This is a genomic window from Mesorhizobium sp. M0771, assembly GCF_040320155.1.
GTDB lineage: Bacteria > Pseudomonadota > Alphaproteobacteria > Rhizobiales > Rhizobiaceae > Mesorhizobium.
Genome location: NZ_JAMYPC010000007.1, coordinates 169,628 through 223,757 on the forward strand (window position 1 = coordinate 169,628; position 54,130 = coordinate 223,757).

The 54,130-nt window shown below is 64.1% G+C and carries 59 protein-coding genes (2 of these 59 cut by a window edge); 26 read left to right on the top strand and 33 right to left on the bottom strand.

What is annotated here, in order from left to right:
• On the bottom strand, positions 1 to 177 hold the 5' portion of the coding sequence (locus NKI05_RS13560) for a hypothetical protein (protein ID WP_023669766.1). The gene continues 24 nt to the left of window position 1, outside the view; 177 of the gene's 201 nt are visible here — the first part of the coding sequence; the start codon lies at positions 175 to 177; the stop codon falls past the left edge of the window.
• Positions 178 to 434: 257 nt separating this feature from the next.
• Here NKI05_RS13560 and grpE point away from each other — a divergent pair, with 257 nt between their 5' ends.
• Positions 435 to 1,064 carry a nucleotide exchange factor GrpE gene (grpE, locus tag NKI05_RS13565; RefSeq protein WP_023691975.1) on the top strand — a complete coding sequence of 210 codons (630 nt, stop codon included), beginning with the start codon at positions 435 to 437 and terminating at the stop codon, positions 1,062 to 1,064.
• Positions 1,065 to 1,190: 126 nt separating this feature from the next.
• A complete protein-coding gene (locus NKI05_RS13570; RefSeq protein WP_023683056.1) occupies positions 1,191 to 1,823 on the top strand; it encodes a trimeric intracellular cation channel family protein in 633 nt (210 codons plus the stop codon).
• A gap of 86 nt (positions 1,824 to 1,909) precedes the next feature.
• On the opposite strand, the gene olsB is transcribed toward NKI05_RS13570, so the two are convergent.
• From olsB to NKI05_RS13600, 6 genes are all read right to left on the bottom strand, one after another.
• Positions 1,910 to 2,785 (bottom strand): l-ornithine N(alpha)-acyltransferase, encoded by an 876-nt coding sequence (gene olsB, locus NKI05_RS13575; RefSeq protein WP_023683057.1) that lies wholly within the window; start codon positions 2,783 to 2,785, stop codon positions 1,910 to 1,912.
• A 276-nt stretch (positions 2,786 to 3,061) separates the two neighbouring features.
• Positions 3,062 to 5,350, bottom strand: coding sequence for a response regulator (locus tag NKI05_RS13580; RefSeq protein ID WP_023669762.1), 2,289 nt, complete (start codon positions 5,348 to 5,350; stop codon positions 3,062 to 3,064).
• Between the two features lie 101 nt (positions 5,351 to 5,451).
• On the bottom strand, positions 5,452 to 6,441 hold the full coding sequence (acuI, locus tag NKI05_RS13585) for an acrylyl-CoA reductase (NADPH) (RefSeq protein WP_023814711.1): 990 nt from the start codon (positions 6,439 to 6,441) through the stop codon (positions 5,452 to 5,454).
• 105 nt (positions 6,442 to 6,546) lie between these two features.
• The gene (gene lspA, locus NKI05_RS13590; protein ID WP_023669760.1) at positions 6,547 to 7,035 is read right to left on the bottom strand and encodes a signal peptidase II; all 489 of its coding nucleotides are present in this window, start codon (positions 7,033 to 7,035) and stop codon (positions 6,547 to 6,549) included.
• On the bottom strand, positions 7,032 to 7,889 hold the full coding sequence (locus tag NKI05_RS13595) for a TrmH family RNA methyltransferase (protein ID WP_023814710.1): 858 nt from the start codon (positions 7,887 to 7,889) through the stop codon (positions 7,032 to 7,034). Before NKI05_RS13595 ends, lspA begins: the two co-directional genes overlap by 4 nt.
• Positions 7,890 to 7,906: 17 nt before the next feature.
• On the bottom strand, positions 7,907 to 8,989 hold the full coding sequence (locus NKI05_RS13600; protein ID WP_023814709.1) for an RsmD family RNA methyltransferase: 1,083 nt from the start codon (positions 8,987 to 8,989) through the stop codon (positions 7,907 to 7,909).
• A gap of 127 nt (positions 8,990 to 9,116) precedes the next feature.
• Here NKI05_RS13600 and NKI05_RS13605 point away from each other — a divergent pair, with 127 nt between their 5' ends.
• The 4 genes from NKI05_RS13605 (at position 9,117) to NKI05_RS13620 (ending at position 11,287) form a co-directional block, all read left to right on the top strand.
• Positions 9,117 to 9,815: a helix-turn-helix transcriptional regulator gene (locus NKI05_RS13605; protein ID WP_023686574.1), complete on the top strand. Its 699-nt coding sequence runs from the start codon at positions 9,117 to 9,119 to the stop codon at positions 9,813 to 9,815.
• Between the two features lie 90 nt (positions 9,816 to 9,905).
• Positions 9,906 to 10,316 (top strand): VOC family protein, encoded by a 411-nt coding sequence (locus NKI05_RS13610; protein ID WP_023683064.1) that lies wholly within the window; start codon positions 9,906 to 9,908, stop codon positions 10,314 to 10,316.
• On the top strand, positions 10,313 to 10,744 hold the full coding sequence (locus NKI05_RS13615; RefSeq protein ID WP_023712335.1) for an EVE domain-containing protein: 432 nt from the start codon (positions 10,313 to 10,315) through the stop codon (positions 10,742 to 10,744). The genes NKI05_RS13610 and NKI05_RS13615 overlap by 4 nt, the downstream gene beginning before the upstream one ends.
• Positions 10,745 to 10,864: 120 nt before the next feature.
• Positions 10,865 to 11,287: a VOC family protein gene (locus tag NKI05_RS13620; protein WP_023712336.1), complete on the top strand. Its 423-nt coding sequence runs from the start codon at positions 10,865 to 10,867 to the stop codon at positions 11,285 to 11,287.
• Here the strand turns inward: NKI05_RS13620 and lhpI are convergent.
• The 4 genes from lhpI to sppA form a co-directional block, all read right to left on the bottom strand.
• Positions 11,277 to 12,242, bottom strand: a complete 966-nt coding sequence (lhpI, locus tag NKI05_RS13625; RefSeq protein WP_023712337.1) for a bifunctional Delta(1)-pyrroline-2-carboxylate/Delta(1)-piperideine-2-carboxylate reductase — start codon at positions 12,240 to 12,242, stop codon at positions 11,277 to 11,279. The two genes, NKI05_RS13620 and lhpI, sit on opposite strands and share 11 nt — an antisense overlap.
• Positions 12,243 to 12,273: 31 nt before the next feature.
• The gene (locus tag NKI05_RS13630) at positions 12,274 to 12,618 is read right to left on the bottom strand and encodes a lipopolysaccharide assembly protein LapA domain-containing protein (RefSeq protein WP_023698203.1); all 345 of its coding nucleotides are present in this window, start codon (positions 12,616 to 12,618) and stop codon (positions 12,274 to 12,276) included.
• Between the two features lie 53 nt (positions 12,619 to 12,671).
• Complete coding sequence (locus tag NKI05_RS13635) at positions 12,672 to 12,956, bottom strand: integration host factor subunit beta (protein ID WP_006200394.1); 285 nt, start codon at positions 12,954 to 12,956, stop codon at positions 12,672 to 12,674.
• A gap of 79 nt (positions 12,957 to 13,035) precedes the next feature.
• Complete coding sequence (gene sppA / locus NKI05_RS13640; protein WP_023698204.1) at positions 13,036 to 13,992, bottom strand: signal peptide peptidase SppA; 957 nt, start codon at positions 13,990 to 13,992, stop codon at positions 13,036 to 13,038.
• Positions 13,993 to 14,287: 295 nt separating this feature from the next.
• On the opposite strand from sppA, the gene lptC reads away from it, so the two are divergent.
• The 6 genes from lptC to ptsN all read left to right on the top strand — a co-directional run bounded on the left by lptC (position 14,288) and on the right by ptsN (position 19,684).
• A complete protein-coding gene (gene lptC / locus NKI05_RS13645) occupies positions 14,288 to 15,001 on the top strand; it encodes an LPS export ABC transporter periplasmic protein LptC (RefSeq protein ID WP_023712338.1) in 714 nt (237 codons plus the stop codon).
• Entirely contained in the window at positions 14,988 to 15,572 is a 585-nt protein-coding gene (locus NKI05_RS13650; RefSeq protein ID WP_023814707.1) for an LptA/OstA family protein, read from the top strand. The genes lptC and NKI05_RS13650 overlap by 14 nt, the downstream gene beginning before the upstream one ends.
• Positions 15,569 to 16,387 carry an LPS export ABC transporter ATP-binding protein gene (lptB, locus tag NKI05_RS13655; protein WP_023700100.1) on the top strand — a complete coding sequence of 273 codons (819 nt, stop codon included), beginning with the start codon at positions 15,569 to 15,571 and terminating at the stop codon, positions 16,385 to 16,387. Before NKI05_RS13650 ends, lptB begins: the two co-directional genes overlap by 4 nt.
• 214 nt (positions 16,388 to 16,601) lie before the next feature.
• Positions 16,602 to 18,128: an RNA polymerase factor sigma-54 gene (gene rpoN, locus NKI05_RS13660; RefSeq protein ID WP_023814706.1), complete on the top strand. Its 1,527-nt coding sequence runs from the start codon at positions 16,602 to 16,604 to the stop codon at positions 18,126 to 18,128.
• Positions 18,129 to 18,526: 398 nt separating this feature from the next.
• Positions 18,527 to 19,111 (top strand): ribosome hibernation-promoting factor, HPF/YfiA family, encoded by a 585-nt coding sequence (gene hpf, locus NKI05_RS13665; protein WP_023747046.1) that lies wholly within the window; start codon positions 18,527 to 18,529, stop codon positions 19,109 to 19,111.
• 108 nt (positions 19,112 to 19,219) lie between these two features.
• Positions 19,220 to 19,684: a PTS IIA-like nitrogen regulatory protein PtsN gene (gene ptsN / locus NKI05_RS13670; RefSeq protein WP_023669743.1), complete on the top strand. Its 465-nt coding sequence runs from the start codon at positions 19,220 to 19,222 to the stop codon at positions 19,682 to 19,684.
• A 71-nt stretch (positions 19,685 to 19,755) separates the two neighbouring features.
• Here ptsN and NKI05_RS13675 read toward each other — a convergent pair whose 3' ends face one another.
• Positions 19,756 to 20,013: a BQ00720 family protein gene (locus NKI05_RS13675; protein ID WP_023683072.1), complete on the bottom strand. Its 258-nt coding sequence runs from the start codon at positions 20,011 to 20,013 to the stop codon at positions 19,756 to 19,758.
• A gap of 64 nt (positions 20,014 to 20,077) precedes the next feature.
• The gene (locus NKI05_RS13680) at positions 20,078 to 20,503 is read right to left on the bottom strand and encodes an Hsp20 family protein (RefSeq protein WP_023669741.1); all 426 of its coding nucleotides are present in this window, start codon (positions 20,501 to 20,503) and stop codon (positions 20,078 to 20,080) included.
• A gap of 144 nt (positions 20,504 to 20,647) precedes the next feature.
• Between NKI05_RS13680 and NKI05_RS13685 the strand changes: the two genes are divergently transcribed.
• Positions 20,648 to 21,589 carry a nucleoside hydrolase gene (locus NKI05_RS13685; RefSeq protein WP_023691960.1) on the top strand — a complete coding sequence of 314 codons (942 nt, stop codon included), beginning with the start codon at positions 20,648 to 20,650 and terminating at the stop codon, positions 21,587 to 21,589.
• A gap of 59 nt (positions 21,590 to 21,648) precedes the next feature.
• On the opposite strand, the gene NKI05_RS13690 is transcribed toward NKI05_RS13685, so the two are convergent.
• The 5 genes from NKI05_RS13690 to NKI05_RS13710 form a co-directional block, all read right to left on the bottom strand.
• Positions 21,649 to 22,026 carry a hypothetical protein gene (locus NKI05_RS13690; protein ID WP_023691959.1) on the bottom strand — a complete coding sequence of 126 codons (378 nt, stop codon included), beginning with the start codon at positions 22,024 to 22,026 and terminating at the stop codon, positions 21,649 to 21,651.
• Between the two features lie 404 nt (positions 22,027 to 22,430).
• A complete protein-coding gene (locus tag NKI05_RS13695) occupies positions 22,431 to 23,045 on the bottom strand; it encodes a LysE family translocator (protein ID WP_023683073.1) in 615 nt (204 codons plus the stop codon).
• A 96-nt stretch (positions 23,046 to 23,141) separates the two neighbouring features.
• A complete protein-coding gene (locus NKI05_RS13700; protein ID WP_031205143.1) occupies positions 23,142 to 24,602 on the bottom strand; it encodes an amidase in 1,461 nt (486 codons plus the stop codon).
• A complete protein-coding gene (locus NKI05_RS13705; protein WP_023714115.1) occupies positions 24,599 to 25,507 on the bottom strand; it encodes a ribokinase in 909 nt (302 codons plus the stop codon). Before NKI05_RS13705 ends, NKI05_RS13700 begins: the two co-directional genes overlap by 4 nt.
• A 141-nt stretch (positions 25,508 to 25,648) precedes the next feature.
• Positions 25,649 to 26,554 (bottom strand): methylated-DNA--[protein]-cysteine S-methyltransferase, encoded by a 906-nt coding sequence (locus NKI05_RS13710; RefSeq protein WP_031192912.1) that lies wholly within the window; start codon positions 26,552 to 26,554, stop codon positions 25,649 to 25,651.
• A gap of 115 nt (positions 26,555 to 26,669) precedes the next feature.
• Between NKI05_RS13710 and NKI05_RS13715 the strand changes: the two genes are divergently transcribed.
• Positions 26,670 to 27,185, top strand: a complete 516-nt coding sequence (locus NKI05_RS13715) for a class I SAM-dependent methyltransferase (RefSeq protein WP_245261714.1) — start codon at positions 26,670 to 26,672, stop codon at positions 27,183 to 27,185.
• Between the two features lie 33 nt (positions 27,186 to 27,218).
• Complete coding sequence (locus NKI05_RS13720) at positions 27,219 to 27,485, top strand: hypothetical protein (RefSeq protein WP_245261712.1); 267 nt, start codon at positions 27,219 to 27,221, stop codon at positions 27,483 to 27,485.
• A gap of 10 nt (positions 27,486 to 27,495) precedes the next feature.
• Here the strand turns inward: NKI05_RS13720 and NKI05_RS13725 are convergent, their stop codons facing one another.
• Entirely contained in the window at positions 27,496 to 27,990 is a 495-nt protein-coding gene (locus NKI05_RS13725) for a DUF2244 domain-containing protein (protein ID WP_023669732.1), read from the bottom strand.
• Between the two features lie 22 nt (positions 27,991 to 28,012).
• Here NKI05_RS13725 and nth point away from each other — a divergent pair, with 22 nt between their 5' ends.
• Positions 28,013 to 28,846 carry an endonuclease III gene (nth, locus tag NKI05_RS13730; protein WP_023683078.1) on the top strand — a complete coding sequence of 278 codons (834 nt, stop codon included), beginning with the start codon at positions 28,013 to 28,015 and terminating at the stop codon, positions 28,844 to 28,846.
• On the opposite strand, the gene NKI05_RS13735 is transcribed toward nth, so the two are convergent.
• The 4 genes from NKI05_RS13735 to NKI05_RS13750 form a co-directional block, all read right to left on the bottom strand.
• Complete coding sequence (locus tag NKI05_RS13735; protein ID WP_023683079.1) at positions 28,806 to 30,314, bottom strand: tripartite tricarboxylate transporter permease; 1,509 nt, start codon at positions 30,312 to 30,314, stop codon at positions 28,806 to 28,808. The two genes, nth and NKI05_RS13735, sit on opposite strands and share 41 nt — an antisense overlap.
• Positions 30,315 to 30,323: 9 nt before the next feature.
• Positions 30,324 to 30,797 (bottom strand): tripartite tricarboxylate transporter TctB family protein, encoded by a 474-nt coding sequence (locus NKI05_RS13740; protein WP_023691951.1) that lies wholly within the window; start codon positions 30,795 to 30,797, stop codon positions 30,324 to 30,326.
• 98 nt (positions 30,798 to 30,895) lie between these two features.
• The gene (locus NKI05_RS13745) at positions 30,896 to 31,873 is read right to left on the bottom strand and encodes a tripartite tricarboxylate transporter substrate-binding protein (protein ID WP_023814702.1); all 978 of its coding nucleotides are present in this window, start codon (positions 31,871 to 31,873) and stop codon (positions 30,896 to 30,898) included.
• A gap of 177 nt (positions 31,874 to 32,050) precedes the next feature.
• A complete protein-coding gene (locus NKI05_RS13750) occupies positions 32,051 to 32,506 on the bottom strand; it encodes a DUF2214 family protein (protein WP_023814701.1) in 456 nt (151 codons plus the stop codon).
• A 141-nt stretch (positions 32,507 to 32,647) separates the two neighbouring features.
• Between NKI05_RS13750 and NKI05_RS13755 the strand changes: the two genes are divergently transcribed.
• The 3 genes from NKI05_RS13755 to NKI05_RS13765 all read left to right on the top strand — a co-directional run bounded on the left by NKI05_RS13755 (position 32,648) and on the right by NKI05_RS13765 (position 34,781).
• Positions 32,648 to 32,878, top strand: a complete 231-nt coding sequence (locus tag NKI05_RS13755; RefSeq protein WP_023683083.1) for a YdeI/OmpD-associated family protein — start codon at positions 32,648 to 32,650, stop codon at positions 32,876 to 32,878.
• A 142-nt stretch (positions 32,879 to 33,020) separates the two neighbouring features.
• Positions 33,021 to 33,560 (top strand): GNAT family N-acetyltransferase, encoded by a 540-nt coding sequence (locus NKI05_RS13760; protein ID WP_023814700.1) that lies wholly within the window; start codon positions 33,021 to 33,023, stop codon positions 33,558 to 33,560.
• Between the two features lie 120 nt (positions 33,561 to 33,680).
• On the top strand, positions 33,681 to 34,781 hold the full coding sequence (locus NKI05_RS13765) for an OmpA family protein (RefSeq protein WP_031205142.1): 1,101 nt from the start codon (positions 33,681 to 33,683) through the stop codon (positions 34,779 to 34,781).
• Here NKI05_RS13765 and NKI05_RS13770 read toward each other — a convergent pair.
• Complete coding sequence (locus tag NKI05_RS13770; RefSeq protein ID WP_023814698.1) at positions 34,768 to 35,541, bottom strand: IclR family transcriptional regulator; 774 nt, start codon at positions 35,539 to 35,541, stop codon at positions 34,768 to 34,770. The two genes, NKI05_RS13765 and NKI05_RS13770, sit on opposite strands and share 14 nt — an antisense overlap.
• A 206-nt stretch (positions 35,542 to 35,747) precedes the next feature.
• On the opposite strand from NKI05_RS13770, the gene NKI05_RS13775 reads away from it, so the two are divergent.
• From NKI05_RS13775 to NKI05_RS13795, 5 genes are all read left to right on the top strand, one after another.
• The gene (locus NKI05_RS13775; RefSeq protein WP_023814697.1) at positions 35,748 to 36,725 is read left to right on the top strand and encodes a Bug family tripartite tricarboxylate transporter substrate binding protein; all 978 of its coding nucleotides are present in this window, start codon (positions 35,748 to 35,750) and stop codon (positions 36,723 to 36,725) included.
• Between the two features lie 125 nt (positions 36,726 to 36,850).
• Positions 36,851 to 37,387, top strand: coding sequence for a tripartite tricarboxylate transporter TctB family protein (locus NKI05_RS13780; RefSeq protein WP_023814696.1), 537 nt, complete (start codon positions 36,851 to 36,853; stop codon positions 37,385 to 37,387).
• 4 nt (positions 37,388 to 37,391) lie between these two features.
• On the top strand, positions 37,392 to 38,915 hold the full coding sequence (locus NKI05_RS13785; protein ID WP_023747051.1) for a tripartite tricarboxylate transporter permease: 1,524 nt from the start codon (positions 37,392 to 37,394) through the stop codon (positions 38,913 to 38,915).
• Positions 38,916 to 38,930: 15 nt separating this feature from the next.
• Entirely contained in the window at positions 38,931 to 40,109 is a 1,179-nt protein-coding gene (locus tag NKI05_RS13790) for a CaiB/BaiF CoA transferase family protein (RefSeq protein WP_031205140.1), read from the top strand.
• A complete protein-coding gene (locus tag NKI05_RS13795) occupies positions 40,106 to 40,972 on the top strand; it encodes a citryl-CoA lyase (RefSeq protein ID WP_031205139.1) in 867 nt (288 codons plus the stop codon). Before NKI05_RS13790 ends, NKI05_RS13795 begins: the two co-directional genes overlap by 4 nt.
• 6 nt (positions 40,973 to 40,978) lie before the next feature.
• Here the strand turns inward: NKI05_RS13795 and NKI05_RS13800 are convergent, their stop codons facing one another.
• Positions 40,979 to 41,455, bottom strand: a complete 477-nt coding sequence (locus tag NKI05_RS13800) for an NUDIX hydrolase (RefSeq protein ID WP_023669717.1) — start codon at positions 41,453 to 41,455, stop codon at positions 40,979 to 40,981.
• Positions 41,456 to 41,576: 121 nt separating this feature from the next.
• Positions 41,577 to 41,879 (bottom strand): hypothetical protein, encoded by a 303-nt coding sequence (locus tag NKI05_RS13805; protein WP_023704190.1) that lies wholly within the window; start codon positions 41,877 to 41,879, stop codon positions 41,577 to 41,579.
• A 218-nt stretch (positions 41,880 to 42,097) separates the two neighbouring features.
• On the opposite strand from NKI05_RS13805, the gene NKI05_RS13810 reads away from it, so the two are divergent.
• Positions 42,098 to 42,688 carry an invasion associated locus B family protein gene (locus NKI05_RS13810; protein WP_031205138.1) on the top strand — a complete coding sequence of 197 codons (591 nt, stop codon included), beginning with the start codon at positions 42,098 to 42,100 and terminating at the stop codon, positions 42,686 to 42,688.
• Between the two features lie 15 nt (positions 42,689 to 42,703).
• Here NKI05_RS13810 and NKI05_RS13815 read toward each other — a convergent pair whose 3' ends face one another.
• From NKI05_RS13815 to NKI05_RS13840, 6 genes are all read right to left on the bottom strand, one after another.
• Positions 42,704 to 43,396 carry a response regulator transcription factor gene (locus tag NKI05_RS13815; protein ID WP_023814694.1) on the bottom strand — a complete coding sequence of 231 codons (693 nt, stop codon included), beginning with the start codon at positions 43,394 to 43,396 and terminating at the stop codon, positions 42,704 to 42,706.
• Positions 43,393 to 46,125, bottom strand: coding sequence for a DUF4118 domain-containing protein (locus NKI05_RS13820; protein WP_352792457.1), 2,733 nt, complete (start codon positions 46,123 to 46,125; stop codon positions 43,393 to 43,395). Before NKI05_RS13820 ends, NKI05_RS13815 begins: the two co-directional genes overlap by 4 nt.
• Before the next feature lie 67 nt (positions 46,126 to 46,192).
• On the bottom strand, positions 46,193 to 46,759 hold the full coding sequence (gene kdpC / locus NKI05_RS13825) for a potassium-transporting ATPase subunit KdpC (RefSeq protein ID WP_023744101.1): 567 nt from the start codon (positions 46,757 to 46,759) through the stop codon (positions 46,193 to 46,195).
• 12 nt (positions 46,760 to 46,771) lie between these two features.
• Positions 46,772 to 48,865: a potassium-transporting ATPase subunit KdpB gene (kdpB, locus tag NKI05_RS13830; protein ID WP_023686546.1), complete on the bottom strand. Its 2,094-nt coding sequence runs from the start codon at positions 48,863 to 48,865 to the stop codon at positions 46,772 to 46,774.
• 232 nt (positions 48,866 to 49,097) lie between these two features.
• Complete coding sequence (kdpA, locus tag NKI05_RS13835; protein WP_023699137.1) at positions 49,098 to 50,801, bottom strand: potassium-transporting ATPase subunit KdpA; 1,704 nt, start codon at positions 50,799 to 50,801, stop codon at positions 49,098 to 49,100.
• 18 nt (positions 50,802 to 50,819) lie between these two features.
• Positions 50,820 to 50,909: a K(+)-transporting ATPase subunit F gene (locus NKI05_RS13840; protein ID WP_023669708.1), complete on the bottom strand. Its 90-nt coding sequence runs from the start codon at positions 50,907 to 50,909 to the stop codon at positions 50,820 to 50,822.
• Positions 50,910 to 51,311: 402 nt separating this feature from the next.
• On the opposite strand from NKI05_RS13840, the gene NKI05_RS13845 reads away from it, so the two are divergent.
• The gene (locus NKI05_RS13845) at positions 51,312 to 53,099 is read left to right on the top strand and encodes a flavin-containing monooxygenase (RefSeq protein ID WP_023714112.1); all 1,788 of its coding nucleotides are present in this window, start codon (positions 51,312 to 51,314) and stop codon (positions 53,097 to 53,099) included.
• Between the two features lie 208 nt (positions 53,100 to 53,307).
• Here the strand turns inward: NKI05_RS13845 and NKI05_RS13850 are convergent, their stop codons facing one another.
• Positions 53,308 to 54,130, bottom strand: the 3' portion of a protein-coding gene (locus NKI05_RS13850; protein ID WP_023814693.1) for an amidohydrolase/deacetylase family metallohydrolase. It continues 410 nt past the right edge of the window; the window shows 823 of its 1,233 coding nt (coding positions 411–1,233); the start codon falls outside the window, past its right edge — the gene reads right to left on this strand; its stop codon occupies positions 53,308 to 53,310.

Sequence of the window (54,130 nt, forward strand, 5' to 3'; positions counted from 1 at the left end):
CATGCTGGCTTCTATGCCGTCCAGCCGGTCGAGCAGATCCCGGAAACGGGCGGGAATGTCGGCCTCGGTGCGGAAGGCCGGCAAGGTGCGCAAGAAGCGCGTCGTCGCCTCGGTGCCGAACTGGCGCCTGATGTCGGCGGCGAGCTCTTCGCTTCTGTTGCCAGTATTGCGGTCCATTGTCTCAAATCCTGTGTCGGTTTCAAAACTCCTCCAAGCTTTGAATGGTTCCCCATAGCGGGGTATTGGCAAGCAAAGGCTGCCGTTACGGTAAAGTTTGAATTAATTTTGAACGTCCTTGCGCCCCGCACCAAGTCCGACGGGCTGCCCGCAACATTGCCTGCTGGGGCGTCCTCCTGGGCTTGCCCCTTGATTTTTGGCCGCCAAACCTCGATATCGGGCGCAAATCCAAACCATTCGAATGACGGGAAATGGCGATGAGCGACCAGACAAAAGACGAACGCGCGCCCGAGGATATCGAAACGGCCGAGGCCGAGCGCACGCAAGGCGGCATCGACGGCGACTATGAAGCGCTGGTGCGGCTGCTGAAGGAAAACGAGGAGCTGAAGGACCGCGCGCTGCGCGTCGCAGCCGAGATGGAGAATCTGCGCCGCCGCACCGCCCGCGACGTGCATGATGCGCGCGCCTATGCGGTGGCCAATTTCGCCCGCGACATGCTGTCGGTGTCGGACAATCTGCGCCGCGCGCTCGATGCTATCCCCGCCGAGGCGAAAGCGGCCGGAGATGCCGGCTTCAAGGCGCTGATCGACGGCGTCGAGATCACCGAGCGCGCCATGCTGTCGACGCTGGAACGGCATGGGGTGAAGAAGCTCGAACCGGAAGGTGAGAAGTTCGACCCGAATTTCCACCAGGCGATGTTCGAAGTGCCCAATCCCGATGTGCCGGCCAACACCGTCGTCCAGGTCGTGCAGCCGGGCTATTCGATCGGCGAGCGCGTGCTGCGGCCGGCCATGGTCGGGGTCGCCAAGGGCGGCCCCAAGATCGCGGCCACCGAAGCGCCGGTCGAGCCGGGGCCGGTGAACGAGCAGGCCGAGAAGGATGCGTGAGTAGGGTAGGCAGTAGGGAATAGGGAATAGGGAATAGGGAATAGGGAATAGGGGCAGGCGTATCAATCGCGCGGCTTCGTGTTATTCATACTTTCCCTAATTCCCAATCCCTACTACCTCATGTCCCTGACACCCATCGACCTCCTCGACTATGCCGGCGTCGCCGTCTTTGCCGCGACCGGGGCGTTGGCGGCTTCGCGCAAGCAGCTCGACATTATCGGCTTCCTGTTTCTGGCCAGCGTCACCGGCATTGGCGGCGGCACGCTTCGCGACGTCATCCTCAACCTGCCCGTCTTTTGGGTCGCCAACTCCGGCTATGTGCTGGTTTGCGCGGCGGTTGCGGTGCTGGTCTTCTTCATCGCCCACCGCGTCGAATCCCGCTGGAAATGGCTGCTCTGGCTCGACGCCATCGGATTGGCGGCCTTTTCCGTAATGGGCGCGGCCAAGGGGCTGGCCATCACCGGCTCGCCGGTCGTCTCCGTTGTTATGGGCGTGTTGACCGCCACATTTGGCGGCATCCTGCGCGATCTGCTGGCCGGCGAGCCATCGGTGCTGCTCAGGCCCGAAATCTACGTCACCGCCGCACTCGCGGGCGCCGGCCTCTACACACTTGGCGATCTTGCCGGCCTGCCGCCGCTCGCCTCGGATATCGCCGGCTTCGTCGCGGCTTTCCTGGTGCGCGGCGGCGCGCTGAAATTCGGCTGGACCTTTCCGTCCTACAAGAGCCGCCCGGGACGGCGACCGGAGGATATTCCGTAGGGAGAGGGAATAGGGAATAGTCGGTAGTCAGCAATTCGCGGCAGCCTTCACTACTGCCTACTGCCTACTGCCTACTGCCTACTGCCTCACGCCGCAAAGCGCTGCGCTTCCCCGCCATAATAGTTGACGTAGCGGGCGCCGATTTCCTTGACCGGCATCACCACGAACACATCGACGGTGGAGAACTCACGGTCGATGACGCAGCCGTCGCCGATGCGGGCGCCGACGCGCAGATAGCCCTTGACCAGCGGCGGCATGGCCGCGATCGCCGCCTTGGCGTTGACCGCCTCGATCGGCATCAGATCCATCGAGCAATAGCGGCCGGAGACCGCCCGCACATCCCAGGCGGAGTTGGTCCGGCAGTGATGGGCAAGGTAGGTGAGCGCCTCGGCATGCGCAGCCGGCACCGTGCCAGGGAACGAGGCACAACCGGTCATCACGCCGATCTCATAGTGGTTGATGTAGGCCCAGATGCCTTGCCACAGCGCCTCAATGGTGCGCTTCGAGCGGTATTCCGGCAGCACGCAGGAGCGGCCGAGCTCAAGGAAGCGCTGGCCGGGATGGCGGGCGATCAGCTTGGTCAGTTCGAACTCGCCTTCGGAATAGAAGCCGCCGGCGGTCGCCGCAATCTCTTGCCGCAGCAGGCGGTAAGTGCCGACGATGCGGCGATGCTCGGGGCCGGAGATCGAGGTGTCAAGCACCAGGAGATGGTCGCACAGCGGGTCGAAGCGGTCGGCGTCGCGCCGGTCCTGCGCCTGGAACAGGTCCTTCCTGGCGCCAAGCTCGTCATAAAACACCCGGTAGCGCACTTCCTGCGCGGCGGCGATCTCGGCCTCATTGCGGGCAAGCCGCACTTCGAGATTGCCGATACGGCCCAGCGGTGCGCCTGTTGCGACGGCATCGGCGTTCCGCGCGGCGAGCAAAGCGCCGCCTGCGCTGGGCCGAGTGTCACATTCCGGCATAACTGTATGCACGAGTGATTCTCCTTCGAGCCATCCCTCTTGGCACGGGGATACGGTGTAGGTGCAACAGGATTGTGACAGTACCGTGATACGGCGCGACGGGCAATACTTCGTCGGCTGGCGAAAACCCTCATTCGGCTACCTACGTGACGCGAGGATTGCGCCAGCGTCACCTTGAAGCGCGTCGCGCTGGGACGATTCACGCGACGCGCTTCAAGTCTTTGTTTTGTGCATGTCGTCTTCTCAAAACCGGGGCCATTTTCGAGCGACATGAATTCAGGCGGCCACCTGGCCCTCGACGGCATGGACCAGCGCGTCGGGATCGAGCGGCTTGGTGACAAAGCCGCTGGCGCCATGGGCGAGCACGGTGTGGCGGGTCTTTTCCTGGCTGTCGGCCGAAAGCACCATGATCGGAACCGGCGGCACAGCCATTTCCTCCTCGTGGCGGCGGATGGCGGCGATCGCGTCCAGCCCGTCCATGACCGGCATGTGCAGATCCATCAGCACCACATCGAAGCGGTTTTTCAGCCCGGCTTCGGTCACCGCCTCGACCGCGGCCTTGCCATTGCCGACCACTTTCACGCGATGTCCCGCCTTCAAAAGCGTGGCGCGGGCAAGCATGGCGTTGATGTCGTTGTCTTCGGCGATCAGCACCGACAAGCCTTGCCGGCGCCCGCCATGGACACGAAGGGCGGACACGCCGCTCTTTTCCGGCTTGGGCTGGGGCAAGGCAGGGGCGTGATTGGTCAACAGCACGCGCAGCAGCGTTTCGCCGCGCACCGGCCTTGCCAGGAAGGTGGCGTAGCCGCTGGCGCGGAATTCGCCAAGCATGCCGCGGTCGGTCGGCGCGATCAGCGTGATCGCCTCGCAATCGGCAAAGCCACTCTGGCGCAGGCGCTTGAGCAGTCTGCCGTCGCCGTCCTCCAGGGCCGCGTCGATCAACAGCACATCGCAATGTTCGGCGAAGGGCGTCGCCTGGGAAGCGGTTGCGGCGACGTCGACGGCGCCGCCATGGGCGCGGATGGTGCGGGCGATGGCGTCGGCCTCGACGGCGTTCTTCGACACGATCACGGCGCGCCGGCCGGCCAGGATGTTCTGCCGGTTCTGCGGTGCCTCGGTTGCTCCTGCGGCCGGGATCTCGAAGACGAATTCCGATCCCTCGCCAAGCCGGCTCGACACCGAAATGGCACCGCCCATGGCGGCGACCAGGCGCCTCGATATGGCCAGACCGAGGCCGGCGCCGCCATGGGTGCGGGTCGAGGTGCCGTCGGACTGTTCGAACTCCTCGAAGATGCGCTCCATATCCTCTTCGCGCAGGCCAGGGCCGGTGTCGGCGACGGTGAAGCAGATGCGGTCGCTGGTCTCGGTGCGGGCCCGTGCAACCGAAACCAGCACGCCGCCGGTGTCGGTGAACTTGATCGCATTGCCGATCAGGTTGAGCAGCACCTGCCTGACCCTGCCGGGATCGGCCATGATCATCTGTGGCACGTCGGGCTCGACATGACAGCCGAGGCCGATGTTCTTGGCGAAGGCTTTCGCCGCCATCAGTTCGATGATGTTGTCGGCGATTTCGCGCAGCGATGTCGGCTGCGGCTCCGGGTCGAAACGGCCGGCCTCTATCTTGGAATAGTCGAGCAAATCCTCGATGAGCGCCAAAAGGGCGCTGGCCGAGGTCGAGACAGCGCCGACATAGGTGCGCTGCTCGGGCGACAGATTGGTGTCAGCCAGAAGCTTGGCCATGCCCATGATGCCGTTCATCGGCGTGCGGATCTCATGGCTGACGGTGGCGAGGAAGCGCGACTTGGCCTGGCTGGCATATTCGGCGCGCTCACGCGCGGTGATCAACGAGGATTCGGCGCGCTTGCGGGCGGTGATGTCACGGGCAATCGCCCGGTGCGAGACGGCGCCGCTATCCTTGTCGCGCACCGACAGTTCGATCCATGAGAACCAGCGCGGACCGTTCGGGGTACGTATGGAGACGTCGGTGGAACTCAGGCATTCATGATCGGAAAAGGCGGCGTCGGGAACGATACCGACATCGATGCCGAGGTCGGCCAGAGTCCTGCCGGCAAGGTCGCGCTGATCGGTTCCGACGAGGCCGGCGAAAACCATGTTCGCATAGACGATGTGGCCGTCGCGGTCGCGGTGGACGACGAGATCGCCGAGCGCATCGATCAGCCCGCGAAAACGCTCCTCGCTCTCCTGCATCTCCCACATGCGGTCGGCCAGCGTCTCGATCTCGGCGCGGCTGCGCGCGGCGGTTTCGTCGAGCAAGGCCGTCGCGCGGTGGACGGTGCGGCGGTTGCGCAGGTGCATGGCGACGCCGGCAAGGCCGGTCGCCAGCAGACCGAACGTGATGAAGATCGGCGCGCCGGTGAGGTGAGACAGGCCCGCCAGCACGACGCTGGCGACGACCGTCAGGAACAGCAGGCCCTCGTGCGTGGCGCGCGGAAAATCCGGCGCCAGCGGCGGCGCAGCAACATGCTGCCGCTTGGGCGTCGCCGGGTTCGGCCCGTCGATGCTTTCGGCGCGGCTCTTCTCTTTCCTGGCGGACTCCGCGATCATGCGGAAATCCTTGCCAGATAGAGATTATGGAAAAGCGCGGCGGATCGTTCGAATTTTAGCGGTCATGCATTTTTGCCGCCCGTTCTGGCGGCTTCGGGGCCTCACATATCCACGACCATGCGCCCCCTGATCTTGCCCTCGACGATGTCGTGGGCGGCGGCGATGATGTCGTCGAAGCCGATGGTCGTCGACAGGCCGGCGAGCTTTTGCAGATCGAGATCGCTGCCGATGCGGCGCCAGGCTTCGAGGCGCACGGCCTTGGGCGCCATCACCGAATCGATGCCGAGCAGCGAGACGCCGCGCAGGATGAACGGGGCGACGCTCGACGGCAGATCCATGCCACCCGCCAGGCCGCAGGCGGCGACCGCGCCGCCATAGGCGGTCATCGACAGCACATTGGCCAGCGTGTGGCTGCCGACGGCATCGATGCCGCCGGCCCAGCGCTCCTTGGCCAGCGGCTTGGCCGGCTGGGAGAGTTCCTCGCGCGAAATCACTTCGGCGGCACCGAGGTCGATCAGATAGGAGCTTTCGGCGTTGCGGCCGGTCGAGGCGATGACGTGATAGCCAAGGCTGGACAGGATCGAGACCGCGACCGACCCAACGCCGCCGGCTGCACCCGTCACCACCACCGGGCCGCGATCCGGCAGGATGCCGTGCCGCTCCAGCGCCATGACGCTGAGCATGGCCGTATAGCCGGCGGTGCCGACCGCCATCGCATCGTGCGCGCTGATGCCGTCGGGCAACGGCACCAGCCAGTCGCCGTTGACGCGCGCGCGCCCGGCATAGGCGCCGAAATGCGTCTCGCCGACGCCCCAGCCATTGAGGATGACCTTGTCGCCCTTGCGCCAGTCGGCATGCGATGAGGAGAGGACGGTTCCGGCGAAATCAATGCCCGGCACCAGCGGCCAGCGGCGGATCACTGGCGCTTTCCCAGTGATGGCCAGCCCGTCCTTGTAGTTGACCGTCGTCGCCTCGACCGCGACAGTTACGTCGCCTTCCATCAGATCGGCTTCGCCGAAATCGACGATCTCGACCGATTGCTTCTTTTCGGCGTCGCGCGAAACGAGGATGGCTTTGAAGGTTTCAGGCATCTCTTCTCCTCGGCTTCGCAAAGGCTGGCGGTCGGCATTGGCTGGCTCTGGCCGAACTGTGCGGCGACCGTCCGGCGAGGTCAATTGGTCAAAAGAGTCGGGCCGTCAGGCTTCTGGGCCTTGCGGCTTGGCCTCGCGCCGCCAGCCGATGAACTCGTCGAAGACGACCAGCGCCGCGCCGACCGAAATGAAGGCATCGGCAAGGTTGAAGACGGCGAAGGACCATACCGGCGTGTGGAACAATATATAGTCGATGACGTGGCCGTAGACGGCGCGGTCGATCAGATTGCCGATCGCGCCGCCGATGATCAGGGCAAAGCCGATGCGGGCCAGCACATGGCCGGAGGGCGTGCGCGTCGCCAGATAAAGCACGAAGGCAACGACCACGACCGCGATGACGACCAGGCCGGTGTCGCCGAAGGACGAGAACATCGAGAAGGCGATGCCGGTATTGTAGGTGCGAAACAGCGCCAGGAATGGCACCAGGTCGAGCTTTTCCTGGAAGACGAGGCCGGTCTCGATCAGATGCTTTATCCACTGGTCGAGCGCGATTGCCACCACCACCAGCAGCGCATAGGGAGACCATGATTTCACGATGTGGCGTCCTCGGGGGCAAGTTTCAGCGCGCCGCGCCGGATCTCGAACAGCATGATTCCGGCGGCGACCGCCAAATTGAGTGAATCGGCGCGGCCGGCCTGCGGAATCCGCAGCAGCCGGTCGCAGCTTTCCGCCAGATTGTCGGGCAGGCCCTGCTGCTCATTGCCCATCATCAAGAGCACCGGTCCTCGGGAGAAATCGACCGAGCGGTAGTCGACCGCACCCTTCAGATGGGTGCCGACCACCAGGCCCGAGAAGCTGTTTCGCCAAGCCAGAAATGCTTCCGGCGTCGCCTTGGTCACCGGCACGGCGAAGATCGAGCCCATGGTGGCGCGCACGGTCTCGACAGAAAAAGGATCGGTAGTCTCGCCGACCAGGATGACGCCCTTGGCGCCGACGGCATCGACGGTGCGGATGACGGTGCCGAGATTGCCGGGATCGCGCACCCGGTCGAGCGCCACCCAGACGTCGCCGTCGTGAGCGCGGATGTCTCTTAGCGGCAGCAGTTTTTGCCGGAAGACGCCGACCACCATTTGCGGATTGTCACGGCGGGTGATGGCGACCAGCACTTTTTCGGACACTTCGAGCACGGTGCCGCCGGCGGCAACCGTGCGCGCCGCCACCTTTTCGACCGCCGCATTGCCGCGTCCGGCCTTGGCGAAAACCAGCGTCCTGATCGACCAGCCGAGGTCGAGGGCGTCGATGACCAGCTTCAGCCCTTCGGCCATGAAGGCGTTGTGCTGGTCGCGGAATTTCTTCTGGGCGAGCGCCTTGATGTCCTTGATCAGCGGATTGGCAAGGCTGGTGACTTCCTTGACCTGCCCGGGCGCACCTGCGTGCCGCTCATTCATTCGGGACTCCCGGGCATTCAGGCCACCCAGCGCGAAAACAGCGATGTCGACAGCGCCCGGCCGGCAGATTGCTCGCGGATGATCAGTTCGCCTGATTCAACGGTGCCGCCCATGCCGGCAAAGGTGTCGCGCATCAAGGCATGGATGGCGAAGAAGGAGGCGCGGATGGAATAGGCGGTCAGCACTATGGCGACCGGTTTCGGCGTCAGGATCGCGCGGCAAAGGTCGGTCAGGCCGGGCAGGTCCTCGAACAACTGCCAGACCTCGCCCTTGGGTCCGCGGCCATAGGCAGGCGGGTCGAACAGGATGATGTCGTAGCGGCTGCCGCGGCGCTCTTCGCGCTCGGCGAATTTCACTGCATCGTCGACGATCCAGCGGATCGGCTTGCTGCCGAGACCGGCCATTTCCTGGTTTTCGCGCGCCCAGCCGACCGCCTTCTTGGAGGCATCGACATGGGTGACCTCGGCGCCGGCGCGGGCGGCCACCAGAGACGCGAGCCCGGTATAGCCGAACAGGTTCAGCACCTTGATCGGGCGCTTGGCCGCCGCGATCAGGCTGGCCATATGGTCCCAGTGCGAAGCCTGCTCGGGGAAGACGCCGACATGGCGAAACGAGGTGAAGCGGCCGAGATAGTCGATGCCGTCATGCTTCATCGGCCAGGTCTCGCCCAGCGGTACCTTCGGGAACCGCCAGCGGCCGATGCCTTCCTCGTCGGTGTCGCCGGTGAAGATGGCGTCGGCGCGGTCCCAGTCCCTGGCCGGTAAGGCCTTTTGCCAGATCGCCTGTCCCTCGGGCCGCACGATGCGGTAGGGGCCGTATTGTTCGAGCTTCTCGCCGGCACCGCTGTCGAGCAGTGCATAATCCTGATTGGGCGCCACTTCGAGGATCACCGGCAGGCGCTCAGTGGGCAGGATGCCTTCGCGACGCGCCAGGATACGGGGGGCGGGCTTCGGATCAGACCGGTCGTTCGGTTTTGTTTCGTGGCGTTGCTGTCTGGCTTCGGGTCGGATTGGTACGGTCTCCGGCTGTGGCCGCGCATGTTCGGTCCTGCCTTTTGCGGGCGGACGGTTGTCGCGGCGTTTGTCGCGAAAAGACTTCAAGCAGGAGCGTCTCCGGAGGCGGCAGGCCGCTTTTGGCATAGGGTCACCGGCTGCGCAAACAAAATGGTCGAGCGTGCGAATGTCTGAGGTGGTGGACCTCGCTGAGGAAACAGGCAAATCTCGAATCATGTCCCGTTCCGAACGCCTGCTCGACCTGATCCAGATCCTGCGCCGGCATCGCCGGCCGGTGAGCGGTCGCACGCTTGCCGGCGAGATGGACGTTTCGATCCGAACGCTCTACCGCGACATTGCCACGCTGCAGGGGCAAGGCGCGCCGATCGAGGGCGAGGCTGGGCTGGGCTATGTGCTGAAACCCGGCTTCATGCTGCCGCCACTGATGTTCACCGACGAGGAGATCGAGGCCATCGTTCTGGGATCGCGTTGGGTTGCCAGACAACCGGACAAGCGGCTGTCGGCCGCCGCCACCGACGCGCTGGCCAAGATCGCCGCTGTGCTGCCGGATGATCTGCGCGAGGACCTCGATGCGACCGCGCTTTTGGTCGGGCCGCACGGCGATGCTGTCGAAAGCATCGACCTTGGCCTGGTGCGCCAGGCGATCCGCAACGAGAGAAAACTCGGCTTTCTTTACCGCGATGCCGGCGGCGCCGCCTCCGAGCGCTTGATCTGGCCATTCGCGCTCGGCTTTTTCGACAAGGTGCGGGTGGTGGTGGCCTGGTGCGAGACGCGGCAGGATTTCAGACATTTTCGCGCCGACCGGATGTCGGGGCTCAACACCACGGATATCCGCTATCCGCGTCGTCGGCAGGCGCTGCTGAAGGAATGGCGCGCGACGCTGGACGCACCGGAGCGCCAGCCTGGCGCTTAATGCTCCTTTCCACGCGCCCACAAGACGCTGCTGCCAGAATCTGACAGTGGGGTCACCTATGCTCCTCCAATCGAAACCTGGAGAGCAGACATGAACACCCCCAATTTCGTCATCCTTTATGTCGACAGCCCGGAGCGGAGCGGCGCCTTCTACGGTGCGCTGCTGGGACGCCAGCCGGTGGAGACGTCGCCGACCTTCGTGCTGTTCGTGCTCGACAATGGCTTCAAGCTCGGCCTGTGGTCGCGCCACACGGTGGAGCCGTCGGCCGCGGCCGCGGGCGGCGGTGCGGAGCTCGTCTTCGCGTTGGACCGGCCTGATGCGGTGGACGCCGCCTACACGGACTGGGCAGGACGCGGCTTGACCGTTCTGCAGACGCCGACCGACATGGACTTCGGCCGCACCTTCGTTGCGCTCGATCCCGACAAGCACCGGCTGCGCGTCTACTGGCTGAACGACGGAGAACAGGCCAATGGGGAACAGGCCAATGGAGAACAGAAATGAGTGCGCACTGGATCGCGGTCGCTTCCGCCGAACATGTCCGGCGCGGCCGCGAGGCCGGCTTCATGCAGGTCAACCACGGCAAGGCGGCACCTTTGCGCCGCATCAAGCCCGGCGACGGCATCATCTACTACTCGCCGACCACAATTCTGCGCGAGAAGGACGGCCTGCAGGCCTTCACGGCAATCGGCACCGTGCGCGAAGGCGAGCCTTACCAGGGCGACATGGGCGGTGGCTTCACGCCGTTCCGCAGGGATGTCGAATGGGCCAAGGCCGAGGAGGCGCCGATCAAGCCGCTGCTCGAGCAGTTCGACTTCACCGCGGGCAAATCGAACTGGGGTTATCAACTGCGCTTTGGCCTGTTCGAAATTACCGCGCATGATTTCGCGCTGATCGCCGAGGCGATGGGCGCTGCCATGAAGGCAGGCTGAAGCATCCAGCCGCCGGATCGGCAAGGCACCGTGACAAGGCTGCTGACACCAAGTTGTCAGCAGCCTTGTGCGACAAGCGATTGTCTTCAGATAGCGTCGCGCTTGCCCCAGGAGAATAAGATGGACTTCGTCTCGATCCGCATCATTACCGACCAGATCAAGCCCTTGGTGGCATTCTACGAGACGATCACCGGGCTTACCGCAACCTGGTTCACAGACGATTTCGCCGAACTGGCAACGCCGTCCTGCACACTGGCGATCGGCAGCACCCGCACGCTGGCCCTGTTCGGAACTGATGTGGCGCAGCCGGCCGCCAACCGCTCAGCGATCATCGAGTTTCGCGTCGCCGATGTTGATGCTGAGTACGGCAGGCTGGCGAAAATCATCGGCGATTTCGTACAGACGCCGACGACGATGCCATGGGGTAACCGGTCGCTGCTGCTGCGCGATCCCGATGGCAATCTGGTGAACTTCTTCACCCCGGTCAGCGCGGAAGCGATCAGGAAGTTCGATCGCAGCACCGGCGCCGAGGCTACTGCTTGAGCGCGTTGTAGACGGCAATGCCGGCGGCAAGGTCCTCAAGCGCGGCGCCGACCGACTTGAACAGCGTGACCTCAGTGGGGCTCTGCCGGCCCTGTTTTTCCCCGCGCGCCAGCTCATGCAGATCGGCGACGATGGCTTCCGGCTTCAGCACGCCGGAGGCGAGCGGCTGGACGATGTCGCCGGCTTCCTTGGTGGCGCCGGCGCGGGTGTCGACATAGACGCGGGCGCGCGCGATCGCGTCGTCGTCGCTCTCGCGCATGGTCGGCGTGAAGCCGCCGACCAGATCGGCATGCGCGCCCGGCTTGAGCAGCGCACCCTTGACCAGCGGCGTCGTCGTGATCGTCGCCGATGAGACGATGTCGGCCTCGGCGAGTTCGGCGTCGAGATCGCTTGCGGCCTCGGCGTTGAAACCGTCCGCGCGCAAATCGGCCGCGACCTTTTCGGCATTGGCGGGCGTGCGGTTCCAGATGCGGATGGTCTTGATCGGCCGCACCGCGGAGTGCGCCTTGGCGAGGAACGGCGACAGCGCGCCGGCGCCGACCACCAGAAGCCGCGATGCGTCCTCGCGGGCGAGATAGGAGGCGGCCAGCGCCGAGGCGCAAGCGGTGCGCCACTGTGTCAGCCGTTGGCCGTCGATCAGCGCTTCGGGCTCGCCGGTGGCGCCGTTGAGCAGGAGGTAGAGCCCCATTACCGCCGGTTTGCCGATGGCGTTGTTGTCGGGCGATACGGTGACGATCTTGACGCCGATATGACCCCCGACCGACGTGCCGGCCGCATGGAAGTCGGTCCACGCCGGCATCAAAAGCAGCGTGGATGTGGCACCGTCGGGCCGCTCGACCCCGTGATGATGGCGGACGGGTTGCACAGCACCCTCGCGGAAGGCCGCGCGCAATGTCTCGACCAGCCCGGGAAAGGTCAGCGCCTGGTCGACAGCGTCGGCCGAAATGGTCAGCATGCAAAACTCCGCGAAGATAAAAGCTTCGGCTTCAGGCCGTTGGCTTCGGCAGCGCCGGACCCTGGCCCGAGCCTTGCGGTGCGGCGGGTACCCGGCTGACCGCCTGGCGCAAATTCTCGGCCTCGACGCCGCGCTGGCGCGCCAGCTTGCGGTAGCGGCCCTGCTTGACCCAGGTCGCCAGGCTGCCGACGACCATGCCGATGGCGAGCGCCACGAACAGGAAGATGAACAGCGGCAAGGTCAGCGTCAATTTCGGATTGCCGGGGTTGAACGGGTCGAGCGTGAAGGCGACCAGCTCGCGGTTGGCGACGGCCAGCGCAATCAGGATGACGGCGAGCGGCACGAAGACCACGATAAGTATGAAGCGGTTCAACATAGAAATTCCCTGGAGAAGGCAGGCCTTGATAACGCCGGCGCGTTGGTCCGCGCCTACTTGCCGCCATTCAGCCTTTCACGCAATTCCTTGCCGGTCTTGAAGAACGGCACCCACTTCTCCTCGACCTCGACGGATTCGCCGGTGCGCGGGTTGCGGCCGGTGCGAGCAGGGCGATTTTTCACCGAAAAAGCGCCGAAGCCGCGCAATTCGACCCGGTTGCCTTCCGCCAGGGCATCGGTGATCTCGTCGAAGATCGCTCCCACGATGTTTTCGACGTCGCGCAGGAAAAGATGCGGGTTGCGCGTGGCAATGATCTGCACAAGCTCGGATTTGATCATCAGAAAGGTCCCCGTGAAAGCGCTGCGGTCAAATATCAGGATGATTTTATTTGCTTTTTTACTCGCCCCAACCGGCAGATCAAGGGTGCCAGACGGAAACGAGACCGTCAAGAAACAAGCGATCCGCGCCAATTTCGTGAAGCACGTCGCTGCCGGCCTCCGACAGGCCGAGCGCGCTGCCGACGCTGCGCGCTATTGCTTTCGAGAACAGGAAGCCGCCACGCCGCTCGGTGTCCTTCCATTCCACCACCTTGAGCTTGGCGTCGACACCCTTGGTCGCCAGCCAGTCGATCGCCACGCTCTCGCCGCCGACAGCGTCGATCAGACCGTTGGCAAGGCCCTGGCGGCCGGTGAAGATCGAGCCGTCGGCAAGGGCCAGTGCCTGATCGCGGGTCATTTTGCGGCGCTCGGCGACGATGCCGACGAACCAGTCATAGCTGTCGAGGATGAGCTTGCGGACCATGGCTCGCTCGTCTTCATTGGTCGGCTTGAAGGGCGAGGGCGATGCCTTCAGCGGCGAGGATTTCACTTCCTCGAGCTTTATGCCGACCTTGTCCATCAGACCGCTGACATCGGGATACTGGATGAGCACACCGATCGAGCCGACGATCGACGTCTTGCGGGCAACGATATGGTCGCTGGCACTGGCGATCATGTAGCCGGCCGATGCGGCCAGCGTGCCGACCTCGGCCACCACCGGCTTGTCGGCGGCAAGCTTGCGCACCTCCTCGTAGATCGATTCGCCGCCGACCGTGGTGCCGCCGGGCGAATCGATCGCCAGGATGACGCCCTTGACCTGCGAGGATGTGCGGATGGTTTCCAGCCGCTTGATCAGTTCCTCGTCCTCGGTGATGGTGCCTTCGATCCTGACCTTGGCGATGTGGTCGACGGAAGAACCGCCGAGGTCGCCCCCATAGAACCAGCTTGCAAGCGCAATCACCCCAAGGGCCACGATGGCAATGGCGGCGCCGCGCCAGAAGGTCAGCTTGCGCCGCAAGCGGCGGCGGTCGATCAGGTCGTCGGCTCTCAGTGCCATGGTCTGCCTCACAGTCGGTGGGAAGCGATGCTTTTAAAGCAAGCGTCCGCGCCCGGCTACCTCTTCCTCAAGAGCGTGCGACGAAGCGACCATCACGACGGAGGCATTTCAGGAAAAAATGACGCGGCGCGTTCGTTTCTGCTATGAAGTGACGAAATTGTGTCGCCTGAGTTCCGTCTGTAAAACAGCGGCCGTCACATTTTTGCGGTTTTCCTCCGCTTGTGCTTGCTTGCGGGGGCCGGCAACCCACCTATAGCAGGTGTTTTGGCGGACAAGGGTTTATTAGAAGTCAGTCATGCTTGCGCGATCGAACGAACCGACCAATGCCGATGCGGCCTTGGCGCCCACGGCGCCAGCGGGCACGCGCGGCGACGCCTTCGACCGCGCCCAGCGCCACTCGCGCCGCGTGCGCGTGCTTAAGTTCGCCGTGCCGGTGCTTGCCGCCGGGATCGCGGTTGCGTTTCCGGTCTATTCCTATCTGGCGGCGCCGATCAACATTTCGATACAGGCAGACGGCACCGCTTTCGCGGATGGCAAGCTGGTGATGGCCAATCCGAAGCTCAACGGCTTCACCAAGGACAAGCTGCCCTATTCGCTGACGGCCTTGCGCGCCATCCAGGATGTCGGCAAGCAGGACATCATCGAACTCGAAGGCATCCATGCCAAATTGCCGCTGACGGCCGACAATGTGGCGACCGTCGACGCCAAGCGCGGCATCTACAACAGAAACGCCAACACGATGGACATGACCAGCGACGTTACCGTCACCACCACCGACGGCGTCGCTGCCATCTTCAAATCGGTCTTCCTCGATATGGGCAAAGGCTCTATGAAGACAGGGGATGCGGTCGATGTCAGCCGTAACGGCTCGCGGATCACCGCGGGTTCGATGTCGGTCGAGGAGAATGGCAAGGTTGTCGTTTTTGAAAATAAAGTAAGCGTCCACATCGATCCGGCCACTATGAAGGCGGCAGAGGCAAAGAGCGGAGAATCGAATGCGTCCCAGTAATTCGGCACGGCTTGTCGCCGCAGCTTCGGCCTTGCTGTTGCTGGGTATGGCGTCGTCCTGGGCTCAGTCCAGCGCCAGCAGCCAATCCGGGCTCAAACTGTCGGGCGACCAGCCGATCCAGATCGAGAGCGACAAACTTGAGGTCCGCCAGGCCGACAGCATGGCGCTGTTCAGCGGCAACGTCACCGTCACGCAAGGGCCAACGCTGCTCAAGGCCGGCAGCATGGAGGTCTACTACGTCAAGGACCCCAACGCCGCCAAAGGTGCTGCCGCCGGCGCTTCGGCGATGACCGGTTCGGCCAATATCGACCATCTGGTGGTCAAGAACAAAGTCTACATCAAGTCGAATGACCAGATCGCCACCGGCGACAACGCCACGTTCGACATGAAGACGCAGGTGCTTGTTCTGTCGGGCAAGGAGGTCGTCTTGTCCCAAGGACCCAACGTCCTCAAGGGCTGCAAGCTCACCGTGCAGATGAAAAGCGGCCTTGCTCAGGTCGATGGCTGCGGCGGGCGCGTCATCATGTCGATGACGCCGCCACCGAAATCCGAGGCCCCGAAGCCCGAATGACTGGCGTATCTTCGCTGCTGACCCGCCTTCCGGGACGGGCGGCCAGTAAACTTGCAGCACCGGCCACGGTCACCGTCGATTCCGCGAAGTTCAAGGGCACCCTGATCGCCAAGGGTCTGACCAAGAGCTACAAGGGCCGCAAGGTGGTCAGCGGTGTCACCATCGGCGTGCGCGCCGGCGAGGCTGTCGGGCTGCTCGGGCCGAACGGCGCCGGCAAGACCACCTGTTTCTACATGGTCACCGGCCTGGTGCCGGTCGATGAGGGAACGATCGAGATCGACGGTTTCGACGTCACCTCGATGCCGATGTACCGCCGCGCCCGCCTCGGCATCGGCTATTTGCCGCAGGAAGCCTCGATCTTCCGCGGCCTGAATGTCGAGCAGAACATCCGCGCCGTGCTCGAAGTGGTTGAGAAGGACCGCAAGGTGCGCGAGCGCAATCTCGACGAACTGCTCGAGGAATTTCACATCAGCCATCTGCGGAAGTCGCCGTCCATGTCGCTGTCGGGTGGCGAGCGGCGGCGTCTTGAGATCGCCCGAGCTTTGGCGACGCGCCCGGCCTACATGCTGCTCGACGAGCCGTTCGCCGGCATCGACCCGATTGCCGTCGCCGACATCCAGCAGCTGGTTCGTCATCTGACGGCGCGCGGCATCGGCGTGCTGATTACCGACCACAATGTGCGCGAAACGCTCGGCCTCATCGACCGCGCCTACATCATCCATGCCGGCCAGGTGCTGACTCATGGCCGTGCCGACGAGGTGGTGGCGAACCCCGATGTGCGCCGGCTCTACCTCGGCGAAGGTTTCACGCTCTGAGCGTGAAATTTGTTTCCTGACGTGATTTTTGCCGCCCCGCCGGGCTTTTTTCTCCGATTTTGCGTGAGATAATGCTTCGGTAGGGGCCTTTTGCCATCGTTCGCCTTGACAAGCAAAAGCCGGGCCAGTTTCTATGGAAGGTCGGAAAAATTCATTTTCCGGCAGCTTCTGATGTGTAGGCTTCCGGGTGCAGAAGGGCGTTTGAAACCGAACCATGGCGTTGGCGGCGAAACTACAGCTACGACAATCCCAGTCGCTGGTGATGACGCCGCAGCTGATGCAGTCGATCAGGCTGTTGCAGCTCACCCATGTCGAGCTCGACCACTTCATCGACGACGAGATCGAGCGCAATCCGCTGCTGGAGCGCGCCGAGCCCCAGGATGACGCCGCAAGCGACCAGGTGCAGAAGGGCGATGCCGCTCCTGAGCCTGCCGCCGATGGCGACTGGTTCGAAAACGAGACGGCGTGGAGCGCCGAAGCGATCTCCGACAAGCTCGACAGCTCGCTGGAAAATCTGTTCCCCGACGATCCCGGCACCAGCGAGCGGCTCGGCCCGGACCTGACGGCGCAGTGGAAGTCGGCCACCGGCAATAGTTCGTCCGGTTCTTCCGAAGGCTTCGACGTCGGCGACATGGCCGCCGCGGCGATCACGCTGCGCCAGCATGTCGGCGAGCAGATCGCACTTGCCTTTGCCGATCCGGCCGCAAGGCTGATTGCAGCCGAACTGGCCGACGGCCTGGACGAGGCCGGCTATCTGCGCGCCGATCCCGCCGAGATCGCCAAACGGCTCGGCGCCGATCAGGCGACGGTGGCCAACGTGCTGGCAGCCTGCCACACATTCGAGCCGGTCGGCCTGTTTGCGCGCGACCTTGCCGAATGCCTGTCGCTGCAGCTTGCCATGCGCGATCGTCTCGATCCGGCGATGAAGACGCTGATCGGCAACCTAGAACTCCTGGCGCGGCGCGATTTCCAGACGCTGAAGCGGCTTTGCGGGGTCGACGAGGAGGATCTCCTCGACATGCTGGCCGAAATCCGCGCGCTCGACCCGCGCCCGGGCATGGCGTTTTCGGGCGGCGCCAGCGACGCCATCGTCGCCGATGTCGAAGTCCGCGCCGCCAATGACGGCAGCTGGACGGTCGAGCTCAATGCCGAGACGCTGCCGCGCGTGCTTGTCGATCACATCTATTTCGCCCAGGTCTCGCCGCATGCGAAGAATCAGGCGGAGAAGGATTTCCTGGCCGAATGCCTGCAGAATGCCAACTGGCTGACGCGCAGCCTCGACCAGCGGGCAAAGACGATCCTGAAAGTGGCGTCGGAAATCGTGCGCCAGCAGGACGCTTTTCTCGTCCATGGCGTGCGCCAGCTCAGGCCGCTCAACCTGCGCACGGTGGCCGATGCCATCGGCATGCATGAATCGACCGTCAGCCGGGTGACGGCCAACAAATACATGCTGACGCCGCGTGGCGTGTTCGAGCTGCGTTATTTCTTCACGGCTTCGATCGCGGCGTCGGGCGGCGGTGATGCGCATTCCTCGGAAGCGGTGCGCGACCGCATCAAGCAGCTGATCGACGAGGAAAAGCCCGCCGATGTGCTGTCCGATGACGCAATCGTCGACATGTTGAAGGAAAGCGGCGTCGATATTGCCCGGCGCACGGTGGCCAAGTACCGGGAGGGTATGAATATTCCCTCGTCGGTGCAGCGGCGGCGTGAAAAGCGCGCTCTGGCGAGCGCGGGGCGCTAGCTCTGCTTGCCCGACAAGGGCTTTTGCTATGGCTGGATTCCACAACTTTCCGACCTTAAAGCGCATCGCGCTGAAACGGATTCATACGACGCGCTTTAAGTCTTTGTTTTGATGCATGTCGTTGTCCCAGAACCGCAGCGCACTTCTGGGCGACATGCATTAATTGACAAGCTGCAATGAAGTGTCTAGAAGCCCGCCCGCATGAGACGGGCTCGCGGCCCGCATGCGGATGGTCCGTCACGACGAAGGCCACGGGACGGCCAAGAAGGCGGATTGTGATCAACCGGAAAGTTCGGATCTAAAATCGGCGCGAGTTGACGCCGCAAAGCTTGTGCGCACGGATCACGAGTATAAACTCTGGCCAGTTTGAAGCCTGAGCAAGGAAGGTCAGTTTTCAGATGAAATTGCGCATATCGGGTAAACACATGGATATCGGCGATGCGTTGCGTACGCGCATTACCGATCGTGTCGGCGAGGCGATTGGAAAATATTTCGATCGCGGTTTTTCAGGGCACGTCACGGTCATCAAATCGGGGTCGCGTTACTCGGCCGATTGCATGATCAGGCTGGATTCCGGCGCTTCGCTGCAGGCAACCGGCGATTCCCAGGATCCGACACTTGCCTTCGAGGCGGCCGCGGATCGCCTCGAAACCAGGCTGCGGCGCTACAAACGCCGTCTGAAATCGCACAATTCAGGCAGTGGAAATGGCGAAATCACCGACATCGCCTATACGGTGATGGCGCCGCTGACCGACGACGACGAGGACATTCCGGAGGACTACGCCCCGGCCATCGTCGCCGAATCAACCATGACGCTGCAGACCATGTCGGTGGCGTCGGCGGTTATCGAACTCGACACCAAGGACAGCCCGGTTTTCGTCTTCCGCAACGCCGGAAACGACCACCTCAACATCGTCTATCGGCGGCCGGACGGAAATATCGGCTGGATCGACCCGTCGACGACCAAAGTCGCACAGGCGTGACGACAACGACAACGGTCGCACAGGTGACGACAATGGTCGCACAGGGATAATAGCCAGCCGCGCGAGGGGCGAGGACTGGCGACGGCAGGCGAATAAGGGATTTCAAACATGGATCTGAGCGATCTTCTCAACGTTCCGGCGATCTTGCCGGCGTTGAAGGCGAACTCCAAAAAGCAGCTTCTGCAGTTGCTGTCCGAGAGAGCGGCGGCGATTTCCGGCATTCCGGAGCGCGAAGTGTTCGACACCATCCTGCAGCGCGAACGGCTGGGCTCCACCGGCGTCGGCAACGGCATCGCCATTCCGCACGGGAAGCTCGCCGGGGTGAAGCGCATCGCCGGTGTCTTTGCCCGGCTGGAGACGCCGGTCGATTTCGAGGCCCTGGATGACCAGCCGGTAGATCTGGTGTTCTTGCTGCTGGCCCCGGAAGGCGCCGGCGCCGATCACCTCAAGGCACTGTCGCGCATCGCCAGGGTTTTGCGCGACGCCGACACGGTGGCCAAGATCAGAGGCACGCGCGACGCGGTCGCCATCCACGCACTGCTTTCGGACACGCAGGCCTCGCACGCCGCCTGAAGTTCTTCGGATTTAAGTCTTCCAGGGGCCGCCGAAGGCGGCCCTCTCCATTTCAACCGCCAGCAGTCGCCTTAGTGAATGGCGACAGTGGTCAGGTCGTTTTCCATGGCGCCGGCCAAAGCCCGGTCTTTCGCATCCGAAAGCAGGATCGGCTGGCCGTTGGCGGCAAACAGGGCCCACAGGACCATACCAGGCGCTATTTCGCCGAGGTTGGGGAAGCGCCCGAGCAGCTCGTCGCTCGATACCTTGCGGAGATAAGCGACCGAGCCTTCGCCGAGATGGGCGAATTCGCCGCTGGTCATGGTGATGGTTTCGTCAGTTCTGGTCATTTCAAGCCTCCTTGGCGCGAGGACGCCGCTCAAGGCCATCCCGCATGAGAGCCATCGGTAAAGATCAGTCTTTCACCGATATATTTATTTTCCGTACCAGCCGTTCGGTATCCGGCCGATCGAGATCGATCGACAAAAGGCCGTTCTTCAGTTCCGCTGCGATCACCCGCATGCCGTCTGCCAGCACGAAACAGCGCTGGAACTGGCGCGCGGCGATGCCGCGGTGGAGGAATTCGCGCTCGGTGTCGTCGGTTTGACGGCCGCGCACGACCAACTGGTTTTCCTCCGTGGTGACATCGAGATCGCTTTCGGCGAAACCCGCGACAGCCAGCGTAATGCGCAGCCTTTCGGCCTTGCCGTCAGCACCGCTGAGGCGCTCGATGTTGTAGGGAGGATAACTGTCACCGGATTTCGCCAGTCGTTCCAGGGTCTTTTCCATGGCATCGAAACCAAGGAGAAGCGGGCTGGAGAAGGGCGTCATTCGGCTCATGTTACACTGTCCTCTTTGGAGCGACATAAACTGGAAAAACCCGGATGGCATTTTTCCCGATGGTCTTGATATGGTCCGCGCCGCGGCCAAGTTCAAGCCGCCGAACACCCCCGCCAAAAAGACTCCCCCGCATAAGGAAATGAAATGCCCCAGACCCGCAAGATCATCATCGACACGGATCCCGGCCAGGACGATGCCGTCGCCATATTGCTGGCGCTCGGCAGCGCCGAGCTGGAGATCGTCGGCATCTCTGCTGTTGCCGGCAACGTGCCGCTGAAATTGACCGAAAAGAACGCCAGGAAAATCTGCGAACTGGCCGGCCGGCCCGACATCAAGGTCTATGCAGGCGCCATCCGCCCGTTGGCGCGCGAGCTGGTCACCGCCGAGGAAGTGCATGGCAAGACCGGCCTCAACGGCCCGCAACTGCCCGATCCGAAGATGAAGCTGCAGGGCCAGTATGCGGTCGACTTCATCGTCGAGACGCTGATGAAGGAAGAGGCCGGCACGATCACGCTGTGCGCGCTCGGCCCGCTCACCAATGTCGCGCTGGCGCTGATCCGTGAGCCGAAGATCGCGCCGCGCATCAAGGAAATCGTACTGATGGGCGGCGGTTTCTTCGAAGGCGGCAATGTCACGCCGACCGCAGAATTCAACATCTATGTCGATCCGCAAGCCGCCGACCTGGTGTTCAAATCCGGCATTCCGATCGTCATGATGCCGCTCGACGTCACCCACAAGGCGCTGACCACGGCCAAGCGCACGCAGGCCATCCGCCAGCTCGGCACCCGGGTCGGCACCGCGACGGCCGAGATGCTGGAGTTCTTCGAGCGCTTCGACGAGGAGAAATACGGCACCGATGGCGGCCCGCTGCACGACCCGTGCGTCATCGCCTATCTGTTGAAGCCGGAGCTGTTCAAGGGCCGCAACTGCAACGTCACCGTGGAAACCACCTCCGAGCTCACCATGGGCATGACCGTCATCGACTGGTGGGGCGTGACCAAGCGGCCGAAGAACGCCATGGTGATGCGCGACATCGACCATGACGCCTTTTTTGCGCTGCTGGTGGAGAGGCTGGGGCGGCTTTAAGCCTGCCTTGACGCAGATCGTTCGCCCAGGGCCTAGCGCCTCTGGGCGATATCGGCTGCTTACTCGTCGAGCAGCCGATAGGTTTCGCTGCCATCCTGCCTATGCTGTTGCTCGACCGGAACTTGCGAACCCATGGCTCGTGGTGTTTCCGCATGGCCGTATACGAAAATCAGGTCGTTTTCGCTGAGACGGATACCATACAGGTAACGAAACCCACCGTTGATCCAGCCCTTTGGGTTCGGCGAGGCATCGAGAACACTGACAACCGTGCCTGTCGCCCGTCCCAGGCTGATGATCGGGCTGCTGTGTCCGGCGGCAGGCCTCATGATTGCAAAAATGCACGCGCCAAGCAGCACGGCAGCAAAAGCGATGCCCCAGACGTTTTCTCGCAGAATTGGCAAGGCGAGAGCCAAGCGTGCTTGTGCAAGGCGGGTCATTCTGGAAACCGGTAGAAGACGAAGCCATTATCACGCGTGACGCGCTCCAACTTTGCCGGCGCACCGATCAGATGCGGACGATCGTCATCGACAAGAATGGACGAAACCGGTTTCGAGAGCAACCAGATAAAGGGTGCGGTCGTGGTCCGAATGGGCGCTTTTGACTGTTGCGTCGATTGGCTCGACTGACCGGCGCATCATTCGTCCATTTGTAGAGAGCCGAAGGAACCATCACCGCGAACAGGGCGGCGGTCAGAATCACGCCGGGCGCGTTCCTTTTTATGCCAGCGTAAGTCCATGACATCGACGTGAATCCCCTAACGCGGATTCATGTGGTGGCGCGAAAGCTGACTTTCAATCAGGCTTCACGTACCGGCTCCGTTGGGAACGACCGTTGGCGGTCGTCACTTCGCCTTGGAAAACGCCAGCCACAGGCCGCCGCCGACCAGAAAGCTGCCGCTGATCCTGGACATCAGCTTGATGCGGCTGGCCGAGAGCAGGCGTCCGGCGCGGCTGGCGGCGAGCGCATAGGTGGAATCCGAGACGGCGGCAAAGATCATCGCGGTGAGGCCCATGACGACGATCTGTAGCGTGTAATTGCCCTGCGGGGCGATAAATTGCGGGAAGAAGGCGCCGAAGAACACCAGGGTCTTGGGGTTGCTGAGCGCCACCAGCAGACCCTGCAGGAAGAAGCCGCCACGCGGCTTTCTCGCCGTGCCGTCGCCGTTCAGCGTGCCCTTGGCGCGGAACATCTGCACGCCCATCCAGATCAGATAGGCGGCGCCGATCAGACGCACCCATTCGAACCAGTGGCCCATGCCCGCGATCAGCGTGTTGAGGCCGATGCCGACGATGGCGATCATGATGGCAAGCCCGGCCTGCGTGCCGGCGACATTGGCAAGCCCGGCGCGGTAGCCATGGCGGATGCTGTTGGCGATGATCAGCGTCACAGTCGGACCGGGCACCAGGATGATGACGATGCAGGCAAGGACATAGGCGGCGTAGAGTTCCAGCGACATGGGGATTTCCTCGAGGATGCGCTTAGGCGGCTGGCTGCAATCAATGCATGGCGGCGGGGCTGGTGCAAGCCGGTCGCAGACCGGCCGCCCCTCGCGTCAGGACGCCCCAGCCTGCCAAGGCAAGGTCGCCTCATAGGCCGCTCCGGCCCTGAGCACGGCGAGGTCGCCGCGCGGCCGGCCGATCAGTTGCATGCCCAAGGGGCGGCCTTTGTCGTCGAAGCCGACGGGCACGTTGAGCGCCGGACAGCCGCCGAGCGTGGCGAAGGCCGAAACCTGCATCCAGCGATGGTAGCTGTCCATCGTCCGTCCGGCGACCTCACTTGGCCAATGCGTGCCGACTTCGAAAGGAAAGACCTGCGCCGTCGGCAGCGCGATGAGATCGAAGTGCTCGAACAGCGACAGCAGCGTCCGGTGCCAGGAGGTGCGGATGACCGAGGCCGCGCGGATCTGCGGCGCCGTCAGCCGCATGGCGTTCTCCACCTCCCAGACGGCTTCCGGCTTCAGCAGGGCGCGCTTGTGCGGGTCGTCATAATGGACTTTCAGCGCCGAGCCGCTGCTCGCCTGCCGCAGCGTCACGAAGGCTTGCCACAGTGCCTCGAAATCGAAATCCGGCAGCAAGGGCTCGGTCAGGAAGGATGCCTCCGCGAAGCGGCCGAGTGCGGCCTCGCACAGATCGAGGATGCCAGGCTCCACCGGCAGGTGACCGCCGAGATCACCGAGCCAGCCGACGCGGCCGCCGCTTGCCGGCGTTGCCAGCCCTTCGAGGAATGAACCAGGCTTTTCCCAGGACAAGGGCGCATGCGGATGGTAGCCCGCCTGCACGTCGAGCAGCAGCGCCATGTCGCTGATGCTGCGGCCCATCGGCCCGTCTATGCCCATCTGAGCATGAAAGACTTCCAGGTCCGGCCCTCCGGGGACAAGGCCCTGCGACGGGCGGAAGCCATAGACATTGTTCCACGCCGCCGGATTGCGCAGCGAGCCGCCGAAATCGCTGCCGTCGGCGACCGGAACCATGTCGAGTGCAAGGGCGACCGCAGCGCCGCCGCTCGACCCGCCTGCGGTGAGCGCCGGATCGAAGGCGTTCAGCGTCGGGCCGAACACGTTGTTGTAGGTGTTGGATCCCAGCCCGAATTCGGGAACATTGGTCTTGCCGATGATGATGGCGCCGGCCTTGCGGATGCGCTCGACGAAGAAATCATCCTCCTGCGGCACGAAATCGGCGAAGATCGGCGAGCCGAAACTGGTCCTCAAGCCGCTCGTCATGGCGAGGTCTTTTATCGCCATCGGCAGGCCGAACAGCGAGCCGGCCGGCCCGCCTTGCGCTAGATGCGCGTCCGCCGCGTCGGCCTCGCGCAGGATGTCGGAGCGCTCGCGCAACGAGACGATGGCGTTGACCAGCGGGTTTACCGCGTCGATGCGGTCGAGGAATGCGGCGACCAACTCGCGCACGGACAGGCGGCGCAGCCGGATCGCCTCGGCCAGGTCGACAGCGGACATCCGGCAGATGTCGCCGGCGGGGGGCACGGCGTGCTTCGTTGCGGGGCGCAGGGCTGTCATCCGGCGTTGTTGCGCAGGGCGGTGTCCACATCCGCGGCCAGCGGGATGGCCGGCTGGGCGCCGGGCTTCAGGCAGGCGAGCGAGCCGGCGGCTGCGGCGCGGGTGAGAGCCTGCTCCAGCGGCAGGTTGGACGCCAGCCCGGCGGCGAGATAACCGCAAAAAGTATCGCCGGCCCCGACGGTGTCGACCGGCGTGATCTTCAGCGCCGGCACGGTCAGGAAATCCTCCGGGGTCGCCGCCAGCACGCCGTCGCCGCCGAGCGTGACGACGATGGTGCGGCCGGTTTTGCCGGCGAAGTCGCGCATGCGCGCCGGGCGGTCTCGGCCTTTCAGCGACAGCGCCTCGCCGTAAAGGTCGAATTCGGTTTCGTTGGCGACGGCGTAGTCGGCCTTGCCGAGCAACGCTGCCGCCTCGCTACGGAACGGCGCGGTGTTGAGCACGGTGACCGCGGCGGCGGCGCGTGCGGCGTCAAGCGCTGCATCGACAGTCTGCAACGGGATCTCGTGCTGCAGCAGGACGACGTCGCCCTTCGCAAGGAAAGCCTTGGCGAGATCGCCGGGCAGCACCGAATCATTGGCGCCCGGCACGACGGCGATGACATTCTCGCCATCGGCGCCGACGAGGATCAGCGCCGTGCCGGTGGAGGCGAAGCTCTGGCCGACGCCGGAGAGATCGACCTTGCCGGCCACCAGCAAAGCCAGCGCCTCAGTGGCGAAATTGTCCTTGCCGACGGCGCCGACCATGCGCACCTTGGCGCCGGCGCGCGCCGCAGCCAGCGCCTGGTTGGCGCCCTTGCCGCCGGGCGCGGTGGTGAAGCCGGAGCCGCGGACCGTCTCGCCCGGCGAAGGCAGGCGGTCGACATTGGCGATAAGGTCGAGGTTGATCGAGCCGACAACGATGATCAAGAAAGCCTCCTGCGGAATGCGCGGGAAGCTAACCTGTAAGCCGGCGGCTTGCCAGAGCGTGCGGATGTTTTGCGCCGGGAGCTCGCAAAAAGAAAAACACCGGCGAAGGGATTTCGCCGGTGTTGTTTGATGCGGGCAGCTTCAGGACGCGGTCTGGCCCGCTTCCCAACCGAGGATGGCGCGTTTGCGGGTCAGGCCCCAGTGGTAGCCGGTGAGTGCGCCGGACTTGCCCAGCGCCCGATGGCAAGGGACGACGAAGGACAATGGGTTGGCGCCGACCGCCGCCCCCACCGCCCGGCTGGCGTTTGGCGCGCCGATCCTGGAGGCGATCGAAGAATAAGTGCAGGCCTTGCCCATCGGGATCCTGAGCAGCGCGTCCCAGACGCGCAGCTGGAAGTCGGAGCCGATCATCACCACGCGCAGCGGCTGGTCGGCGCGCCACAATGTCGGATCGAAGATGCGCGCCGCATAGGGCTGGGTGGCGCTCATGTCCTCGACATAGGTGGCGTTCGGCCAGCGGCCCGACATGTCGGCGAAAGCCGCCCGCTCGCCGCCCGGATCGTTGAAGGCGAGCCCCGCAAGGCCACGGTCGGTGACCATGATCAGGGCGATGCCGAAGGGCGAGATGTGGTAGCCGTAGCGGATGGTCAGGCCAGCGCCGCGCGTCTTGTAGTCGCCCGGCGACATCGCCTCGTGGGTGACGAACAAATCGTGCAGCCGGCCGGGGCCGGACATGCCGAGTTCGAACGATGTTTCGAGGAGCGGCATGCCGGAATCGAGCAGTTTGCGGGCATGGTCGAGGGTGACCGCCTGCAGGAAGGCTTTTGGCGACAGGCCGGCCCAGCGGGTGAACAGCTTTTGCAGGCCCGTGGGTGTCTCGCCGACATCAGCGGCCAAGGCTTCCAGCGAGGGCTGGTCGCGATAGTCGAGGCTGATCTTCTCGATGGCGCGGCGCACGACCTCGTAGTCGCTGCCGTTGGGGGTGATGTCGTGCTGCAGGATCGCTGTCGGTTTCATCTGCGTATTCATGGTCATCTGGGCGTTCATGGCAATATCTCCTTGACCGCGAATATCGGTCTTTCCGCCCCTTGCAACCACCCGAAACTTGCCTTGTTGCCGCCTGTTCCCAGATAAATACTGGATTGCGCCCCGGGAGATGCCAATGGCCGGCGAAAGGGTGAATCTGAGCGGAGCAAGGGAGACCTTGCTGATGACGCTTTATGGCAAGGCACTGGAAAGCCGGCTGCCGCATTCGCTGCTCGGGGATCGCTTCGCCGACGAGGCCGTGCGCAAGATCGACTATGATTTCTCGCGCCTCAAGGTCGACACCAATCTCGGCATCGGCCTGGCGATCCGGGCCAAGACGTATGATGTCCGCGTTCAGGACTTCATCGCCAGAAATCCCGGCGCCATCGTGCTGCATCTCGGCTGCGGGCTCGATACGCGCATTTTCCGTGTCGATCCACCCGAAGGCGTGGAGTGGTTCGATGTCGATTTTCCGGATGTCATCGCGCTCCGGCGCAAGCTTTACCCGTCCCGGGACCACTACCACCTCGTCGGCTCTTCGGTAACCGACCCAGACTGGCTGGCAGAAGTGCCGAGCAATCGTCCGGCCGTCGTGGTGATGGAGGGGTTGACGCCTTATCTCCCGGTAGAGGAGGGGCCACGGCTGCTGTGACGCCTTGTCGCGCATCTTGCCGGCGGCGAGCTGATGTTCGACGCCTACAGCCACTTCGGCCTGAAGATGCTGCGCCTCAATCCGACCATCAGGGCGACGGGCGCCGAGGTTCACTGGGCGATCGACGACCCGCAGGTACTGGAGCGTGCCGTTCCGAAGCTGCGCTTTGTCGACGATATCTCGGCCTACAGCGCGGAACGCACAGCGCATATGAGCTGGTCCGCAAAACTGTTCATCGGGCTCTGGAGACACATTCCCGCATTGCGCAAGGTCGGCAGGATTTTACGCTACCGGTTCTGACGCGCCGACTCTAACGCGTCCTGGCTTTTGTCAGAGCACGTGAAAATGCAGTGGCAAAACTCTCGCGGGAGTCAGGGTCCAGGAATGACCCGATCGGCACATTCTGTCCTTGTGCTTCCACCGTCATCCTGGTGATGCCGATCTCGGCATGGCGAGCGACGGAAAAGCGCGCCCAGAACGGGTTGAAGCGATGCGCTTCCGACTTTCCCGAGGGCGCCGTCTTGCGGATGTCGAGGCTGGTGCGCGACACCGACACTTCCTCGCGGGCACGGGCGGCACGATAGTTGGCGCGGAAGGCGATGTAGACGGCGATGACGTCGAGGCCGAAGAAGCCGAACACCGGCCAGGCGCCGCGCGACAGGAAAAACGCCCCGGTCACCACCCAGCCGAACAGCAGCGCGCCCATCAGCACGGCAAAGCCGGTGCGGCCCAGCGAGCGGTGCGGTGTCAGCAGCGCCTGGAAGAATGGCTCGTCGGCCTGAAACGAGGCGTTTGTGTCGCTCATCCCAGGATATTATAGGAGGGAAATGGCCAGCCCCAAGTCCAAAAATCTTTCCCTATCCAAAAGTGAACTGCCGCCCGGGCGGCGCGACGGCTCGAATGCCAAGCCGCGACCGCGGCCGGCGCGGCTCCGTTCGCTCTACAGCGCCGCCGAGGTGCATGAGATCTTCCGGCGGTTTTCGGTGCAGCGGCCCGAGCCGAAGGGCGAGCTCGAGCACGTCAACGCCTTCACGCTGCTGGTGGCCGTGGTGCTGTCGGCGCAGGCGACCGATGCCGGCGTCAACAAGGCGACGCGGGCGTTGTTCAAGGTCGCCGACACACCTGAAAAGATGCTGGCGCTGGGCGGAGCCAGGGTTGGCGAGTACATCCGCACCATCGGACTCTGGCGCAACAAGGCCAAGAATGTCGTGGCGCTCTCGGAGGCGCTGATACGCGATTACGGCGGCGAGGTGCCCAGCGAGCGCGATGAGTTGGTCAAGCTGCCGGGGGTCGGGCGCAAGACCGCCAATGTCGTGCTCAACATGGCGTTCGGCCAGCACACGATGGCGGTCGACACCCATATTTTCCGCATCGGCAACCGCCTCGGCCTGGCGCCAGGCAAGACGCCCGAACAGGTCGAGCAAGGGCTGCTGCGGATCATCCCGGACGAGTATATGCGCCATGCGCATCACTGGCTGATCCTGCATGGCCGCTATGTCTGCAAGGCGCGCAAGCCCGATTGCCCGGCCTGCGTCATCGCCGATCTCTGCAAGGCCGAGGTGAAGACGACAGACGTGCCGGCGCCGCTCGTGGAAATCGCGGCGCCCGGCGTCCCGACAACTAGCTTTCCTCCACGAACACCTCTTCGCGCTTCTTCTTGACCGACGGCAGGAAGACGACGACGAGCACGGCCAGTGCGACGAGCAGCAGGCCGGCGCTGATCGGCCGCGTCACGAAGGTCGAGGGGTCGCCGCGCGACAGGATCATGGCGCGGCGCAGGTTTTCCTCGAGCAGCGGGCCGAGCACGAAGCCGAGCAGCAGGGGTGCGGGTTCGCAGCGCAGCTTGGTCAGGATGTAGCCGAGCAGGCCGAAGAATGCGACCGCGTAGAGATCGAAGGCGTTGGTGTTGACGCTGTAAACGCCGATCGAGCAGAACGCCATGATGATCGGGAAGAGCACATAATAGGGGATCGTCAGCAGCTTCACCCATAGCCCGATCAGCGGCAGGTTCAGCACGATCAGCATCAGATTGCCGATCCACATCGAGGCGATGATGCCCCAGAACAGCGCCGGCTGCTCGATCGCGACATTGGGGCCGGGCACGATGCCCTGGATTATCATGGCGCCGATCATCAGCGCCATGACCGGATTGGCCGGAATGCCCAGCGTCAGCATCGGAATGAAGGAGGTCTGGGCGCCGGCATTGTTGGCCGATTCCGGGCCGGCGACGCCGGCGATGGCGCCCTTGCCGAACTCCTCCGGGTGTTTCGACACGCGCTTTTCGACCGTGTAGGAGGCAAAGGCCGCAAGCACCGCGCCGCCGCCGGGCAGGATGCCGAGCGCCGAACCGATGATCGTGCCGCGCACGATGGGCGCGGCCATCGCCTTGAAGTCGTCGCGGGTCGGCATCAGGCCGGAGACCTTTTTGATCATCACTGAGCGCTCGTGCTCGTTTTCGAGATTGCGCAGGATCTCGGCAACGCCGAAGACGCCGACCGCCACCGCGACGAAGTTCAGCCCGTCGGCATATTCGCGGATGCCGAGCGTGAAGCGCGGCGTGCCGGTGTAGATGTCGGTGCCGACAATGCCGAGCAGCAGGCCGAGCACGACCATCGCCAGCGCCTTGACGATCGAGCCGTGGGCGAGCGCGATGGACGAGACGAGGCCGACGATCATCAGCGAAAAATATTCGGCCGCGCCGAATTGCAGGGCTATTGCCGTCAGCGGCGGGGCAAAGACGGCGACGAGAAAGGTCGACACCGTGCCGGCGAAGAACGAGCCGATCGCGGCGATCGCCAGAGCCGCCCCGGCGCGACCGTTCCTGGCCATCTGGTAGCCGTCGATGGCGGTCACGGCCGAGGAGGATTCGCCGGGCATGTTGATGAGAATGGCGGTGGTCGAACCGCCATACTGGGCGCCGTAGTAGATGCCGGCCAGCATGATGAGGGACGAAACCGGGTCGCCGATCTGAAAGGTGATCGGCAGCAGCATGGCGATGGTTGCGGTGGCGCCGATGCCGGGCAGGACGCCGATCAGCGTGCCGAGCAGAACGCCGATGAGGCAAAAACCCAGATTGGCCGGCGTGGTGGCCGTCGAAAAGCCGAGTTCGAGGTTCCTGAGGAGGTCCATCTCAGCGCCTCACAATGCCAGCCATTGGGGCAACCAGGGGCCGAAGCGCTGGAATGGCAGCCCGAGCGCGTAGCTGAAGACTAGCACCGAAAACAGCGTCAGGCCGGCCGACAGCAGAAGTGCCGTCAGCGGCTTCATGCGGGCGCTGGCAAAAGAGGCGATCAGCGCCGTCAGGAAGATCGACGGGACGAAGCCGAGGCCGCGCACGGTCAGGCCGAAAAAGATCGGCGCCGGCAGGATGAACAGCATGCCGCGCCACGCAATGGGGCCGATCGGCTCGCCCTCGACGCGCACCGCCTGGACGAGGATGATGGCGCCGAGCACGATCAGCACGATCGCCAGCACCAGCGGGAAATAGCCCGGTCCCATGCGAAAGGCGGTGCCGATTTCGAGGCCGAGCGATTGTATCGCGAAAAAGGCGCCGAAAAAGATGAACAGCGCGGCGCACAGGCCGTTTGTCCTGTCGATGGCGAAAGGTTTCATGGCTGTCCTCCCCTGACCCTTGCAACGGGCTTGCCGTTGCAAATGTGAAAACGGACGTCGAAGCGAAAACGGGGCGCCGGCAGCGCCCCGTTCAAGCCTCAGTCGGCGTATTGGCCGGCGGCTTCGATGATCGGCTTCCAGCGCGTGATCTCGCCTTCCAGCTTGGCCTTCAGCGCTGCCGGCGTCGCGTCGGCCTCGGACGACGGCTTGGTGCCGAGTTCGGCGAAGCGGGCGATGACGTTGGGGTCCTTCAGTGCGACCTGGAGCGATTTCGACAGTCGGCCGGTGATCTCGGCCGGCGTGCCCTTCGGCGCATAGAGGCCGTGCCAGATGCCGACCTGCACCGCGGGCAGGCCGGCTTCGATGGTCGTCGGCACGTCCTTCAGCACGTCGAGGCGCTCCGGCGTGGTGACGGCATAGGCCTTGATCGTGCCGCCCTGGATCTGCTTGGTGGTGTTGGTGGTCTGGTCGCACATAATGTCGACCTGGCCGCCGAGAAGGTCGGTCATGGCCGGGCCGGTGCCCTTGTAGGGTACGGTGACCAGCGGCGTGCCGATGGCGCTCATGAACAGCATGCCGCACAGATGCGAGGCAGCGCCGATGCCGGCATTGGCGACAGTGATGGTGTCCTTGTTGGTCTTGGCGTATTCGACCAGCCCTTTCAGGTCGGCCGGCTCCAGGTCCTTGCGGGCGACGATCGCCATCGGCACCTCGGTGACGAGGCCGACATACTCGAAGGCGTTCAGCGTGTCATAGGCGAGTTTTCTGTAGAGGGTCGCGCTGGTCGCCATGCCGATGTGATGGAGGAGCAGCGTGTAGCCATCCGGGTCGGCGTTGGCGACGCGGCCGGCGCCCAGCGTGCCGCCGGCGCCGCCGACATTTTCGACGATGATCTGCTGGCCGAGATCCTTCGACATGGCTTCGGCGACGAGCCGCGTGACCGTGTCGGTCGGACCGCCGGCCGCAAACGGCACGACGACGGTGATGGTGCGCTCGGGATAGGTCTGTGCGCTGGCGGTGAACGAATAAAGCGTGACGGCCGCGGCGGCGGCCAGGGCGGCTACAATTTTCCTCATCGTAATTCTCCTCCCAGGATATCAATCTCCGATCGCTGTGCAGGTCAGGCAGCGAGGGTGCAACAAAGGCAAGCTAACAGATTGTCGCCTGACGCAAACTGCAAAATACAGCCGTGCGCAACCATGGCGATCAGTGCGGAGTATGCCCGGCGGAGATGGGTTTGGTGTTGGCGTGCTTCAATAACCGTAGCCGCGCGCCATCGCCGCCGCGAAGATCGGGATCAGCAGGAAGATGAAGGCTTCGGCGCGCACATAGGTCTTCACCGAGGCGAGTTCCGCCACCGGCACCTGAAAGCCGGGATTTGCACTGGCTTGCCGCTTCCAGGAGATGAAGCGGATGGTCGGGATGATCGACAGCAGGCCAACGATGCCGAATGCCGCCATCTTGGCCCAGAACACCCAGTTGTAGACGTAGAATTCCCAGCCCTTCAGGCCGTAGATGACGCGGCAGATGCCGATGATGATGATCAGCGTGGCGATGATGCCATAATGGCGGTCGATGCCGGCAAGCCGCTTGAGCGTGGCGGCGGAGAGGTCGCCGCGGATCAGGACAAATTCGGCGCCGATGATGCCGGCCAGCGACAACACCAGCAGATGATGGAAAATGGCAAGCACGAGATCGGTGGTGTCCATGGCGTTCTCCTCCCATTGGCGGTATCGAGACCGGCCCTTGCCGGACCGGTTGCGAAAGGTAGCATCGTTCGGCAGAATTCCCAGAGGCGGACCTGGGTTGGACCATCGGCGTCGCCATCCTGACAGCTGGGGTTTTCTGAAATGACCGGACTGAAGCGCGCCCTGAACCCGATGCCGGACGACATCCGCATCGCCCTGACCGAAAAAGGACTGACAGCGGCCTACGAGGCGCGGCCGGACTACCAGAAGAACGATTATCTCGGCTGGGTCGCCCGCGCCAAACGCAGCGACACCAGGCAGAAGCGGCTCGACCAGATGCTGGACGAATTGCGGCGCGGTGGGCTCTACATGAAGATGGTCTGGCACGGCTGAAAGTAAGCCGACGCTGTTCGCTTCGACTGCCTGGTCGCGCCAGGCCGTTCGGAAGCTTCCCTGGCTGAATGATGATCCGGCTTGGCCCTTGTCCGGGCGCGCTGGTTTGCTAAGCGCTGACCGTCAACGGAGGCAGAGTTTCATGGGCAGTCCAAAAACAGCCGGCGTCCCGGTTCTCGAAACGGAACGGACCATCATGCGGGCGCACCGGATCGAAGATTTCGACGACTATGCCGTCATGTGGGCCGACCCCGTCACCACCCGTTTCATCGGCGGCAAGCCGCGGACGCGGGAGGAAAGCTGGATGCGGTTCCTGCGGCATGCCGGCCTGTGGTCGCTGCTCGGCTACGGCTTCTGGGCGGTCGAGGACAAGGCCGGCGGTCGCTTCATCGGCGAGGCCGGATTCCACGATCTGAAGCGGGACATCGAGCCGTCGCTCGAGGGCATTCCGGAAGCCGGCTGGGCGCTGGCGCCGCAAGCGCATGGCAAGGGTCTTGCCAGCGAAGTCGTCAGAAGGGCCCTGGCCTGGGGCGACGACACCTTTGCCGGCGCGAGAACCGTCTGCATCATCGATCCGGAAAACACCGGTTCGTTGAACGTTGCGGCAAAGTGCGGCTACACCAAGGTCCTGGAAACCACCTATCACGACGGGCTGACGATCCTGCTCGAACGGCGGGTGTGAAGCGCTTCATCGACGCAATTTCCACGTTCTGCCAGGGTTGGCTATTCTAATCTAGCTACGCAATTCCTGTGGGAAAACCGCTCACACTTTTCCTGGAATTGCTCTTTGGGAGAGCCGACCATGCGTGCGATCAATGCGATATTTCTGAAGCTTTTCTGGGCGGGGCTGCTGCTGCTGGCGGCCGTGCAACTGGCGGGCGCCGATGCGACGGTGCCGACCGCCGACATCGAGGGCGGTGCCGACAATCATCTGGCCAAGCGCTACGAGGGGTCGTTCATCGTCTCCTACGAAAAATTCGCCTATACCGATTTTACAGTGCCGCTGTCGCCGCTGAAGCCGAGCGCCGATCCGGAGGCCCGTGACACGATGAACAACCGTGTGTTCGCGCCGGACAAGAAGGCTGAGGTGGAAGGCGCGCTGACCCGCATCGCCTATGTGCTGCCGGCCGAGCGCTCCCCGCTCGAAGTGCTGCGCAACTACCAGGATGTGATCGCGGCCGCCGGCGGCGAAGTCCTGTTCGAATGCAAGAAGGAAGAGTGCGGCGGCGCCGCCGACCGGTCGTCGAGCGGTGGCGGCGGCGACATGAGCCTGATGATGTATTTCTTCCATGAAAGCGACGTCAAGGACGCGGCCTTTTCCAATGGCGCCTGTGCGGTAACCACCGGTATCAACGACCAGCGCTTCTTCGCCGCCAAGCTGCCGCAGGACGGCGGCGACGCCTATGTCACGGTTCAGGCCTATTCGCTGACCGACGACCTCTACTGCAAGGAACTCAACGGCCGCACCATCGCCGTCGTTCAGGTGCTGGAGCCCAAGGCGCGCGACAAGAAGATGGTGGTGGTCGAAGCGGCCAAGATGGCGGATTCGCTGTCGGCCACCGGCTCCATCTCGCTCTACGGCATCTTCTTCGACACCGACAAGGCCGACATCAAGCCGGAATCGGAACCGACCTTGAAGGAGATCTCGACGCTTCTGACCAACGAGCCCGGCATGGCGGTGATCGTCGTCGGTCATACCGACAACCAGGGCGCGTTCGACTACAATATCGATCTGTCGTCGCGGCGGGCGCAGTCGGTGAAGGCGGCGCTGGTCTCGAAATACGGCATCGATGGCGGCCGGCTGACCGCCGCCGGCGCCGGCATGATGGCGCCCGTCGCCAGCAATGACGGCGAAACCGGCCGCGCCAAGAACCGCCGTGTGGTGCTGGTCAAGGCGAACTGAGGCCGATCACGGTTTCAGCGCCGGCTAGGCGCGCTGCCTGCTCCAGCATCGAGGCATCCTCGCCGAAGGCGCGGGTGGCGCGAGCGGCGGCCTCCAGCAGGTCCGGTGTCATGCGGCGCAGGAACGCCGTGTCGACGCGTGTCGACGGGCCGGCGAGCGTCAAGGCGCCGAGCAGAACGCGGCCCGGTCCGAACACCGGCACCGAGACGCCCGCCGTCTCAGGGTCGCGGTCGCCGATCGACAGATAGTGGCAGGCGTTGCGGATGGTCTCGTATGGTTCGCCCGGCTGGCCTGAAAACGCTGCCAGCACGCGGCCGCCAGAGCCGATGAGCAACGGCAGCAGGTCGCCTTCCCGGATCGTGTAGCGGATCGGGTGCTTGGATTCGACGCGGTAGAGACAGGTGCGGGCGTCGCCCGAGCGGACATAGAACGCCACGCTTTCCCAGCTGCGTTCGGCAAGATCGCGCATGATCGGCAGCAGGATGTCGACCGCCACGACCGAGCGCTGGTAAAGCGCGCCAAGCCGGAAGGTGGCGGGTCCGATGCGGTAGCGGCCATCGTCGAGCCGCTCCAGCAACTGCCCGCGCAGCAATGAGTTCGCCAGCCTCAAAATGGTGCTTTTGTAGAGCCCGGTGCGCGCCGCGATCTCGGCCAGGCTGAGCGAGCGGTCGGCGGTCGCGAACGCGTCGAGAATGGCGATCGCGCGGTCGAGCGCGGCAACACCATCGGCCGGCAACGGCTGGGATCGCGCTTCGGTCATCTCACGAACAGTTTCATTCCAGTTTACCTGCTCGAACAAAGGCCGACCGAAGCGATTGTGCCGCACATCCATGGTTCTGTCTAGTAGAACAGCGTTCCTGTTGACAGAACGTACCGAAATCGGCATGAATTTTTGCCGAGCGGGTCTGTTTTCAGGCTACGTTTCTGGCAGGCACCGGAGGAGGTGTCGTGATTTGGAGGAATCCCATGCTGAACAGACGCAGATTTTTGATGAGCACCGCGGCCGCAGGCGCTGCCGGATTCGTTGCAACGCATTTGACGCCCGCCCTCGCTCAGGATGCACCGCAGATCCAGATCTTCGTGCCGGCCGCGCCCGGCGGCGGCTGGGACCAGACGGGGCGCACCATCGACCAGGTGCTGCGCAGTGAAAAACTGATCTCCGGCTCGCAGATCACCAATGTCGGCGGCGCCGGCGGTACTGTCGGCCTGCCGCAGTTCATCAGCCAGTGGAAGGGCAAGGGCAATTCGCTGATGGTGGCCGGCATGGTCATGGTCGGCGCCATCATCGCCAACAAATCGGCCAACAACCTCTCCGAAGTGACGCCCATCGCTCGCCTCACCGGCGAGTTCGAGGCGCTGGTGGTGCCGGCGGATTCGCCGTTCAAGACGGCCGGCGATTTCGTCGCCGCGCTCAAAGCGGATCCGACCAAGGTTCCGGTGGCCGGCGGCTCGGCCGGTGGCTCCGACCACATCCTGTTCGGGCTGATCGCCAAGACGGTCGGCGTTCCGGCAACCAACCTCTCCTATGTGCCTTTCGCCGGCGGCGGCGAGGCGCTGTCGGCGCTGCTCGGCAACCAGGTGACGGCCGGCATTTCCGGCTTCGGCGAGTTCTCCGAGCAGGTCAAGGCGGGCGCGCTTCGGCTGTTGGCGATCTCCGCCGACAAGCGCCAGGACGGCATCGACGCACCGACGATGAAGGAAGCCGGCATCGACGTCGAACTGTTCAACTGGCGCGGCGTCTTCGCACCGCCAGGCGTCTCCGACGCCGACAAGGCGGCGATGGTCACGATGATCGAGACCATGGCCAAGAGCGATGCCTGGGCAGCCGAATGCAAGAACCGCAACTGGACCCCCATCCTTCTGACCGGCGACGATTATGCGAAATTCCTCGTCGACGACACCGCCCGCATCACCGCGATCCTCAAGGATCTCGGCCTCGCCTGATGTCTTCAGGGGCGGCCACGGCCGCCCCTTCCGACATTAGCCTGCGGCATGGACATATCATGCGCTGGGAGTGAAACTGCGGATGCGGCCGGCGGGAGGATGCCGGCCATCTCGGGAGGACATCGATGAGCACCAGCGACCAGCAGCCGGCGCCCCCGCGCCTTGCCATGCCCGAATTGTTGATCGGCATCGGGCTTCTCGCCTGTGCCGCGGCCGTGGCGTGGCAGACCCTGGCGATCCCGGTTTCGCCGCTCTATTCCAAGGTCGGGCCGACCGTCTTCCCCTACATCACCATGACAGGCATGATCGTGCTTTCGCTGCTGCTCATCGTCGCCGCGTTGCGCGGCGGCTGGCAGCCGCAGGAGGAAAAGGAAACGCCGACCGACTGGAAGGCCATGGGCATCGTCGTTGCCGGCCTGGTCGCCAATCTGGTGCTGATCCAGCCGCTCGGCTTCACCGCCGCCTCGGTCATCATGTTCGTGGTCGTCTGTTATGGCTTCGGCAGCAAGCACACGCTGCGCGATGCGCTGACCGGCCTGATCCTGGCGCTTGCCGCCTATTTCGGCTTTGCCAGGGCGCTCGGCGTCAACATTGGCGCCGGCTTCATCGAAAACCAGCTGAACACGGTGATCGACGCGATCATCGCCACGGTGAGGGGCTGACGCCATGGAGACGCTCGGCCATCTCGCCCACGGATTTTCCGTCGCTTTCTCGCCGATGAACCTGCTGTGGTGCCTGGTCGGCACCACGCTCGGCACCGCCATCGGCGTGCTGCCCGGTCTCGGGCCGGCGCTGACCATCGCGCTGCTGCTGCCGATCACCTACCAGGTGGCGCCGGAGGCTTCCTTCATCCTGTTCGCCGGCATCTATTACGGCGCCATGTATGGCGGCTCGACGACCTCGATCCTGCTCAACACGCCGGGCGAAAGCGCCACCATCGTCACCGCGCTGGAAGGCAACAGGATGGCCCGCTCGGGTCGCGGCGGCGCGGCACTGGCGACCTCGGCGATCGGCTCCTTCGTCGCCGGCACCATCGGCACGATGGGCGTCGCCTTCCTGGCGCCGGTGGTGGTGAAGTTCGCGCTGGCCTTTGGTCCGGCCGAATATTTCTCGCTGATGGTGCTCGCCTTCATCACGGTGTCGGCGGTGCTCGGCTCGTCCTCCGTGCGCGGCCTCACCAGCCTGTTCATCGGCTTCGTCATCGGCATGATCGGCGTCGACCTGCAGACGGGACAGCCGCGCTTCACCTTCGGCATGAACGAACTGCTCGATGGCGTCGATGTCATCATTGCCGCGGTCGGCCTGTTTGCCGTCGGCGAGACGCTCTACATGGCCTCGCGCCGCTATGCCGGCAAGGACGAGATCGTGCCGCTCAAGGGCTCGCTCTACATGACCGCGGCCGAATGGGGGCGCTCGTGGAAGCCATGGCTGCGCGGCGCTTTCATCGGCTTCCCGATCGGCGCCATGCCTGCCGGCGGCGCCGAGATCCCGACCTTCCTGTCCTACGCCATCGAAAAGAAGCTGTCGAAGCACAAGGAGGAGTTCGGCACGGTCGGCGCCATCGAGGGCGTTGCCGGACCGGAAGCCGCCAACAATGCGTCTGCCGCCGGCGTGCTGGTGCCGATGCTCACCCTTGGCCTGCCGACCTCGGCGACAGCCGCAATCATGCTGTCGGCCTTCCAGAGCTACGGCATCAATCCGGGACCGCTGCTGTTGACGACGCAGGCCGATCTGGTCTGGGGCCTGATCGCCAGCCTGTTCATCGCCAACGTCATCCTGGTCGTCCTCAACCTGCCGCTGATCGGGCTGTGGGTACGGCTGTTGAAAATCCCCGCGCCGCAGCTCTATGCCGGCATCCTGGTGTTCGCCACCGTCGGCACCTACGGCATCTCGCAATCGCCGATCGACCTCGTCATCCTCTATCTCCTGGGGGCCGCCGGCTTCCTGATGCGGCGCTTCGATTTCCCGACCGCGCCGGTCATCATCGGCATGATCCTGGGGCCGCTCGCCGAAACGCAGTTCCGCCGGGCGATGACGATCTCGAACGGCGACTGGTCGGTGTTCTACACCCACAAGCTGTCGCTGGTGCTGCTGATCCTCGCCTTCATCGGGCTCGCCGGTCCGCATATCTGGGCCTTCATCGAGCATCGGCGCCGGCGCGGGCTGGAGCATGTGCCGGGCGATGCCTGAGCAACCTGGAGCATCATGACCGATCTGCTTGCCGGCATCCGCATCCTCGACCTGACCAATGTGCTGGCGGGCCCTTATTGTGCCTACCAGCTGGCGCTGCTCGGCGCCGATGTCATCAAGGTCGAGACGCCGCAAGGCGGCGATCTGGCGCGCCAGCTCGGCGCCTCGCCGGCGCTCAACAATGCGGGCATGGGCGCGTCGTTCCTGGCGCAGAATGCCGGCAAGCGATCGGTGGTGCTGGATCTCAAGAGCGAAGCCGACCGCGAACGCTTCCTCGATCTCGTCGCCTCCGCCGATGCGCTGGTCGAGAACTTTCGACCGGGCGTGATGGGGCGGCTGGGGCTTGGCTATGAGGCGCTGAAAGCGGTTCGTCCGGGTCTCGTCTATTGCGCCATATCGGGGTTCGGCCAGACCGGGCCGATGCGCGACAATCCGGCCTACGACCAGATCATCCAGGGGCTGTCCGGCATCATGAGCATCACCGGCACGCCGGAGACCGCACCCTTGCGGGTCGGCTATCCCGTCGCCGACACGCTGGGCGGGCTGGTCGGGGCCTTCGCCATCGCCGCGGCGCTGGTCAAGCAGAAGACCTCGGGCGAGGGCGCGTTTCTCGATGTCTCGATGCTCGAATGCACGCTGTCGGCGCTGGGCTGGCCGGTGTCCAACTATCTGACCGCCGGCGTCGAGCCGCAGCCGATGGGCAATGAGAACATGACGGCTGCGCCCTCCGGCGCGTTTCGCACCGGCGACGGCCTGCTCAACATCGCCGCCAACAAGCAGGAGCAGTTCGTCACGCTTTGCCGGCTGATCGGCCAGCCGGAACTGGCCGACGATCCGCGCTTTGCCGAGCGCGAGACGCGCAAGCAGAACCGCGCTGTGCTGAAGGTGCTGATCGAGACGGCCTTGGCGAGCGCCTCGGCCGCAGCCTGGGAGGAAAAATTCAACCGCGCCGGCGTGCCGGCGGGCCGGGTGCTGACGATCCCCCAAGTGCTTGGCGAGCGCCAGGTGGTCGAGCGCGACATGACCACGCGTTTCCAGGGTCTGCCCGGCATGGCGCAGCCGCTGACCGTGGTGCGCGGCGGCTTCATGGTCGATGGCGCGGCACCCTTGCCGGTCCTGCCGCCGCCTGTGCTGGGCGAGCATATGGACGAGGTTTTTTCCACCCTGCCGCCGCGCGCCAGGAGAAGCGCGTGAGCGAGAGAAAAACCGGCCGCGAACGCGGCGAGGAATGGTGGCAGACCGGCATCATCGAGATGAGCCCCGGCATTATCCGGCTGCGCGGCTATGAAATCCAGGAGCTGATCGGCCGCGTCAGCTTTCCGGCCACGATCTGGCTGATGCTGCGCGGCGAATTGCCGAGCGAGGAGCAGGCGGCGCTGCTCGGCATTGCGCTGGGGGCGGCCGTCGACCACGGGCCGCAGGCGCCGTCGATCGCCATTGCCCGCATGGCCATCACCTGCGGCGTCGGCATCAACAGCGCCATGGCGTCCGCCGTCAACGTGCTGGGTGACGTGCATGGCGGCGCCGGCGAACAGGCGCTGTCCTTCTATGGCGACATTGCCGTGGCACTTGACCAGGGTGTTGCGCTGGACCAAGCCGTAGCCGCACGGCTCGACCGTTTCTTCGCCGAGGAGAAAGGCTATGTGCCGGGATTTGGCCATCGCTTCCACCCGGTCGATCCGCGCGCGCCGCGCCTGATCGCAGTGACGCGCGAGTTTGCCGCGCGCGGCGTCGTCAGCGGACGCTTTGCCGACATCGCCGAGGCCGTCGAATCAGAGGCGGCACGGCGCAAGGGGAAGAAAATACCGCTCAACATCGACGGCGCCACCGCCGTCATCTATGGCGAGCTCGGCTTTCCGCCGCCGTTGACGCGCGGCCTGTTCGTGCTCTCGCGCTCGGTCGGCATCCTGGCGCATGCATGGGAACAGTCGCAGCAAAGCGAGCGCAACAAAGGGCCGCTGCCGCGCGAATGGCTGTGGGCCTATACGGGCACGCCGCTGCGGCCATTTCCCGCTGAGGGGGATGAGGGTCCCGCTGAAGGGGACGAGGGCAAGTGAGGTTGGTCAGGCCGGGTCCGGCACTGCCGGCTGAGGCGGCGCCAGGTTGGCCATCAGCGTCGAGAGATCCGGCTCATCGATGAGCAACGCCGCGTCCTGCGGCTTGAGCCATGCCCGCTGGCGGCTCTTGGCCTCCTGCCAGTTGGCCAGTTCCTCGGACACCTCCAACAGATAGACGACGACGTCGACGCGCACAAAATTGTGCTCCAGCCGTTTCCAGTAGGAATAGCTGCCGGCAGGCGCCTTGCGGGTCTTGCCGAGCACGCCGGCTTCTTCGCGCGCCTCGATGGTGGCGGCCTTGCGCCCGCTCTTTCCTTTCATCGGCCAGCCCTTGGGCACGATAAAGCGCTTCGTCGCTCGCGACGTCACCAGCATCACTTCGAAATTGCCTGAAACGTCCAGACGAAAGGGAATGGCGGCGACCTGGCGAATGCGTTCGCCTCGCCTTGCCTTGCGTACCGCCTTTTTCTTCGTCGTCGCCATGTGCTGAAAATCCGGTCGGCGGGCGCACCGCCGCACGCCGCCTGCAAACCCCTGATATGCCCGCGAGGCAATGAGCATCTTTAGTAAATAAGTCGACTAAGTAAATCGCAGGCGACCGATATCAACGGCAAACACGCACAATCTGGTTGTTGACGATCTGAATCGGACAAGCTTGCCGGACGACGGGCACTTCGGGGCGCGGCTGCGGCACGATCCGACGGTCCTGCTCGCGATATTGCTGCTGCTGTTGCTGGAACTGCTGCCGCTGCAGGCTGTTGCGCAATTGCTGCAGCTGGTTCTGCTGGATCAGCCGGTTGGCGCTGGGATTGACGGACTGAGCCGCAGCAGATTGCATGATTCCGGCGAGCGTTGCCACCGCCAGCATTGCCGACATGAGAACTGTCGATAGGCGAAGCGTCGACATCAGTTCGTTCCCGTACAGATATAACCTCCTCTCTATATAGGGCGTTCGTCTCGATCTGCCATGGGCGGGTCTGCCATGGGCCGATCTGCCACGGGTTGGCGAAATCCCTGAGGAAGCGGCCTGGCCGCACTTGACAGAAAAGATCGATTGACCGCTCTATCGGGCGCGGATTTCGGGCTCAATCGCTGCTGACTCGAGGCACAATCGGGAGCATATTGATGAAAAGCAGGCAAGTATATTTCGCGGCGCTACTGGGCAGCATCTGTATTCTTGGCCCGGTGGCAGTCGCGGCGCAAACCAAGACCGACAAGGCGGCGCCTGCCGCCGCAGCGCCCGCCCCTGCTGCCGGCCCGACATTGCCTGGCGGCGCCTCGGCGCTGTCCGAGACACATGGCGACTGGACGGTCAATTGCCAGGTAACCGGCACGGCCAAGGTTTGCAGCCTGTCGCATCAGCAGTTCAACAAGCAGTCCAACCAGCGCCTGCTGGCGATCGAGCTGTCGAGCAAGAGCAGCGAGGATGCCGCCGGAACGCTGGCGCTGCCGTTCGGCCTGGCGCTCGCCAAAGGCGTCAGCCTGACCATCGACGACCAGAAGCTGGAAGGCAGCCTGCCGTTCAACACCTGCCAGGCCGTCGGCTGCCTGGTGCCGGTGGCGTTCGATGCCAGCGTCACGCCGCTGCTCAAGGCAGCCACCACGCTGAAGATCGACGCCTTCGCGGCCGACACCGGTCAAGCGGTGAGTTTCACCATCCCGCTCAACGGCTTCGGCGGCGCACTGGCACGGACCGCGGAACTCTCGGCGGACTGAGCAGCGAACGCGCGGCTACTCAACCTCGCGCAGCCGGTACCCCACGCCGGTCTCGGTGGTGATGTAGCGCGGCTGGTCGGGTGATTTTTCGATCTTCTGCCGGAGCTGGCGGACATAGACCCTGAGATACTGCACGTCGGTCGAATCGCCCCACACCTGCTTCAGAAGGAAATGGTGGGTCAGCACCTTGCCGGCATGCTGCACCATAATACGCAATATGTCGTATTCCTTGGGGGAGAGCTTTATCTCCTTGCCTTCGACCTTGACGATGCGCTTGACCAGGTCGACCGAGAGATCGCCGGTCTGAAACACCGGCTTTTCGCCCTGCTGCTGGAATCGGTGGCGCAGCGCGACGCGGATTCTGGCGACCAGTTCGTTCATGCCGAACGGCTTGGTGATGTAGTCGTCAGCGCCGAGTTCGAGCGCCGCGACGATGCCGGCTTCGTCGGTGCGGCTGGACAGGATGACCACGGGCACGTCGAGGCCGTCGCCGCGCCATTTCCGCAGGAGATCGAGGCCACCCATGCCGGGCAGGCCGAGGTCGAGCAGGATCAGATCCGGCTTTTGTGCATCGACGAGTTCGATCGCAGCCTTGGCGTTGGGCGCTTCGCTGACCGCATAGCCCTGGCTGCCGAGGCCGACGCGCAGCAGTTTGCGGATCGGCGGCTCGTCGTCGACGACCAGTATGCTGACGTTGGAATTTGTCATGCCGGATCACCAGAGTTTTGCCCGTCCACACCTGATACGTCCGTATCGGACGATTGTACCAACCTCGGCATGCGGATTGTGAAGACTGCGCCCGGGCGATCGCTGCGGTTCGCCGCCATGATCGTGCCGCCCATCGCCTCGATGAAGCCCCGGCAGATCGACAGGCCGAGCCCGGTGCCGGCCTGGATCTGATCGCGCTTGCGCACCCGGTAAAAGCTGTCGAAGACGCGCTCCAGGTCGGCGGGCGGAATGCCCGGTCCCTCATCCATGATCTGCAGCGCGACGGAGCCATTGTCGGCCCAGCCCTGCAGCCGGATTGTCGATCCCTGTGGCGCGTATTTCGCGGCATTGTCGAGCAGATTGAACAGCATTTGTTCGAACAGCACGGGATCAAGCTTCAGCATCGGCAGGTCGGCCGGAATATCAACCTCGGTCTTGTGCCCGGCAGTGATCTTGCGTGCCCGCTGCAAGGCCGAGCCCACGACATCGCCGACATAGTGCAGGGCGAAATTCGGTTCCATGGCGCCCGATTCAATCTTGGTCATGTCGAGCAGATTGGCGATGAAGCGGTTCAGCCGTTCGGACTCGTCGAGCACGGTGGTCAGCAGCTCGGCCCGATCGTTCTCGGGCAGTGCCGGCGCAAATTCCCTGAGCGTGCCGGCCGCGCCCATGATGGCCGCCAGCGGCGTCTTCAGATCATGCGAGATCGACGTCAGCAGTGCCGAGCGCAAGCGGTCGGCCTCGGCCGCCAGCCTGGCGCGGTCGACATCGGCGACCAGCTGGATGCGCTCGATGGCAACCGCCGCCTGGTCGGCCAGCGCGTCGAGCAGGCGCTGTTGCTCGGGCGTCAGCAGCGGGCCTTGCTTGTCATTGTCGAGGCCGACGACGCCGACGGCCGTGCGTGCGGTGCGCAAGGGGAGGTAGAGGCGTTTTGCCCCGGGCAGGGTATCGGCGCCACGGCCGGCAGCCCGGTTGTGTTCCCAAGCCCAGCGTGCAGCCGCGATGTCGGCCTCGGCCAGCGTGTCATCGGGGGGATAACCGGCCTTGACGGTGATCGTGCCTTCTTCCGGCAAAAGCAGCACCACGCGCAGCTTCAGCATCGAGGCGATCTGGAAGGCTGTGGCCCACAAAACGTCGTCGAGCGTGCCGGCGCCGGCGAGCTTCTTTGAAAAGAGGTAGATGTCCTCGGTGGCCCGGGCTCGTGAACGGGCGGCGGCTGCCTGACGCTGCACACGCGCCGTCAGATTGCTGGCGATGACGGCAACGACGAGGAAGACGGCGAAGGCAACGATGCTCTCCGGATCGCGGATCGTCATCGTGTAGCGCGGCTCGAGAAAGAAGAAGTTGAAGGCAATGGCGCTGAGGAAACAGGCGTACAGCGCCGGCCACAGGCCAAAGGTCACTGCCGATGTCAGCACCGCCAGCAGCAGCACGCTGGCAAGGTTGCGAACGTCGAGGAACTGATCGAGGACGGCGCTGACGGCAAGCGCGCCGGCGACATAGACGGTCGAGAAAAGATAAGGCCAGATTTGAAATGGCGTCTGCTCGGCCGCCGCCTTGACCCTCGACGTGGCCTCGTTGTCGCGCTCCGTTCCTGAAATGACATGGACGCTGATATCGCCGGCATTGCGGATCAGATCGTAGGTGAGCGAACCCTCGATCAGTTCGCGCCAGCGCGAGCGGGTCGGCCTGCCGACGACGATATGGGTGAAGTTGTTGGCCGTGGCGTGGCGGACGATGTCCTGGGCGACGTTCTGGCCCGGAATGGTCGTCACCTCGGCGCCGAGCTGCTCGGCCAGGCGCAAGAGCGTGGCCAGCTGGTCCTTGTCTTCCTCCGACATGGCGGCCGAACGCGGCGTGTCGACATGCAGCGCCGTCCACGGTGCGCGCAGCCGGTCGGCCAGCCGGCGCGCATAGCGGACACGAGACGCTCCGCCCGGACGCGCATCGACGCAGACGAGCACCCTTTCGCCCGCCGCCCAAGGGCCGGGAATCGCGTGCGACTGCATGTGGTTGAGCAACTGCTCGTCGACGCGCTGGGCGGTGCGGCGCAGCGCCAATTCCCGAAGCGCGGTCAGATTGCCCGGCGAGAAATAGTTTTCGACTGCGCGCTGGGCAGTGTTGGGGAAATAGACCTTTCCCTCTTTCAGCCGCTTGATCAGGTCGTCGGGCGTGAGGTCGATGATCTCGATGTCGTCGGCCTGGTCGATGATGGAGTCCGGGACCGTTTCGCGCACCCTGACGCGGGTGATCTGTGCCACGACGTCATTCAGGCTCTCGACATGCTGGATATTGAGCGTGGTGTAGACGTCGATGCCGCGCGCAAGGATTTCCTGGACGTCGAGATAGCGCTTGGGGTGGCGGCTGCCGGGTGCGTTGGTGTGGGCGAGTTCGTCGACGAGCACCAGCGCCGGCCGGCGGGCGAGGATGGCGTCGATGTCCATCTCATTCAGCACGCGGTCCTTGTAGTCGACCTTCTGGCGCGGGATGACCTCGTAGCCTTCGACCAGCGCCAGGGTTTCCTTGCGACCGTGGGTTTCGACGATGCCGATGACCACGTCGATGCCGTCGGCAAGCATGGCGCGGCCGGCCATCAGCATTTCGTAGGTCTTGCCGACACCGGGTGCAGCACCCAGAAATATCCGCAGGCGGCCGCGCTCTTCCCGTTCCGCATGCTCGAGCAGCGCGTCCGGAGAGGGTCTGGTATAGTTGCTTCTGGCGTCCGGCATCAGGCTCGATCATGAACGGCGCCGAGGATCGTGTCGATCCCTGGCCCCTGGCTTCAGAGATTGTCTCTCACTGCTTGGTATCGTCCAGTGCCAGGTTGAGCGCCAGCACATTGACGACCGGCTCGCCGAGGAAGCCGAGTTCGCGGCCTTCGACATGGCTGTCGACAAGCGCCTTGACCTTGGCTTCGTCGAAGCCCCTGGCCTTGGCCACCCGAGCGACCTGGAAATAGGCGGCGTCCGGGCTGATAGCGGGGTCGAGGCCGCTGCCGGACGTCGTCACCAGATCCATCGGCACCGGCTGGTTCGGGTTCTCCGCCTTCAGCTTTGCAACATCGCCCTTGATGCGGTCGATCAGCTTGGGGTTGGTTGGACCGAGATTGGAGCCGCTGGACGCTGCGGCGTTGTATCCGTCGCCGGCAGCCGAGGGGCGGCCATGGAAATACTTGTCGTCGGCAAAGCCCTGGCCGATCAGTTCGGAGCCGATGACCGTGCCGTTTTTCTCGATCAAGCTGCCATTGGCCTGGTGCGGAAACAGCGCCTGGGCGATGCCGGTCATGCCCAGGGGATAGATCAGGCCGGTCAAAACGGTGAAAAAGACAATCATGATAACAGCGGGTCTTATCTGAGTGAGCATGGACGTATTTCCTTAAGCGAGGCCGAGGCCGGTGACGATCATGTCGATCGCCTTGATGCCGACGAAGGGAACGATGATGCCGCCGAGGCCGTAGACCAGCAGGTTGCGGCTGAGCAGCGCGCCGGCGCCGATGGCGCGGTATTTGACGCCTTTAAGCGACAGCGGGATCAGAGCGATGATGATCAGCGCGTTGAAGATGATGGCCGACAGGATGGCGCTCTGCGGCGTCGCCAGATGCATGATGTTGAGCGCTTGCAGGGGGCCGATTGTATGTCCCGGCGCAACGTAGAAGACGGCAAACATGGCCGGGATGATGGCGAAGTATTTGGCGACGTCGTTGGCGATCGAGAAGGTCGTCAGCGAGCCGCGCGTCATCAGCAGCGCCTTGCCGATCTCGACGATCTCGATCAGCTTGGTCGGGTCACTATCGAGGTCGATCATGTTGCCGGCCTCGCGGGCGGCAACCGTGCCGGTGTTCATGGCGACGCCGACATCGGCCTGCGCCAAGGCCGGCGCGTCGTTGGTGCCGTCACCGCACATGGCGACCAGCTTGCCCTTGGCCTGTTCGTCGCGGATCAGCTTCAGCTTGTCCTCGGGCGTGGCCTGGGCGAGGAAATCGTCGACGCCGGCTTCGGCTGCGATCGCCGCCGCAGTCATCGGATTGTCGCCGGTGATCATCACGGTGCGGATGCCCATTTTGCGCAGTTCGGCAAAGCGCTCGCGGATACCACCCTTGACGATGTCCTTGAGGTGGACGACGCCGAGCAGGCGGCCGTCACGCTCGACGGCCAGCGGCGTGCCGCCCGACTTGGCGATCTCGTCGGCGATCGCCTGGAGATCCTTGACGGTGTCGCTGCCGGGGCGCGTGCCGTGAGTGGCCGATGACGACTGGCTGACATAGGCGAGAACCGAATCGACGGCGCCCTTGCGCACCGACGAGCCATCGATGTCGACGCCGCTCATCCGGGTCTGCGCGGTGAAGGGCACGAAGCTGGCATGCAAGGTTGCCATGTCACGGGCGCGGATGGCGTATTTCTCCTTGGCCAGCACGACGATCGAGCGTCCCTCAGGCGTCTCGTCGGCGAGCGAGGCGAGCTGCGCGGCATCGGCCAGTTCCTGTTCGGTGGCGCCCTTGACCGGGCGGAATTCGGTGGCCTGGCGGTTGCCGAGCGTGATGGTGCCGGTCTTGTCGAGCAAAAGCGTATCGACGTCGCCCGCCGCTTCGACGGCACGGCCGGACATGGCCAGCACGTTGAAGCGCACCAGGCGGTCCATGCCGGCAATGCCGATGGCCGACAGCAGGGCGCCGATGGTGGTCGGGATCAAGGTGACGAACAGCGCGACCAGCACCGTCACCGGGATATAGCCGCCGGAATAGGAGGCAAAGCTCGGGATCGTGGCGGTGGCCAGCACGAAGATCAGCGTCATGCCGACGAGCAGGATGTTGAGCGCGATCTCGTTGGGCGTCTTCTGGCGCGAGGCACCCTCGACCAGCGAGATCATGCGGTCGAGGAAGGTGTGGCCGGAGGCGGCTGATATGCGCACGCGAATCCAGTCGGACAGAACCTGCGTGCCGCCGGTGACCGCCGAACGGTCGCCGCCGGATTCGCGAATGACGGGTGCGGACTCGCCGGTGATTGCCGCCTCGTTGACCGAGGCCACGCCTTCGATCACTTCACCGTCGGACGGGATGATGTCGCCGGCTTCGACCAGCACGATGTCGCCAACCTTCAGGCTGGTGCCGGGCACCAGCTTGAACCTGGAGCGGTCTTCGCCGGCAAGCAGCTTGGCCTGGGTTTCGGTGCGCGCCTTGCGCAGCGAATCGGCCTGCGCCTTGCCGCGGCCTTCGGCGACGGCCTCGGCGAAGTTGGCGAACAGCACGGTGAACCACAGCCAGATGATGATCTGCAGCGTAAAGCCGAAATCGCCGCCGCCGGTGGCGAGATCCTTGACGAACAGGACCGTGGTAAGAAGCGAGACGATGGCGACGACGAACATCACCGGGTTCCTGACCAGCGTGCGGGGGTCGAGTTTCCTGAAGGCGCCGCCGATGGCCGGCCACAGGATGCGGGCATCCATGATGCTCGCGGATTTGGACTGGCTCATTTGGTGGCTCCAGTATCTGAACTGTTGGCCGGCACCGACCGATCGGATGCCGAAAAGAGGGGCGGCGGACCATAGGCCAGCAGCCAGATCACGATCATGACTGCCGCGAGGCCGAGGAAGGTAGATACGCTGGGGAAGGGAGGGGGCGTTTCCTCCCCCTCATTGCCGGCTCGTGGGCCGGCTCGCGGCCGGGCCTTCATGCGTTTTGGGTAGAACCAGGACATGACAAGCCTCAGAATGTCTGGCCGTTGATGGCAGCCAGGTGCTCGACGATCGGTCCGATCGCCAGTGCCGGGAAGAAGGTCAGGCCGACGACGATCAGGATGACGCCGACGAGCAGGCCGACGAACAGCGGGCCGTCGGTCGGGAAGGTGCCGGCGGAAGCCGGAACCGTCTTCTTCGTCGCTAGCGAGCCGGCAATGGCAAGCGCTGGAATGATGACGAAGAAGCGACCCACCCACATGGAGATGCCGAGCGTGATGTTGTACCAGGGCGTGTTGCCGGAAAGGCCGCCAAAGGCCGAGCCGTTGTTGGCCGCCGCCGAAGTGTAGGCATAAAGAACCTCGGAGAAGCCATGCGGACCGCCATTGGCCATCGAGGCGACGGCGCTTGGCAGCACGACCGCTATTGCCGTGAAGACCAGCATGACCAACGGCAGAGCGAGGATGGCGAGCATTGCCATCTTGACCTCCTTGGCCTCGATCTTCTTGCCGAGATATTCGGGCGTGCGGCCAACCATCAGGCCGGCGACGAACACGGTGATGACGATGAACATGACGATGCCGTAGAAGCCGGCGCCGACGCCGCCGACGATGACTTCGCCGAGCTGCATGTTGAGCATCGGGACCAGGCCGCCAAGTGCTGTGAACGAGTCATGCATGGCGTTCACCGCACCGCAGCTCGCAGCCGTGGTGATGACGGCGAATAGTGCCGAAGCGGCAATGCCGAAGCGGCTCTCCTTGCCTTCCATGTTGGCGCCGTCGACGCCCAACGCATGGACCAGCGGATTGCCCGCGGCTTCCGCCCAGTAGCAGATAACGACGCCAGCGATGAACAGCACACCCATCGTGGCCAGGATCGCCCAGCCCTGGCGCTGGTTGCCGACCATGCGGCCGAAGACGTTGGTGAGTGCAGCACCCAGCGCGAAGATCGTCACCATCTGGATCATGTTGGAGATGGCGTCGGGGTTTTCGAAAGGATGCGCGGCATTGGCGTTGAAGAAGCCGCCGCCATTGGTGCCGAGCATCTTGATGGCGACCTGCGAGGCGACCGGCCCAAGGGCGAGCGTCTGCTTGGCGCCCTCCAGCGTGGTGGCGTCGACATAAGGCCCGAGCGTCTGCGGCATGCCGAGCCAGACATAGACAAGGGTGAGCACGATGCTGAGCGGCAGCAGGATGTAGAGCGTGCAGCGGGTCATATCGACCCAGAAATTGCCGATCGATTTGGCCGAGGCGCGGGCGAAGCCGCGGATCAGCGCCACCGCAATGGCAATGCCGACGGCGGCGGACATGAAGTTCTGAACAGTCAGGCCGGCCATCTGCACGAGGTAGGACAACGTGCTTTCGCCGCCGTAATTCTGCCAGTTGGTGTTGGTGACGAAGCTGACGGCAGTGTTGAAGGCGAGATTGGGTTCGACCGATGCCATCCCGGCCGGATTGTAAGGCAGGACGCCCTGCAGGCGTTGCAGAAAGTACAGCACCAGGAAGCTGGCAAGGCTGAAGAAGATGATTCCTGCCGCGTAGGTCGTCCAGTGCTGCTCCTCGCGCTCGCTGGTTCCCGAAATGCGGTAGAGGCCGCGCTCAACGGGCCCGAGTATGGGCGAGAGAAAGGTGCGATCGCCATTGAAGACGCGGTACATGTAGCCGCCGAGCGGCTTCACCAGCAAAACGACGATCCCGCAATAAACCAGGATCTGTATCCATCCGTTGAGTGTCATGGGTTTCCGTGCCTTGCTTCAGAAGCGTTCTGGGCGAACGAGGGCGTATGTCAGGTAGACGAGCAGGAACAAGGTCACGCCGCCACCGAGGATGTAATCGACAAGCATGGTGCGATCCTTCCGCTTAAAGAGCGTCGCAAGCTTTGATGTAGGCGAGGGAAAGACCGAAGAACAAAACCTCGATCCCGATGACGACGATGTCCATTTGTGTTGGTCCTTGCTTCTGCTTGTATTTGGCGCCAGCGACTGGCGAGCCAGAAATTCCATGAGAACGGCCCGCCGTAACTCTGGGGTCACGGCGTCCGCAGCGTTTTGCTCGAGATGGAATATGGACCCGATCGCCATAAAGGTTCGAGACGGGGCCGGGAGGAAAGATATAAAATTCCTATAAAGATTTCCGGGAGATGGCTCCGTTCCGGGCCGCTAGAAACCGACGCCATGATATCGCGACCCCTCTTGCGGCGGCTCCGTCTTTCGAAACAATGGGAACGCAAAACGAGGGAAAAACAGATGCTCGACATGGCACCATCGAAACAGGCGGCGACATGGCTTTGCGCGCTTGCACGGGCGCTGGAAGCTGATGACGCCGAGGCGGCCGCCAACCTGTTCGTCGAGGATTGCTACTGGCGCGATCTGCTGGCTTTCACCTGGAACATCACCACGATGGAAGGCCGCGATGAGATCCGCGACATGCTGCAAGCGACGCTGGCGGAAACGAAGCCCTCACACTGGACGCTGTCCGGCGAGGCGACCTCGGATGAGGGCACCGTCGAGGCCTGGTTCACGTTCGAAACGGCGGTCGCGCGGGGCGAAGGGATTGTGCGCCTTACGGACGGCCGCTGCCGGACCTTGTTCACGGCGGTGCGTGAGCTCAAGGGGTTCGAGGAACAAAAGGGACCGGCGCGGCCGCTTGGTATCCGTCACAAGGCCGATCCGAAGCGCGAAACCTGGGCGGAGGCGCGGGCGCGCGAGACGCGCGACCTCGGCGCCACCGAGCAGCCCTATTGCCTGGTGATCGGCGGCGGGCAGGGCGGCATCATGCTCGGCGCGCGGCTGAGGCAGCTCGGTGTGCCCACCATCATCATCGAGAAAAATGCGCGCCCCGGCGATTCCTGGCGCAACCGTTATCGCTCGCTCGTGCTCCACGATCCGGTCTGGTACGACCATCTGCCCTACATTCCGTTCCCGGAGAACTGGCCGGTGTTCACGCCCAAGGACAAGATGGGCGACTGGCTGGAGATGTACACCAGGGTGATGGAGCTCAACTACTGGGTCGCCACCAAATGCCTCAGCGCCAGCTATGACGAGGCCGAGAAGGTGTGGACTGTGGTGGTCGACCGCGTCGGCCGGCAGATCACGCTGAAGCCGAAGCACATTGTCTTTGCCACCGGCGCCTATGGCCCGCCACGCCAGATCGCGCTGCCCGGCGCCGAGACCTTCAAGGGCGAACTCCTGCATTCCAGCCAGTATGCAAGCGGCGAGAAATTCCGCGGCAGACGTGTCGCTGTCATCGGCGCGGCAAGCTCGGGGCACGATGTCAGCGTCGACCTCTGGGAGAGCGGCGCAGACGTCACCATGATCCAGCGGTCGCCGACGACAGTGGTGAAATCCGACACTCTGATGGAAGTCGGCTTCGAGATCTTCTCGGAAAAGGCTTTGGCGCGCGGCATCAGCACCGACAAGGCCGACCTGATCGTCGCGTCCACGCCGTTCGCGCTTGTACCCAAGGGCCAGCGGGATCTTTACGAGGTGATCAAGGCACGCGACGCAGACTTCTACGACCAGCTACGCGCCGCCGGCTTCGCCATCGATTTCGGCGAGGACGAGACCGGGCTGTTGATGAAGGCCTACCGCACCGGCTCCGGCTACTACATCGATGTCGGCGCCTGCGAACTGATCATCAATGGCGAGATCAAAGTGAAGAGCGGCGTCGGCATCAGTTCATTGACGCCGACCGGCATCCTGTTCGACGACCGCAGCGAGCTGGCCGTCGATGCGATCGTCGCCTGTACCGGCTACCAGTCGATGAACGAGACCGTGGCGGCCATCGTCTCGCGCGAGGTCGCCGACAAGGTAGGGCCATGCTGGGGCCTCGGCTCCGGCGTCAAGGGCGATCCCGGTCCTTGGCAAGGCGAGCTGCGCAACATGTGGAAGCCGACGGCCCAGGACGCGCTGTGGTTCCACGGCGGCAATCTGGCGCTGTCGCGGTTTTACTCGAAATATGTGGCGCTGCAGATCAAGGCGCGGATGGAAGGGATTGCGACGCCGGTGTTTGGGGCGGTGAGTAATTCGGGGTAAGGTTCGACCCCCACTCCGTCGAGCTTCGCTCGACACCTCTCCCCCGATCGACGGGGGAGAGGAATGGCGCGAAGCGATTCCAGCTGGCGCCTTTCCTCTCCCTCCGGAGGGGGGAGAGGTGGCTCGGCGAAGCCGAGACGGAGTGGGGGAAGGCGGTCCTCAAACGCGCCGCCGAAAGACAGACCATCTCCCATGAAGGGGAGACCAGCTAATCGTGCCTACGCCCGAAATGCCGTGCCGCGACCTCGACATGCGTATGGTGCGTGTGGGCCTCGAAGCGCTCGGTCTCGTTGTGGTCGGCGGCTTCGTTCGGCCACCAGACACCACCCACGACGATGCCGTCCGATGTGAGCCGCTGATCCGCGATCAGCGCCGCACCGACCGCATCGACGAAGGTAAAGCGCCCGGGGCGCAGTCTCAGCACCGCGACATCGCCGACGCCGCCAACTTTCAGCGTCCCAAGCTCCGGCCTGGCGATCGCCTCGGCTGGCCTTTGCGTGGCGGCGCGCAGCACCTCGACCAGCGGCATGCCCAGCGCCATTAGCTTCGACATGCAGACCAGTATGTCGAAGGCCGGACCGTCGACGCAATAGAGATGCACGTCGCTGGAGATGACGTCGGGCGCGAGGCCCTCGGCCAGCATCGCTTTCGCCACGGCGAAGTCGAACGATCCCATGCCGTGGCCGATGTCGAAGATGACGCCGCGTTCGCGGGCCAGCCGCATGTCCGGCCGCACCGCGCCGGAGGCGAAGACCGGCGCGTTGGGGAACGGGCGAAAACAGTGCGTGAGGATGTCACCCTTGCGCAGCCGCGGCAGCACTTCGGAGCGGCCGGGCGGCGGCTCGTCTATATGCGCCATCAGCGGCAGGCCGGCCTGGTCGGCGGCTTCCAGCGCGAGATCGACCGGCGCGATGCCGCTGGCGCCGCCGGCATGCTTGCCGGAGCGCACTTTTACGCCGACGACGACATCGGCGTGCTCGCGTACCGCCGCCACCGTCTCGCGCGGCTCGCACAGCCTCAGATCGCTGCAT

What these genes read in the sequence shown, in the direction of transcription:
- grpE (WP_023691975.1), top strand. Translation starts at nt 435, where the DNA reads ATGAGCGACCAGACAAAAGACGAACGCGCGCCCGAGGATATCGAAACG.
- olsB (WP_023683057.1), bottom strand. Translation starts at nt 2,785, where the DNA reads ATGCCGGAATGTGACACTCGGCCCAGCGCAGGCGGCGCTTTGCTCGCC.
- NKI05_RS13580 (WP_023669762.1), bottom strand. Translation starts at nt 5,350, where the DNA reads ATGATCGCGGAGTCCGCCAGGAAAGAGAAGAGCCGCGCCGAAAGCATC.
- acuI (WP_023814711.1), bottom strand. Translation starts at nt 6,441, where the DNA reads ATGCCTGAAACCTTCAAAGCCATCCTCGTTTCGCGCGACGCCGAAAAG.
- NKI05_RS13595 (WP_023814710.1), bottom strand. Translation starts at nt 7,889, where the DNA reads ATGAATGAGCGGCACGCAGGTGCGCCCGGGCAGGTCAAGGAAGTCACC.
- NKI05_RS13605 (WP_023686574.1), top strand. Translation starts at nt 9,117, where the DNA reads ATGTCCCGTTCCGAACGCCTGCTCGACCTGATCCAGATCCTGCGCCGG.
- NKI05_RS13610 (WP_023683064.1), top strand. Translation starts at nt 9,906, where the DNA reads ATGAACACCCCCAATTTCGTCATCCTTTATGTCGACAGCCCGGAGCGG.
- NKI05_RS13615 (WP_023712335.1), top strand. Translation starts at nt 10,313, where the DNA reads ATGAGTGCGCACTGGATCGCGGTCGCTTCCGCCGAACATGTCCGGCGC.
- NKI05_RS13620 (WP_023712336.1), top strand. Translation starts at nt 10,865, where the DNA reads ATGGACTTCGTCTCGATCCGCATCATTACCGACCAGATCAAGCCCTTG.
- lhpI (WP_023712337.1), bottom strand. Translation starts at nt 12,242, where the DNA reads ATGCTGACCATTTCGGCCGACGCTGTCGACCAGGCGCTGACCTTTCCC.
- NKI05_RS13630 (WP_023698203.1), bottom strand. Translation starts at nt 12,618, where the DNA reads ATGTTGAACCGCTTCATACTTATCGTGGTCTTCGTGCCGCTCGCCGTC.
- NKI05_RS13635 (WP_006200394.1), bottom strand. Translation starts at nt 12,956, where the DNA reads ATGATCAAATCCGAGCTTGTGCAGATCATTGCCACGCGCAACCCGCAT.
- sppA (WP_023698204.1), bottom strand. Translation starts at nt 13,992, where the DNA reads ATGGCACTGAGAGCCGACGACCTGATCGACCGCCGCCGCTTGCGGCGC.
- lptC (WP_023712338.1), top strand. Translation starts at nt 14,288, where the DNA reads ATGCTTGCGCGATCGAACGAACCGACCAATGCCGATGCGGCCTTGGCG.
- NKI05_RS13650 (WP_023814707.1), top strand. Translation starts at nt 14,988, where the DNA reads ATGCGTCCCAGTAATTCGGCACGGCTTGTCGCCGCAGCTTCGGCCTTG.
- lptB (WP_023700100.1), top strand. Translation starts at nt 15,569, where the DNA reads ATGACTGGCGTATCTTCGCTGCTGACCCGCCTTCCGGGACGGGCGGCC.
- rpoN (WP_023814706.1), top strand. Translation starts at nt 16,602, where the DNA reads ATGGCGTTGGCGGCGAAACTACAGCTACGACAATCCCAGTCGCTGGTG.
- hpf (WP_023747046.1), top strand. Translation starts at nt 18,527, where the DNA reads ATGAAATTGCGCATATCGGGTAAACACATGGATATCGGCGATGCGTTG.
- ptsN (WP_023669743.1), top strand. Translation starts at nt 19,220, where the DNA reads ATGGATCTGAGCGATCTTCTCAACGTTCCGGCGATCTTGCCGGCGTTG.
- NKI05_RS13675 (WP_023683072.1), bottom strand. Translation starts at nt 20,013, where the DNA reads ATGACCAGAACTGACGAAACCATCACCATGACCAGCGGCGAATTCGCC.
- NKI05_RS13680 (WP_023669741.1), bottom strand. Translation starts at nt 20,503, where the DNA reads ATGAGCCGAATGACGCCCTTCTCCAGCCCGCTTCTCCTTGGTTTCGAT.
- NKI05_RS13685 (WP_023691960.1), top strand. Translation starts at nt 20,648, where the DNA reads ATGCCCCAGACCCGCAAGATCATCATCGACACGGATCCCGGCCAGGAC.
- NKI05_RS13690 (WP_023691959.1), bottom strand. Translation starts at nt 22,026, where the DNA reads ATGACCCGCCTTGCACAAGCACGCTTGGCTCTCGCCTTGCCAATTCTG.
- NKI05_RS13695 (WP_023683073.1), bottom strand. Translation starts at nt 23,045, where the DNA reads ATGTCGCTGGAACTCTACGCCGCCTATGTCCTTGCCTGCATCGTCATC.
- NKI05_RS13700 (WP_031205143.1), bottom strand. Translation starts at nt 24,602, where the DNA reads ATGACAGCCCTGCGCCCCGCAACGAAGCACGCCGTGCCCCCCGCCGGC.
- NKI05_RS13710 (WP_031192912.1), bottom strand. Translation starts at nt 26,554, where the DNA reads ATGAACGCCCAGATGACCATGAATACGCAGATGAAACCGACAGCGATC.
- NKI05_RS13715 (WP_245261714.1), top strand. Translation starts at nt 26,670, where the DNA reads ATGGCCGGCGAAAGGGTGAATCTGAGCGGAGCAAGGGAGACCTTGCTG.
- NKI05_RS13720 (WP_245261712.1), top strand. Translation starts at nt 27,219, where the DNA reads ATGTTCGACGCCTACAGCCACTTCGGCCTGAAGATGCTGCGCCTCAAT.
- NKI05_RS13725 (WP_023669732.1), bottom strand. Translation starts at nt 27,990, where the DNA reads ATGAGCGACACAAACGCCTCGTTTCAGGCCGACGAGCCATTCTTCCAG.
- nth (WP_023683078.1), top strand. Translation starts at nt 28,013, where the DNA reads ATGGCCAGCCCCAAGTCCAAAAATCTTTCCCTATCCAAAAGTGAACTG.
- NKI05_RS13735 (WP_023683079.1), bottom strand. Translation starts at nt 30,314, where the DNA reads ATGGACCTCCTCAGGAACCTCGAACTCGGCTTTTCGACGGCCACCACG.
- NKI05_RS13740 (WP_023691951.1), bottom strand. Translation starts at nt 30,797, where the DNA reads ATGAAACCTTTCGCCATCGACAGGACAAACGGCCTGTGCGCCGCGCTG.
- NKI05_RS13745 (WP_023814702.1), bottom strand. Translation starts at nt 31,873, where the DNA reads ATGAGGAAAATTGTAGCCGCCCTGGCCGCCGCCGCGGCCGTCACGCTT.
- NKI05_RS13750 (WP_023814701.1), bottom strand. Translation starts at nt 32,506, where the DNA reads ATGGACACCACCGATCTCGTGCTTGCCATTTTCCATCATCTGCTGGTG.
- NKI05_RS13755 (WP_023683083.1), top strand. Translation starts at nt 32,648, where the DNA reads ATGACCGGACTGAAGCGCGCCCTGAACCCGATGCCGGACGACATCCGC.
- NKI05_RS13760 (WP_023814700.1), top strand. Translation starts at nt 33,021, where the DNA reads ATGGGCAGTCCAAAAACAGCCGGCGTCCCGGTTCTCGAAACGGAACGG.
- NKI05_RS13765 (WP_031205142.1), top strand. Translation starts at nt 33,681, where the DNA reads ATGCGTGCGATCAATGCGATATTTCTGAAGCTTTTCTGGGCGGGGCTG.
- NKI05_RS13770 (WP_023814698.1), bottom strand. Translation starts at nt 35,541, where the DNA reads ATGACCGAAGCGCGATCCCAGCCGTTGCCGGCCGATGGTGTTGCCGCG.
- NKI05_RS13775 (WP_023814697.1), top strand. Translation starts at nt 35,748, where the DNA reads ATGCTGAACAGACGCAGATTTTTGATGAGCACCGCGGCCGCAGGCGCT.
- NKI05_RS13780 (WP_023814696.1), top strand. Translation starts at nt 36,851, where the DNA reads ATGAGCACCAGCGACCAGCAGCCGGCGCCCCCGCGCCTTGCCATGCCC.
- NKI05_RS13785 (WP_023747051.1), top strand. Translation starts at nt 37,392, where the DNA reads ATGGAGACGCTCGGCCATCTCGCCCACGGATTTTCCGTCGCTTTCTCG.
- NKI05_RS13790 (WP_031205140.1), top strand. Translation starts at nt 38,931, where the DNA reads ATGACCGATCTGCTTGCCGGCATCCGCATCCTCGACCTGACCAATGTG.
- NKI05_RS13800 (WP_023669717.1), bottom strand. Translation starts at nt 41,455, where the DNA reads ATGGCGACGACGAAGAAAAAGGCGGTACGCAAGGCAAGGCGAGGCGAA.
- NKI05_RS13805 (WP_023704190.1), bottom strand. Translation starts at nt 41,879, where the DNA reads ATGTCGACGCTTCGCCTATCGACAGTTCTCATGTCGGCAATGCTGGCG.
- NKI05_RS13810 (WP_031205138.1), top strand. Translation starts at nt 42,098, where the DNA reads ATGAAAAGCAGGCAAGTATATTTCGCGGCGCTACTGGGCAGCATCTGT.
- NKI05_RS13815 (WP_023814694.1), bottom strand. Translation starts at nt 43,396, where the DNA reads ATGACAAATTCCAACGTCAGCATACTGGTCGTCGACGACGAGCCGCCG.
- NKI05_RS13820 (WP_352792457.1), bottom strand. Translation starts at nt 46,125, where the DNA reads ATGCCGGACGCCAGAAGCAACTATACCAGACCCTCTCCGGACGCGCTG.
- kdpC (WP_023744101.1), bottom strand. Translation starts at nt 46,759, where the DNA reads ATGCTCACTCAGATAAGACCCGCTGTTATCATGATTGTCTTTTTCACC.
- kdpB (WP_023686546.1), bottom strand. Translation starts at nt 48,865, where the DNA reads ATGAGCCAGTCCAAATCCGCGAGCATCATGGATGCCCGCATCCTGTGG.
- kdpA (WP_023699137.1), bottom strand. Translation starts at nt 50,801, where the DNA reads ATGACACTCAACGGATGGATACAGATCCTGGTTTATTGCGGGATCGTC.
- NKI05_RS13840 (WP_023669708.1), bottom strand. Translation starts at nt 50,909, where the DNA reads ATGCTTGTCGATTACATCCTCGGTGGCGGCGTGACCTTGTTCCTGCTC.
- NKI05_RS13845 (WP_023714112.1), top strand. Translation starts at nt 51,312, where the DNA reads ATGCTCGACATGGCACCATCGAAACAGGCGGCGACATGGCTTTGCGCG.